51 protein-coding genes and 1 pseudogene are annotated in these 57,671 nt (G+C 47.2%); 9 read left to right on the top strand and 43 right to left on the bottom strand.

Going from position 1 to position 57,671, the window contains the following annotated elements:
• Positions 1-279: 279 nt before the first annotated feature.
• Positions 280-870: an inorganic diphosphatase gene (locus HUF13_RS05720; RefSeq protein ID WP_173474228.1), complete on the bottom strand. Its 591-nt coding sequence runs from the start codon at positions 868-870 to the stop codon at positions 280-282.
• A gap of 124 nt (positions 871-994) precedes the next feature.
• Positions 995-2,326, bottom strand: a complete 1,332-nt coding sequence (locus tag HUF13_RS05715; protein WP_173474227.1) for a BamA/TamA family outer membrane protein — start codon at positions 2,324-2,326, stop codon at positions 995-997.
• A gap of 104 nt (positions 2,327-2,430) precedes the next feature.
• On the opposite strand from HUF13_RS05715, the gene HUF13_RS05710 reads away from it, so the two are divergent.
• Together HUF13_RS05710 and HUF13_RS05705 are read left to right on the top strand one after the other, a co-directional pair.
• A complete protein-coding gene (locus HUF13_RS05710; RefSeq protein ID WP_173474226.1) occupies positions 2,431-2,895 on the top strand; it encodes a hypothetical protein in 465 nt (154 codons plus the stop codon).
• Positions 2,896-3,041: 146 nt separating this feature from the next.
• Positions 3,042-5,687, top strand: a complete 2,646-nt coding sequence (locus tag HUF13_RS05705; RefSeq protein ID WP_173474225.1) for an ATP-dependent helicase C-terminal domain-containing protein — start codon at positions 3,042-3,044, stop codon at positions 5,685-5,687.
• Between the two features lie 249 nt (positions 5,688-5,936).
• Here HUF13_RS05705 and HUF13_RS05700 read toward each other — a convergent pair whose 3' ends face one another.
• From HUF13_RS05700 to HUF13_RS17570, 17 genes are all read right to left on the bottom strand, one after another.
• Positions 5,937-7,517, bottom strand: a complete 1,581-nt coding sequence (locus HUF13_RS05700; RefSeq protein ID WP_173474224.1) for a choice-of-anchor I family protein — start codon at positions 7,515-7,517, stop codon at positions 5,937-5,939.
• A 41-nt stretch (positions 7,518-7,558) separates the two neighbouring features.
• Positions 7,559-8,044, bottom strand: a complete 486-nt coding sequence (locus HUF13_RS05695) for a hypothetical protein (RefSeq protein WP_173474223.1) — start codon at positions 8,042-8,044, stop codon at positions 7,559-7,561.
• Positions 8,045-8,055: 11 nt separating this feature from the next.
• Positions 8,056-9,015 carry an adenosine kinase gene (locus HUF13_RS05690; protein WP_173474222.1) on the bottom strand — a complete coding sequence of 320 codons (960 nt, stop codon included), beginning with the start codon at positions 9,013-9,015 and terminating at the stop codon, positions 8,056-8,058.
• Positions 9,015-9,908, bottom strand: coding sequence for a rhomboid family intramembrane serine protease (locus HUF13_RS05685; RefSeq protein ID WP_173474221.1), 894 nt, complete (start codon positions 9,906-9,908; stop codon positions 9,015-9,017). Before HUF13_RS05685 ends, HUF13_RS05690 begins: the two co-directional genes overlap by 1 nt.
• Positions 9,905-10,471, bottom strand: a complete 567-nt coding sequence (coaD, locus tag HUF13_RS05680; protein WP_173474220.1) for a pantetheine-phosphate adenylyltransferase — start codon at positions 10,469-10,471, stop codon at positions 9,905-9,907. Before coaD ends, HUF13_RS05685 begins: the two co-directional genes overlap by 4 nt.
• 142 nt (positions 10,472-10,613) lie before the next feature.
• Positions 10,614-11,144 carry a 16S rRNA (guanine(966)-N(2))-methyltransferase RsmD gene (gene rsmD, locus HUF13_RS05675; RefSeq protein WP_173474219.1) on the bottom strand — a complete coding sequence of 177 codons (531 nt, stop codon included), beginning with the start codon at positions 11,142-11,144 and terminating at the stop codon, positions 10,614-10,616.
• A 1-nt stretch (position 11,145) separates the two neighbouring features.
• Positions 11,146-12,138: a hypothetical protein gene (locus tag HUF13_RS05670; protein ID WP_173474218.1), complete on the bottom strand. Its 993-nt coding sequence runs from the start codon at positions 12,136-12,138 to the stop codon at positions 11,146-11,148.
• Positions 12,135-13,046, bottom strand: coding sequence for a type IV pilus biogenesis protein PilM (pilM, locus tag HUF13_RS05665; protein WP_173474217.1), 912 nt, complete (start codon positions 13,044-13,046; stop codon positions 12,135-12,137). Before pilM ends, HUF13_RS05670 begins: the two co-directional genes overlap by 4 nt.
• A 32-nt stretch (positions 13,047-13,078) precedes the next feature.
• On the bottom strand, positions 13,079-13,636 hold the full coding sequence (locus HUF13_RS05660; protein WP_173474216.1) for a helix-hairpin-helix domain-containing protein: 558 nt from the start codon (positions 13,634-13,636) through the stop codon (positions 13,079-13,081).
• Entirely contained in the window at positions 13,633-14,376 is a 744-nt protein-coding gene (locus tag HUF13_RS05655; RefSeq protein ID WP_304038861.1) for a 3-deoxy-manno-octulosonate cytidylyltransferase, read from the bottom strand. Before HUF13_RS05655 ends, HUF13_RS05660 begins: the two co-directional genes overlap by 4 nt.
• A gap of 6 nt (positions 14,377-14,382) precedes the next feature.
• Positions 14,383-14,664 carry an Asp-tRNA(Asn)/Glu-tRNA(Gln) amidotransferase subunit GatC gene (gene gatC / locus HUF13_RS05650; RefSeq protein WP_015732335.1) on the bottom strand — a complete coding sequence of 94 codons (282 nt, stop codon included), beginning with the start codon at positions 14,662-14,664 and terminating at the stop codon, positions 14,383-14,385.
• Positions 14,665-14,797: 133 nt separating this feature from the next.
• Positions 14,798-15,088: a hypothetical protein gene (locus tag HUF13_RS05645; RefSeq protein ID WP_173474215.1), complete on the bottom strand. Its 291-nt coding sequence runs from the start codon at positions 15,086-15,088 to the stop codon at positions 14,798-14,800.
• Between the two features lie 392 nt (positions 15,089-15,480).
• Entirely contained in the window at positions 15,481-16,107 is a 627-nt protein-coding gene (locus tag HUF13_RS05640) for an AgmX/PglI C-terminal domain-containing protein (protein ID WP_304038859.1), read from the bottom strand.
• A gap of 278 nt (positions 16,108-16,385) precedes the next feature.
• Entirely contained in the window at positions 16,386-18,929 is a 2,544-nt protein-coding gene (locus HUF13_RS05635) for an ATP-dependent helicase (protein ID WP_173474213.1), read from the bottom strand.
• A 338-nt stretch (positions 18,930-19,267) separates the two neighbouring features.
• A complete protein-coding gene (locus HUF13_RS05630) occupies positions 19,268-21,193 on the bottom strand; it encodes a GspE/PulE family protein (protein WP_290926141.1) in 1,926 nt (641 codons plus the stop codon).
• Positions 21,190-22,176 (bottom strand): thiamine-phosphate kinase, encoded by a 987-nt coding sequence (gene thiL / locus HUF13_RS05625; RefSeq protein WP_173474212.1) that lies wholly within the window; start codon positions 22,174-22,176, stop codon positions 21,190-21,192. Before thiL ends, HUF13_RS05630 begins: the two co-directional genes overlap by 4 nt.
• An 80-nt stretch (positions 22,177-22,256) precedes the next feature.
• The gene (locus tag HUF13_RS17570) at positions 22,257-22,361 is read right to left on the bottom strand and encodes a hypothetical protein (protein ID WP_369697077.1); all 105 of its coding nucleotides are present in this window, start codon (positions 22,359-22,361) and stop codon (positions 22,257-22,259) included.
• On the opposite strand from HUF13_RS17570, the gene HUF13_RS05620 reads away from it, so the two are divergent.
• The 3 genes from HUF13_RS05620 (at position 22,334) to HUF13_RS05610 (ending at position 24,807) form a co-directional block, all read left to right on the top strand.
• Positions 22,334-22,696, top strand: a complete 363-nt coding sequence (locus HUF13_RS05620) for a hypothetical protein (protein ID WP_074208700.1) — start codon at positions 22,334-22,336, stop codon at positions 22,694-22,696. The genes HUF13_RS17570 and HUF13_RS05620 overlap by 28 nt on opposite strands.
• A gap of 15 nt (positions 22,697-22,711) precedes the next feature.
• Positions 22,712-23,710, top strand: a complete 999-nt coding sequence (locus HUF13_RS05615) for a hypothetical protein (RefSeq protein ID WP_173474211.1) — start codon at positions 22,712-22,714, stop codon at positions 23,708-23,710.
• A gap of 269 nt (positions 23,711-23,979) precedes the next feature.
• Positions 23,980-24,807 carry a hypothetical protein gene (locus HUF13_RS05610; RefSeq protein ID WP_173474210.1) on the top strand — a complete coding sequence of 276 codons (828 nt, stop codon included), beginning with the start codon at positions 23,980-23,982 and terminating at the stop codon, positions 24,805-24,807.
• A gap of 197 nt (positions 24,808-25,004) precedes the next feature.
• Here HUF13_RS05610 and efp read toward each other — a convergent pair whose 3' ends face one another.
• Positions 25,005-25,589, bottom strand: a complete 585-nt coding sequence (gene efp / locus HUF13_RS05605) for an elongation factor P (RefSeq protein WP_072827029.1) — start codon at positions 25,587-25,589, stop codon at positions 25,005-25,007.
• Positions 25,590-25,630: 41 nt separating this feature from the next.
• On the opposite strand from efp, the gene HUF13_RS05600 reads away from it, so the two are divergent.
• A complete protein-coding gene (locus HUF13_RS05600; RefSeq protein WP_173474209.1) occupies positions 25,631-26,599 on the top strand; it encodes a KamA family radical SAM protein in 969 nt (322 codons plus the stop codon).
• 279 nt (positions 26,600-26,878) lie between these two features.
• On the opposite strand, the pseudogene HUF13_RS05595 reads toward HUF13_RS05600, so the two are convergent.
• From HUF13_RS05595 to HUF13_RS05560, 8 genes and pseudogenes are all read right to left on the bottom strand, one after another.
• Positions 26,879-28,248 (bottom strand): annotated as a pseudogene (locus tag HUF13_RS05595) (anaerobic C4-dicarboxylate transporter).
• Between the two features lie 66 nt (positions 28,249-28,314).
• Complete coding sequence (locus HUF13_RS05590; protein WP_173474208.1) at positions 28,315-29,388, bottom strand: hypothetical protein; 1,074 nt, start codon at positions 29,386-29,388, stop codon at positions 28,315-28,317.
• A gap of 243 nt (positions 29,389-29,631) precedes the next feature.
• On the bottom strand, positions 29,632-30,216 hold the full coding sequence (hisB, locus tag HUF13_RS05585; protein ID WP_173474207.1) for an imidazoleglycerol-phosphate dehydratase HisB: 585 nt from the start codon (positions 30,214-30,216) through the stop codon (positions 29,632-29,634).
• A 9-nt stretch (positions 30,217-30,225) separates the two neighbouring features.
• Complete coding sequence (locus HUF13_RS05580; RefSeq protein ID WP_173474206.1) at positions 30,226-31,161, bottom strand: helix-turn-helix transcriptional regulator; 936 nt, start codon at positions 31,159-31,161, stop codon at positions 30,226-30,228.
• A gap of 3 nt (positions 31,162-31,164) precedes the next feature.
• A complete protein-coding gene (locus tag HUF13_RS05575) occupies positions 31,165-31,734 on the bottom strand; it encodes a nucleoside triphosphate pyrophosphatase (RefSeq protein WP_173474205.1) in 570 nt (189 codons plus the stop codon).
• 294 nt (positions 31,735-32,028) lie between these two features.
• A complete protein-coding gene (locus HUF13_RS05570; RefSeq protein ID WP_173474204.1) occupies positions 32,029-34,419 on the bottom strand; it encodes a putative LPS assembly protein LptD in 2,391 nt (796 codons plus the stop codon).
• Between the two features lie 162 nt (positions 34,420-34,581).
• Positions 34,582-35,391 carry a PDZ domain-containing protein gene (locus tag HUF13_RS05565; protein WP_173474203.1) on the bottom strand — a complete coding sequence of 270 codons (810 nt, stop codon included), beginning with the start codon at positions 35,389-35,391 and terminating at the stop codon, positions 34,582-34,584.
• Between the two features lie 179 nt (positions 35,392-35,570).
• Positions 35,571-37,703, bottom strand: coding sequence for an FISUMP domain-containing protein (locus HUF13_RS05560; RefSeq protein WP_173474202.1), 2,133 nt, complete (start codon positions 37,701-37,703; stop codon positions 35,571-35,573).
• Between the two features lie 244 nt (positions 37,704-37,947).
• Between HUF13_RS05560 and recQ the strand changes: the two genes are divergently transcribed.
• Positions 37,948-39,768 carry a DNA helicase RecQ gene (recQ, locus tag HUF13_RS05555; RefSeq protein WP_173474201.1) on the top strand — a complete coding sequence of 607 codons (1,821 nt, stop codon included), beginning with the start codon at positions 37,948-37,950 and terminating at the stop codon, positions 39,766-39,768.
• A gap of 201 nt (positions 39,769-39,969) precedes the next feature.
• The gene (locus HUF13_RS05550; RefSeq protein WP_173474200.1) at positions 39,970-41,277 is read left to right on the top strand and encodes an ATP-binding protein; all 1,308 of its coding nucleotides are present in this window, start codon (positions 39,970-39,972) and stop codon (positions 41,275-41,277) included.
• Positions 41,278-41,331: 54 nt separating this feature from the next.
• Here the strand turns inward: HUF13_RS05550 and HUF13_RS05545 are convergent, their stop codons facing one another.
• From HUF13_RS05545 to HUF13_RS05480, 14 genes are all read right to left on the bottom strand, one after another.
• Positions 41,332-42,444: a hypothetical protein gene (locus HUF13_RS05545; protein WP_173474199.1), complete on the bottom strand. Its 1,113-nt coding sequence runs from the start codon at positions 42,442-42,444 to the stop codon at positions 41,332-41,334.
• A 10-nt stretch (positions 42,445-42,454) separates the two neighbouring features.
• A complete protein-coding gene (locus tag HUF13_RS05540) occupies positions 42,455-43,261 on the bottom strand; it encodes a metal ABC transporter permease (RefSeq protein WP_173474198.1) in 807 nt (268 codons plus the stop codon).
• 173 nt (positions 43,262-43,434) lie between these two features.
• The gene (locus HUF13_RS05535) at positions 43,435-44,136 is read right to left on the bottom strand and encodes a pyrimidine 5'-nucleotidase (RefSeq protein ID WP_173474197.1); all 702 of its coding nucleotides are present in this window, start codon (positions 44,134-44,136) and stop codon (positions 43,435-43,437) included.
• Between the two features lie 22 nt (positions 44,137-44,158).
• The gene (locus HUF13_RS05530; protein ID WP_173474196.1) at positions 44,159-45,466 is read right to left on the bottom strand and encodes a deoxyguanosinetriphosphate triphosphohydrolase; all 1,308 of its coding nucleotides are present in this window, start codon (positions 45,464-45,466) and stop codon (positions 44,159-44,161) included.
• 74 nt (positions 45,467-45,540) lie between these two features.
• On the bottom strand, positions 45,541-46,539 hold the full coding sequence (locus HUF13_RS05525) for a metallophosphoesterase (protein ID WP_173474195.1): 999 nt from the start codon (positions 46,537-46,539) through the stop codon (positions 45,541-45,543).
• A complete protein-coding gene (locus HUF13_RS05520; protein ID WP_173357236.1) occupies positions 46,539-47,351 on the bottom strand; it encodes a thymidylate synthase in 813 nt (270 codons plus the stop codon). The genes HUF13_RS05525 and HUF13_RS05520 overlap by 1 nt, the downstream gene beginning before the upstream one ends.
• A gap of 160 nt (positions 47,352-47,511) precedes the next feature.
• Complete coding sequence (locus HUF13_RS05515; protein WP_173474194.1) at positions 47,512-47,766, bottom strand: hypothetical protein; 255 nt, start codon at positions 47,764-47,766, stop codon at positions 47,512-47,514.
• Positions 47,767-47,984: 218 nt separating this feature from the next.
• Entirely contained in the window at positions 47,985-50,336 is a 2,352-nt protein-coding gene (locus HUF13_RS05510) for an OmpA family protein (RefSeq protein ID WP_173474193.1), read from the bottom strand.
• Positions 50,337-50,509: 173 nt separating this feature from the next.
• Positions 50,510-51,211 carry a DNA repair protein RadC gene (gene radC / locus HUF13_RS05505; RefSeq protein WP_173474192.1) on the bottom strand — a complete coding sequence of 234 codons (702 nt, stop codon included), beginning with the start codon at positions 51,209-51,211 and terminating at the stop codon, positions 50,510-50,512.
• A gap of 129 nt (positions 51,212-51,340) precedes the next feature.
• Complete coding sequence (locus HUF13_RS05500) at positions 51,341-52,282, bottom strand: porin family protein (protein WP_173474191.1); 942 nt, start codon at positions 52,280-52,282, stop codon at positions 51,341-51,343.
• A gap of 183 nt (positions 52,283-52,465) precedes the next feature.
• Entirely contained in the window at positions 52,466-53,233 is a 768-nt protein-coding gene (locus HUF13_RS05495; RefSeq protein ID WP_173474190.1) for a porin family protein, read from the bottom strand.
• A 76-nt stretch (positions 53,234-53,309) separates the two neighbouring features.
• A complete protein-coding gene (locus HUF13_RS05490) occupies positions 53,310-54,128 on the bottom strand; it encodes an amino acid ABC transporter ATP-binding protein (protein WP_304038854.1) in 819 nt (272 codons plus the stop codon).
• A gap of 8 nt (positions 54,129-54,136) precedes the next feature.
• On the bottom strand, positions 54,137-54,796 hold the full coding sequence (locus HUF13_RS05485; RefSeq protein ID WP_173474189.1) for an amino acid ABC transporter permease: 660 nt from the start codon (positions 54,794-54,796) through the stop codon (positions 54,137-54,139).
• Between the two features lie 18 nt (positions 54,797-54,814).
• A complete protein-coding gene (locus HUF13_RS05480) occupies positions 54,815-55,606 on the bottom strand; it encodes an amino acid ABC transporter substrate-binding protein (protein WP_173474188.1) in 792 nt (263 codons plus the stop codon).
• Positions 55,607-55,789: 183 nt separating this feature from the next.
• Here HUF13_RS05480 and HUF13_RS05475 point away from each other — a divergent pair, with 183 nt between their 5' ends.
• Positions 55,790-56,809, top strand: coding sequence for a T9SS type A sorting domain-containing protein (locus tag HUF13_RS05475; RefSeq protein WP_173474187.1), 1,020 nt, complete (start codon positions 55,790-55,792; stop codon positions 56,807-56,809).
• Between the two features lie 97 nt (positions 56,810-56,906).
• On the opposite strand, the gene HUF13_RS05470 is transcribed toward HUF13_RS05475, so the two are convergent.
• Positions 56,907-57,671: succinate dehydrogenase/fumarate reductase iron-sulfur subunit (locus HUF13_RS05470; RefSeq protein ID WP_304038852.1), on the bottom strand; the 765-nt coding region annotated here is incomplete at its 5' end.

Raw genomic sequence — 57,671 nt, 5'->3', positions numbered from 1 at the left:
ATATTTTCACAATAAAACAAACCCCGGCACAAGGCCGAGGTAAATTATCCACAGCAAACTAGCCCGAACTCCGGGGGCTAGTATTATATCGATTTACCGCTTCGCGTCGCTCGCCTTTAAATTAAAAAACAACTTCGTTGTTTTTTAGATATTGCGCCTCGGTTATAAAAACGAGCAAGCTCGTTTTTGCAACACTCGGCTTATATCAACTTACCGCTTTGCGGTTCTCTAATATGCGGCTCGGCTATACCCGTGCAAGCACGGTCGCAGCACTCGCCTTTAGATTAGTTCTTCAGCGGTGATTTTTTCGTCGTGTTCGGGTTCCTGGTAGCAGGATTCCGGCACTTGAACCTGATTCTGGAAATAAGCCTTGTGCGCCGCAATCACTATTTCACGAGCAAAAGCGGCGTTCTTCCATTCACCAATCTGCACGTCCTTGCCTTCCAGTTCCTTGTAGTTCTGGAAAAAGTTCTTCGTAATGCGGAGGAACATTTGGTCGACATCGGTAATATCGCAGAACGGACGCGGGTTAAATATAGGCACGCCCAAAACCTTGTAGTCCTTCTTGCCGCCATCAGTCATGTCAAGCGCACCAATGACGCGGCATGTGCAAACCGTTCCCGTAATCATGGAAGCCGGGCTATAAATCAGCATATCCAAAGCGTCACCATCGTCAGCCTTGGTACTCGGGATAAAACCGTACGTGCAAGGATAGCTCATGGAACTCAAAAGGCAACGGTCCAGACGAAACACGTGCAAACGTTCATCATATTCATACTTCAAGTTCGTGTCTTTGCCGATTTCCACGACGCAATCCACTTCATAGGGATACTTGCGTCCAATAGGAAGATCCAGATAATTAATTGCCATTTGTTCTCCGTAGGCCCACATCGAGCCTCATTATCTTTTTGTTACAACTGTAAGTGCTAATTTAGTATTTATCCAAAAAACGTAAAGGATTTATTTACCTAGATGTAACTAATTATACTTATTATCAGCGTCCACGCCAACGTTGCGTCGTCGTTTTGCCCGAAATCCCCCAAGTAAACTTCGGCTCACCTTTGTCTGGGCTGTAGCCGACTTCAAAGCGGATTCGATCAAGCGCCGGGATTACAAGATGGAGACCGCCATAAAATGCTCCTTCGTAATTTTTCCAGCCAGGCGCCCCTTTGTTCCAAAGCACGCTACCGTCAAAGCCAGCCACCAACTGAATTCCGTAAAAGAAGTTGACACCCCATAGCGAGGCGGAGCGACGATCCAGCAACACAAAACGCTCTTCAAGCGTCAAAAGCATTTCGTGAACGCCCAAGTGCTGAGCATCCGGCCCATCAAGGCCACGGAAAGAGTTTGTTCCACCATGATAGAAATAATCATAAAGCTTCACATCACCAGGACGTAAGCGAACTAAAGCAGTCGCTCCTGTGACAAAGCGGCCCAACGAATAATAGGCACGGGCATCTTCCAAAAATTCGACAAAATTTTCACCACGCGAACCGCCAATACCCACATGCGTCACTGCAGTTTCAAAATAAATTCCCTTGCGGCTGTCCAATTCGCTATCGCGATAATCAACAGCTGCGCCAATTCCAATTTCTGGCAGGAATCCGGGACCACCTTCAAGATAGCGATAAACAATTTTTCCGAGAACTGAAAAATGGGGAATCAATTTCCAGTTTACATCTAAACTAAGTAGCCAACAAGCATCCTTAAATTTACGGAGATCATCCCAACTGTCCGTTCTTGTAAAATCAATATTCCACCCTAGCGGTACATCGAACAAATAAGGTGAACTTGCATAAAAGGCGTACTCGTTCTTTTCAAAAATCGGATCAACCGCAGTGCGGTAATGCACCTCGGCACGAATGTCTTCGCCAAGCACATTCAGATTCGCAAGAGCAAGCCCAAGCATAAGCCCATCGCGATCGGTCGTTTTACTATCTGGCGAAGGTATCCAGCGGAAGATTTCCTTGAAGTGGTAGGTTAATTTAGACGAGAGACGAGAGACGAGAGACGAGAGAGTGTCATTCGGAGCGGAGTGTAACGAAGTCAAAGAATCGACGTCGCAAGAAACGGATATTTCGGTAAACAGGTCGAGATCTTGCAAGCGAAGCTTTTCTGCTTCAAAAGTTTCCTGCGAAAAAACGCCACCCACCTTGTGGGAGAGTTCACGCCATACGACATGCGGCTTTGTGTACTTTAGCCCATCCAAATCAATGGATTCTATTTTTGCTCCGCTGGCACAACCAACAGCAACAGAATCACCAGAATTCTGCCCCGCAAAAGCAAGCGCCGCAGAAAACAAAAAAGCAAAACCGATTATTTTCATAAAATCTATCACTCTCCCCAATATAGAAAAAACAAGGGATTATTTAGCGATTTCAACGGGACTTTGAAAAATTGTTATATTTGGTTCACTAAACTGAGGTGATTATGTTAGACTTTCTCGCAAACTATTGGCCATACCTTGTTGTTCTGGTCGTGGTCATTCTTTTATTCTTTGTTCTCCGCGGATTCCTTAAAGGTTTGAAGGCCAGAAGCCCCTTCAACATGGAAAACATCCGCAAGAGCACCGAGCCGAACTTCCTCGCCCTCCAGCAGAAGTCCAAGGCATTGCTCGCCGACGCCGACATGATTTGCGAAATCAAGCCGGGCAGCGATCAGGTGATTCCCAAAAAGGAAGACGTTAAATTTTTCCGTCGCGCGGTTTCGCAAAAGTTCAAGCTCGCTGTGTTCCAGGTGCCGGGAACGAATAAAGTCGTGTTCTTCTTCTGCAAGACCGAAGCTGGCATCAAGAGAAGGCTCCAGAACTTGGTCATCAACCAGAAGTACCGCGAAGGCAAGCACCCCTACATTGACGAAGCTACCGGCGAAAAACTGAGATACCCAAGAGCTTAGTAGGAAGTAGACAGTAGACTGTCGGAAGTGATGCGACAGCATCTTGAGAGGCAAAGCCGCAAAGGATCCAGTCACTTTCTTTTATATGCCCCGGTCCATTGTACCGGGGTCTGTTTTTTAAAAAGACACAACAAGAGACACGCCCAATGCGCACGTACAAAGATTTAGCTATAGCCGAAGAAGAAGACAAGCTTGTCCACGCCATCGAAACGTCGCGGAATTTGCTTATCGAAGCGCCTACCGGTAGCGGTAAATCTTTGTACATTCCGTGGTTCTTGAGCAAACGCTTTAGCGGGCGCATTGTTGTTTTGCAGCCAAGACGAATTGCAGCTCTGGCCCTCGCCCAATACTCAGCGAAATTGCACAACGAACCGTGCGGCAAAACAGTCGGTTACCAGTTCAGGCAAGACAGTTGCAAATCAAGCGAAACAAGAATTTTATTCCAGACGTACGGTAACTTTTTGCAGGAACTTTTGCATGGAAAGCTAAACGCCGATTGGGTGGTGTTTGACGAATACCACGAGCGCCGTGCTGACATGGATTTGCTGTTTGCGTATTTGACGGGAAATGCGAATATGCCGCGAATCGCAGTGATGTCGGCGGCATTGAACCGCAATGAACTCGAAGCCGCGCTTGGCGTAAAATGCTTGCAGCTCGGGCACCCGCTTTATCCTGTACAAATTCTGCACCAGAAGCCCGCCGCCGGCATAAACATTGCCGCAGGCCAAGGAATCGAAAGCGAAGTCGTGCGTGCATTACGCACATTGTACCGCAATAACATTTGGCAAACGACGCTCGTATTCTTGCCGGGTAAAGCTGAAATTGCACGTTGCCACACCGCCGCAAGCGAGGCGCTTGGCGACAATGTCGCGGAGTTCCTTGAGCTCTACGGCGGTCAAGATCGTGAAACGCAAGACCGCATTTTCGAAGAAACAGAACGCCCTCGCGTTATCTTTACAACCAACATCGCAGAAACTTCTATTACAGTGCCAAACGTGACAGGCGTTGTCGATAGCGGTATCGAGCGCGTGAACGAATACGACGACAGCAAAAAAGTAAACGTCTTGCGCACACTGCCAATTTCGTTGCAAAACGCCATCCAGCGCAGCGGTCGCAGTGGCCGTACGCAAAACGGCTGCGCCATTCGCCTTTGGACTGAAGATACCGAGAAGCACATGCCGCAAGGGATTGTGCCCGAAGTATTGCAAATCGAGCCCTCGGAACTCATACTGCAAAAAGCAGCGCTGGAAGTAGACGAGAGGAGATGCCCGATCAAGTCGGGCATGACAAGTGTTGATATAGAAAAGACAACAGCAAAAAGTTATTCTAGAGCGGAACAAGGTGAAGCGATAGAATCCATCACATTGCCCACGGCGATTCCTGAAGCGCGCGAAAAGACCGCCATAGCAATGCTCGAAAAATTCGGCATGCTCATTGACGGGCGTATCACGAATCTCGGCAAACGCGCCATCCAAACGCCTATTTCAAACATTCCACTTGCATTGATTTTGGCAAAAGCAAACAGCGCCGCAGACCTCCCCGACTTACTCCTCGCTGCTATGGCATGGATCCACTCGGGAACCGAGTTTGTTCAAAAATCTAAAATTTCATTGGACTTGCTCACGCTCGCCAAGGACACACTTTCAAAAGCAATAAATGCTCCGCGCGAAGTCTCATTTACGCTAAAGCAATTGAGAGATTATCGGGATAAGATAGCTTCGCCTACGGCGAACGACAGGCATGACAATCGACGTCATTGCGCTCCACAAAAGAGCGAAGCTCCGACCTCACACCTCATAGCCCAAAGCCTTCTCGCCGCTTTCCCCGATGCTCTTGCAACACCAAGCGGTAATGTTTACAAATTAAGCAACGGCAACACCATCCGCCTACAGGTGGCCGAGCCCCCTTACGCGATACTCGCGCTTTCGATGCTCCGCACCGAAGCAGGTACCAAGTCCGAATTGCGCGTAAACCTTTATGCCCCCATTCCAAAAGAATTGCTCGGCGGCGATAGCGAAATCATTCGCTACGAACTGCTGTGGCGCAGCGGTCAAGAACGCTTTATCGGCATCGAGATTCACGAAAACGAAAGCCCCAACGGCGATGTGCGCGAAACAAGCCGCAAAGAAATTCTCCCACAAGAAGCATCGTCCAAAGTTCTTGAAAATCTCAAAGAGTTCACGGTCGATGCCTGGCGCGACAAGCTCGAAAAAGAAAATTGGACAGGCCGCTACCTCACGGAAAATTTGCAGACACTTCTTATCAAGATGCGCCTTGCCGCAAAGCTTTATCCGGAATACGGTCTCCCGGAATTCAACGACGAAGACATGGAACTCATTTTCAACGAGCTTACCGACGGAATCTTTTTGCTGCGCGACATCAACGAAGATCGTTACAGAAACATTGTCGAAGATTACTTCGGAAAGTCCATGTTAGCTTGGCTGCAAAAGACGTTCCCCGATCACTACGTTCTCCCCAACGGCAAACGCGCCCGCTACAGCTACCAAGCAGTCGCTACCGCCGACGAACAGAGCAGCGGTAAAATTGTACAAAGCGCAGATGGAGTTCTCGTTGAAATTTCCGCGCGCATCGAAGATTTTATGCAACTCCGCGGAGAACACAAAATCGCCGACGGAAAGCTCAAAGTGCGTTACGACATTCTAGCGCCGAACTTCCGCACGATACAAAAAACATGGGACCTCACGAGTTTCTGGCAAAACACCTACGCTGAAGTCCGTAAGGAATTACGCGGAAGATACCCAAAGCACCCGTGGCCTGAAAAAATCATGTAATTTCAAGCATCAGCAATTACGGCTCAGCTATGTTTGCACAAGTGCAACCGCAGCATTCGCCTTTGATGCTTTTGACGCCTACGGCGTCAGCGGCTTCACTCGGTTATGCCGGTTTGCAAGCAGCCCGTCGCAACACTCGTTTTGCGCGCTACTGCGAAGAAAATACCTTGGCCGACGCTTTTTGTAATAAAAAACGCTAATCCATTTAATAATATTACAGCACCTAAAATTTACTGTAACACTAAGAAGTTACTTCACAGCGTACACCGCGAGGGTTTTGCTGTACTCGTAGCCAACAATCAAGAGCGGTTCGCCGTTCGGGCTCTTTTCGGCAGGAATAAACAATATGCCTTCGGGGCCGCGGTCTTTCGGGTTCAAATAAAAATCCACAATTTTCGGGGCATTCCCTTTTTCAACACCCGTAATATCGAACACGGCCACAGCGCTCGTGCGTTCAAGACCCGCAAATACATAACGTTTTTCGCCAACGACACCCGTCGTCACATTTTCCGGTTCGCAGCCTTTATCTTCGCTGCGAGCGTCCATCTTGACTTTACCTTTCTTAGAATTCCAGTTAAAGTAATCCGGAGCAACCTTGGCCATCGTTTGTTCAAAAACGTCACCGGAATCCCACATCAAATGCCCAGTTGCACCATCAAAAATGCTAATGGAACGCGATCCAAAAGAATACATGTAAGGACACTTGCCATTGGCAGTCTTATCGGGAGCAACATCGCAACGTTCCAAACTGCTCACAGTCACATTTTTCAGGTCCTCCAGCACACTCGCCGTAAACACATCCGGGTCAAGCACGCCCTGCTGCGAAAGCATCATCGGAGTGGTCACATCGGTCCAAGCCTTGTAATCATTGACTGGAGCGCCTTCATTCGCCGTCACGACAAACGTCTTGTTGTTTACCGAGAACGATGAAATTCCATCCGGCTGGCGCAAGCCACGCAATGGATAATTCTTAATTTCAATAGCCTTATTCTTCTTGACATCAAGCCCGTTACCCAACACAGAATGGTCCACATAACCGAGCGGGTACACATCCATTATTTTCTTTGCGGCCACGTCAAACTTCACAAGAGCATTATTTTCTTGCAAACTAATCCACGCGGTTTTAGAATCACCAGAAACCGTAATGTATTCCGGTTCTAGCGACTGGACAAAGCTTTTCACTCCAGTCTTGCGGACACCCTTTGCCATCAACGCGAGCGAGTCAAGCCCATTAAAACCCACTACCGTTTTTTGCGGCTTTTTCCAAGCTTTCGCAAAGTCTGCCGCATTCGTAGGTGCATTAACACCCGCAATCGTCAAAACGCCAATGCCACCTTCCGGGTCTTCAGAGAACGTCTCGTCAGGAGAACCTTCACAAGCGACAAGCAAATTCTTTCCATCCGGCGTAAACGTAATCATGTCAGGCATGTAACAGAGTTCATGCAAACCCAGAACTTCAAGTTTCTTGTTGTAGCGCATCACCTGCACATGGCCTTTTTTCCATTCAGGATTATTTAAAAGACTTACGGCCACGAGGTCTCCGTGCACCGTCACGCTTGAGGCGCCACCCGGCAACTTGATATCGTTCAGTTTTTTAGGGTTCAGTGGATCAGCCAAATCCACAATTTCCAAGACATTTTCACCACCGACCACAAACAGCAAGTTCTTTTCGGGCATGAACGCCGAAATTTCTGCAGTTACCATGGGAATCGAAGCCACCTGCTTTAGCGCCGTTCCCATCTGGAACGGGCCCGCCGGAACATCCGACTTTTTGGCAAACGATACGCCCGAGCACAATAGTAAACTCACGGCTAAAGCGGTACACTTCATACAATCTCTCCCATGCGGCACAGCCGCGATTTTTCCAAGCCTCAATCGAGAATCAGCCACATAATAAGCATGCCAAGTCCAAAACTTGCAGCCATAGACGCCGACTGAATCATGACATCGGACTTACCCTTTTCTTTGTCAGCTTTTTCCTTGGCTTCCTGCTTTTCAGCTTGTTCCTGACTTGCTTGAACAGCGACACTCAAAGCCTTGGCGCAGGTTTCGTTGTTTTTCTTAAGCGTGTTGTAGCTCTGTTCCCAGTTTTCGCACTTTGCACGTTCCAATTCTAAATCCGAACGGAGCGCCTTTTTTTCTACAGTGCAAGCGCTATCATGGAGCGCCATCACGCTATCGCGAACCGCAAGTTCGGCAATGAGTTCGGCTTTTTCAGCCGCATTCGCACTCGATGCCGCAGCACCATCAGTCACACTTTTAGCACTCTGCGCCAGAGCCGGCGATACGGCAAAAGCAGAAACAAACAAAACAGAAACAGCCAACGATTTTACAAAAGAGCGAACAACAGAAACCATACAAGCCTCAATTACATCTGGGCCAAGATGCGCTTCCAGCCATCTTCCGGAATTTGCGCACCCATCACCTGAACGACTTCGTTCGAAACGATACTACCGAGATTGCCCGCGCGTTCCATGTCCCAGCCGTTCATGTAGCCGTAGAGGAATCCCGATGCCCAGAGGTCTCCGGCACCCGTCGTATCGATTGCCTTAGCGGACCCAGCCGACACGCGAGTAATCTTACCGTCCTTTGCAATCAAGGCGCCGCGCTTGCCAATCTTCACCACAGCGACCTTAGCCTTCTTGGCAAGGACTTCGAGAGCGGCTTCTTCCTTGACACCTGCATAAGCAAAAGCTTCGTCTTCGTTTGCAATGATGATATCAATCATCTTATTTTCGAAAAGTTCATCGAACAGCTTGCGGCAGGCATCGACCACGCCAAACGAGCTAAAGTCAAGCGCCGTTTCTACACCGAGGCTGCGAGCCAATTCAAAAGACTTCTTGAAGCATTCGCCGTTGAACGCACGATAGCCTTCGGCATACAAAAGCCCCACACCGTCATAAAGCGCAGGCGTAAAATCATCAGAGCCCAAGAAATCGGAAGCACCGAGATAAGTCCACATGGAACGCTGTGCATCTGGCGTCACTGCAGAGAAAACGCAACCCGTGGCAGCACAAGAAAGCCCGACCTTAGATTCGACACCGTTATTCTTCAAGTGATCTTGGAAAAGCTTGCCGAGTTCATCATCGCCCACTTTGCTGATAAAAGCGGCCTTGCCACCGAGACGAGCCACGCCCACCATCGTATTGCAAGTCGAGCCGCCCGGCACGCGAATCGGATTTTCGAGAGAACCAAGGAACTTTTCCATCTGCGGCCAATCAACCATGTTCATGCCGCCCTTCTGCACACCTTGAGCAGCAATCCATTCATCGCTCACGTTAGCCAAAATATCAACAAGGGCTGCGCCCATACCAAGTACTTTTTTCATTAGAATCCTCCGCGACGGCGACGTATACGGTCGCCCGCTTTTAATAAAAATTCACGTTCAGTTTCACTCAAAGACTGGATGCCTTCGCGCTCCACTTTTTTAAGAATTTCATCCATGCGCTGCTGTTCGTTTACGTAGAACACTTCGCCTTCGAGCACTTCCGGTTCTTCGACGCTATCACGCTGATAAGAACGCGAGCGAGATTTTCCTTCATCATACTTTTCGGGATTGCTCGAAAACAGGCGGAAAATAGCAGAAAGCGGCGAATGGTAAAGCACCTTCGGTCCGTTCTGGTAAACAGCCATGTAAAGGAATCCGGCAACAACACCGCCCAGATGAGCAAAGTGCGCAATCATGTCGCCCGAATTTGCAAAAAGGATATCGAGCGCAATCATCACCCATATAGCATGCTTAATCTTCATCGGGATGATAAAGAACATGAGCAGCATGCGCTCCGGGAAGAACTTATAATAGGCCACAAACACGCCCATCAAGGCGCCCGACGCACCGATAATCGGATTGTTCGTAAGGCCGAGTAAGCACATGAAAAAGCTGAACAATGCCGCAAAAATCCCGCAGAAAAAATACATGGCGACAAAGTGACGCGAGCCCATCCATTCAGCCACCTCGGAACCGAACATCCACAACATCAGCATGTTGAAGAAGAAATGCATAAAGTCAAAATGGATGAACATGTACGTCACGTAACGCCACAATTCAAGCGGAACCCTTGGCATAAAAGCTCCGTAGTAACTGATATAGTCCGTCAGGCTGCCATAGCCAGCCCCCAAGTCAACCTCAAGCCCGCGCCCCAAGAAAGCGATGATAAAGATAGCCGCATTTGCAAGCAACAGCGTTCGCAATGCACCGGGTAAATATTTAAATGGCTTCATATAACCTTCCTAAACTCTTTTAAAAGCATTGAGACCATATTTTTCGGAATGAATTTCGAGAGGACCGCCTTCTGTTCGGCATTGCTTTTGGAAGCGCCGCACTTGAGGAGTTCGCGCACAAGGGAACTGCTGACCACGAGATGTTCCTGCGCACTGAGCAAGAGCACCGTTTCGACATCGTCAAAAAGCACCTTGTTGTTCCAGGCAACCGCCTGCTCCGCATCCAAGTCTGACGCATTACGAATGCCACGCAACAAGTAACGAGCCCCCACGGACTTCATAAAATCAACCGTGAGCCCGCCATGAACTGCAACCTTTACATTCGGGATTTCAGAAACAGCAGCCTCCACTAGCGCCTTACGCGTTTCGGCATCAAACATGTTCTTCTTATTTGCGTTCTGCGCGACAACGACAATCAAAGAATCAAACATGCCCGCAGCACGTTTTACAAGGTCAAAATGCCCCACCGTAAACGGGTCGAATGAACCAGCGAACACCGCCACACGGGATTCGCGGCTAGCCTCCAAAGCAGCCCCACTTAGTTTCTTCGATTTCCACTCCATGTAGTATAATTTACAAAAATGCGAATAAAAAATGTAAGCTATGAGGTATGGGCACGGTACTTCGTACCTTTGAGCTATGGGATATAAGTAAAAACCCAAAGCGAAGCGAGCCCAAAGGGGCTTTAGCCCCGACCTGACAAGCTCATTTTCTGAAAATTACCAACGACGATTCCCCGTAGCGGCGAACCTGGCCTTCGCTAGCCCATTCGGGCAACTTGCGGCTCGGAGCTTCAAAAACAGCGACACCACCAGGATTCAACCACTCGATAAAAGGCCGTAAATCCGGGTAATCCATATCCTTGAATGGCGGATCGGCATAAATCAAATCAAAACCGCCATTGGCGCAAACGATTTCCCGTTTGAGAGTAAGAACATTTGTCTCAAATAGTCTGAGCTTAGACTCCGCACCCACGGACTTGTACGAACGCTCTATCATTTTCGCCTGCGGACGAGCCAGTTCCACCGCAGTAACGCTTTCGGCACCACGGCTTACCGCCTCAAGCCCCATAATGCCGCTCCCGGCAAAAAGGTCCAGCATGCGAAAGCCTTCGACCCCCTGCAATATGTTAAAGAGAGCTTCCCTTGTTCGGGAAGCTGTAGGACGTGTTTTCATGGTGTCCGGGGACTCGATATTGCGCCCCCGCAATGAACCGCCAGTAATACGAATAGGCATACTAGCGAAGCACAAACATTTCGACGCGCATGTTCGTAATCAGGAACTTCTTGGCATATCTGAGATCAGCCTTAGAAACACCCATGCGAATCGGTGAATTTGCAAAGACATTAAAGAAGTTCAGCAAATCCGCAAAGTCAGCCGTCGATGAAACGTTGTACGCATAGCGTTTGAACACACCGAAGTCTTCGATAACAGGCTTTTCCAAGCCCTTCAAAGAAACCTTGTTCGAAGAAGCTAGAGTCTTGAAAGCCTTAATTTCAGCCGAGACCTCGCTTGTAGGAACAAAGCCGCGCACAGCATCGAGACGCACCTGCGGTACAGAGAACTGTCCAAATGCAGCGATTTCAGTTGCGGCCTCCGATGCAATCGGCGACTGGAAAGACTTACTTACAGCTTTAAGCCTATCCATAAGCGTATGCTGCGAGGAGGCCTTCATAGCAATACCGCGCAGGTAATAATAGTTCGGAGCCTGATAAACACATTCCGAGAAGCCGACATCGTCAGGCACAGCCGTATTCAAGAAAGAAAGGAACTGTGCAAGCGAAGTTTTCTGGTACGAAAGTTTTTCAAGCGGGAGATAGCTGTTGTAGCCCGTTCGTTTGTTATTAAACAGTGCTTGCGGTTTGATTTCACCCACGAGATCTTTCACAGACATCGCTGCACGAGCCTTCGCCACAGCTTCTTGCTGTTCAGCAATTTGTTCGGCGGTCGGACCAGCAGGCGCCGTTGGCTTCGGAGCAGTTGTCTTTTTAGCCCCAATCAAACTCAAATAAGAGTCTGGGAGAACTCCATCCAACGCCCCCGGTACACCCTTTATACTCAAGACGCAGCTAAAGGCGACAAAAGCAAATAAAGCCGCAGCGGCAATCGTCAGATACTTTCTCTTGACGCGACGTTCCACATCCGCAACGTTCGTCACATGTACATGCTGAGATACACTACCGATGGAGGAAGTTCTTTCCGCCACCGCAATAAGGTTCATATGAATCATACACCCTCCATCTGGTTCAAGGCAGCACCAACTGCACCGACACAGTAAACCATGTTAACGGGGTCCACACCATCGTCTGACGGAAGCTGAGTCAAAGACCTCAACAGCGACACATCGTAATTGCCCAACTTGCCCATCAGGAGTTCGACAAAGGAATCTTCCGATGCCATTTCTCCGCACAAGCGAACATCAGTCACTCCGTTGACACCATTTTCAGATTCCGCCAACTTCATCTGTTCAACAACTTCATCGGCAAGGATCGGGTATGCGGCATCGGCAGTCTTACCCACCATCGAAAGCGTAGAAACACAGCGCAACGCCAAGAGTTCGTCACGGCGCATCCAAGCAATCGTCACGCCGTCAAAGTCAGCCTTCACGACGCAGACCGCATCCTTAATCTTTTCACCAACATCCATCACGTTCATGAGTGAAAGCACATCGACTTCTAAGGACTTCGGAGCAAGCCCGCGAGAGCGGAAACCCTTGCGAAGTGCATCGACCCATTCCTTGCGGACAGCCATCACTAGTTCATTATAGCCCAAAGAATCATCGCCACTTAACGTCATGGAATCGACAATATAAGCATCCACGCCCGCATTCGTGAAAAGCTCCATATACCATTTCAGGTACTGCTCCTTGTTCGAAGCTGCCTCAGACGGTATATAGACCTTGCGGATAATCGACATTTTTGCAGGGACAGTAACTGAAGTCGCTACGATATCCTTAATCTGATTCTCATCGATCCACTGCTGGAGAGTGCTTTCGAAAAGGAAGATATCATAAATAGGGTTGCACTCCACCGGGAGGACTGCCAGTTTGACAACCTTCTTTGCAGAAGAGTCCACCAGAGCGACCTTCATATAATGGTCGCCGACTTCAACACCAAGGTATAACTTTGATTCGCTCATATATATACTTATGTAAAGTTTTCTTCCTAAAACTAATCAAAAATTATCGATTGTAGCATGTTTTCAAGTTTTTTCTTTCCAATTCCATGCACTTTTTTCAAATCTGAGGCATTTTTGAAGGGTCCAGAGGCATTTCTGCGCTCAATTATTTTCTCCGCGAGCTTGGGCCCCACCCCTTTTAGCGCACATAAATCATCCACACTGGCACTATTAATATGGAGTGGAAGTTTAACCTTTTTCTTCAGTTTCCGGTGACGTTCTGCAGCCAGCGGTCGATTTTCATGATCCGACATGGCAAGTTCTGCCAGAGAATCTACTTTATTCATAGCAATCAAAGAATCCGCACTGGCTATAGCAGACGAAACATTCTTTTCATTCCTTTCTAGCGTAGAAATCGTCAAAGCCCCAGGCGTAGCCGTTTCGAGATTTGCCTTTTCAGGAGATGACGGAGGCGAGTTCGCGACAACAACAGCACCACCGACCTCGAATGATTCGATAGACGGGAGCCCCCAAGGGAGATAACGGACGATTAGACCAATTGTAAAAAGGATTATTGCGAGTTTGAGTATTCTTTTTTCAGATGCGTTCATTGCCTTTTCTGTTCATGTTCATCTAGAGAAGGATATAGCAAACGATCTAATAAAATATTCTCAACGTGGGTTGCGTCCGACGGGACGTCCACCGAGATGCTCGGATACGAGCTCTGGACAATGCGGATAGGGCGGCGCCCAAGGATTCGCATTTGCTCCAGCGAGCGTTCCAGCTCAATTTTGTTCTGCGGAAGCGCCGCAAACTCATCACGAGCTTCGCGAGAGTATGCGTAGATGCCCTGGTGCTGGAACCAGCGGCCCACTTCTGCAGGCGGTACCAACCGAGTAAAGTCGATAGCCTCACCATCGCGAACGAGCACTTTCACGACAGTCTTGAGTTCTGCTTCTGACGGATCTAGCGGACACGCCACCGTCACCCAGCAGTCGGGATGTTCCTCAAGCTCTTTTGCGACATTGCGAAGAACCGAAGGTTCTACAAGCGGCTCATCGCCCTGGAGATTCACGACCAAGTCGAGACCCAGCTTTTTGGCGGCCTCCGCCACACGGTCAGAACCAGTAGCACATTCGCCTGTCATCACGCAGTCAAAGCCTGCCGCCGTGACCACCGCTTCAATTTCTGCGCTATCCGTTGCGCAGACAATGCGGTCGAAACATCCGGCTAGGAGAGCGCGTTCCAAGGTACGAACAACCATCTCCTTGCCGTTGAGCTTCAGGAGAGGTTTTCCCGGGAATCTGGACGAGCCCATGCGGGCCGGAACAATGCAACTGACCTTGTTCAAGGCGAACTACATCACCTTCGGAATAGCGAAATGATCGTTTTCGACAGCCGGAGCATTTGCAAAAGCCTGATCAAGCGTAAAGCCCTGCACCGGAACGTCTTCACGGAGAATAGTAGCGCCGTTTTCGACAGCGGTCATCGGCTCCACATTCGAAAGGTCCAAAGCCTTCAATGCTTCAAGATGGTCGAGCATTTTGTCCAAGTGGCCCTTGATAGCCGGGATATCTTCTTCTGCAATACTCAAGCGAGACAACTTCGCCAGCTTCAATACTTCTTCACGTTCAAGCATAAAAACCTCTTTTCTTACAGAGTGCAAGATAGAAAATTTTAGTGATTAGTGGTTAGTGGTTGGTGATTAGGATTTATGAATTAAGAATAAAAATTTCATTTTTAATTTTTCATCTTTAATTTTTCATTTTTTATCAGGAACGCCTGCTTTGCCGAAGAACTTCAAGCCTAGCCTCCATTTCAGCAATTTGCTCTTCGGACATGCCCATTTCTCGTAGAACTTTTTGTGTGTCAGTACGATTCTGAACAATTTTTGCTTCAGCATTTTCAGCCTTTTGGCGCTCCGCTTCGGCCTTTTTACGTTCCGCTTCAATCAGTTTTTGAGCCTTGACTTGTTCTTCGGTGCGAGCATCGGCAATCCGTTGGCGGTAAACATCGCCGGCACTGACGAAGCCGTACTTTTGTCCAATGCTCTTGAATGCCATGTTCAACTCCTTCAGAACGCCATTTCCTAAAAATAAGTATAACTTTCAGAATCAGCCGATTATTGCCTTTCCGCTAGAATTTGTTCCTTGTAAACATCGCCGGCACTGACGAAGCCGTACTTTTGTCCAATGCTCTTGAATGCCATGTTCAACTCCTTCATAACTTCTTTACCGAGATACTCTATTAAAACCCACTAAGCCGAATGCTGCGGAAAAGCTCGCTTTTCCATTGTTGAGGCGGTGGGGTTTCTAGAAATATAGACTTATTTTTTCGAGCAAACAAGAGAGCTCGTTGCTGGGCATTTTTCGCAATCTCGGCTTGAATTGACGGAACACTTCAAGGAAGGCATCCTTGTCGTAAGCATGCGCCATCGCCGCAATGCCCAAACCTGTCACAGTATCCCCGCAGGCGAGGCAATCGCTATTTCAGAAAAGGTAAACGGAATCGTGACAGTTGTTTTGCCGGATTTTATTTTGCCAAAAGTCCAACAACTTACTTTTTCTTGTATTTCTGCATCAAAATCATAATCTTTTGTTGTAGATGAAAAGATGGAAACATCAAGGATTTCGCCACTAGGGGCAATTGTAATTTTTAACGTAATTACACCCTGAAGACCAGAATTACTTTTCAAACGTTGGTTATAAATATGGCGAAGGCCTGGTGTACGCTGACGAACAACTTTCATAACATCTGAAGCAGAACGATTAGCGTCCTTTTCAAACTTTAAATCAATATCACTAAAAGAAGGAACCTTAACATGGCCCTTTTTAGCATTTTTCCAATAATTTATTCCAGGTCCAGGGAGAATATCTGTCCAAACAGCACCTAAACCACCTTTACCGGAATCCGTCACATACTCCGTTTTATTTTCTTGAGCTACTACCGAACCGTTTTGGCCATTTTCTTCATGGACAATCGTTGAACTGCTTGAAATTTCTTCTTGCCCTTTTTCTTCTTTGCAACCAGAAAGTACAAAGGCAACACTTGCGACGACAATCGCGATGAAAAAATTTTTCATTTTACACATTTCCATATTCGCCTCGCATTCTTTCAGCACTGCAAACGTGAGTACATCTGAATATCATTTACAAAATCGCAAAAACAACGCCAAGTGTTTTTATGAAAATTTACATGCAAAAAAGATTCCCGGTCAAACAGGAAATGAGGTCGCACCCCTAGGGGTGCTTTGAGGTATGGGCTCGGCACTTCGTGCCTTTGGGGTATTAGAGATGCTCAAAGCGAAGCGACCTGATAGGAGCATTTGCTCCGAGCTCATAGCCCATAGCGGCAAAGCCGCTACCCAATCACTTCCAATGCGGCATACTTGAGGATAATAGTGCGATTGATGTTTTCTCGATCAAAGCGAACATCAACGCGAGCGTTGTCGCCACTGCCATAAGCCTTCATGATAACGCCATTGCCGTACTTAGAATGTCGAACACGTACACCGGCCTGATAGGGATTCTGGTTTGCAACCTGGCTATATTCATCGTAAACAACTTTCGGGCCACTCGGAGCCGCAGGCTTCGGTGAAGCCACTTTTATCGGATTGCGATAGACGATATGCTTGTCGTTCTTTTTGATAGAAGCAGGCACCGCCGCCGGGCGCGAACCATAAGAGCCATATGATGAACCGCCATAGCTACCGGAGCCGCTACGCGAGCCATACGAATTGCCGCCGTAAGAGCCAGACGAACGCGAACTTCCATAAGATCCTGACGAACCATAAGACGGACGGGAACCAAAATTCGACGAACCATATGAAGGCTTGGAGCGCGTATTGCCTACAAAATCAGGCACGCCCGGACGCGTATTCAAACACGGCGTAAAGTCCACAACAGACGGATCCAATTCTCTAAGGAATCGGGACGGAGCAAATGGACGGATGTTGCCTTGGAAAAACCTACGTTCCGCATGGTACAGATAAAGTTTCTTTTCAGCACGGGTGCAACCCACGTAGAACAAGCGGCGTTCTTCTTCCATCTGCTCGTTAATTTCGGCCATCGAAAGCATTGACGTTCCGCGCACCAGCGGGAAGATTTCATCATCGCAGCCTGCAAGGTGAACCGTATTAAATTCAAGGCCCTTCGCCATGTGGATTGTCATGAGCGTCACAAGGCCCTTCGACGTATCGACCTTTTTGTCGCCATCCGTCAAAAGTGAAATATCCTGCAAGAACGCATCAAGCGTTGCGCCCGGATGATCTTCGTCAAATTCGCGAATAGCGTTAATCATTTCGTCCAAGTTTGCAATACGTTCGTCGGCGGTGACTTCATCTTCTTTGCGCAAGAAATCTTTATAGCCCGTTTCGTTGATAATCGTTTCGGCAAGAATCGGGAGCGGCGTTTCGCCAGAATTCATCATGTTTTTCCAGCGAATCACAAGGTCAGTAAAGCCTTTAAGCTTTGGAGCGCCACGACTTGTGCCATTAGCCTCGGCCAAGAGGTTATCCCATAACGAGCCCTCGCCCGCTTTCACTTTTGCAAGAACGCCTTCGACAGTCGTCTTGCCAATAGCACGCGGCGGAGTGTTAATCACACGCAAGTAGGCGGCATCGTCTTTTTCATTTGCGAGCACGCGCAAGTACGCCAAAATATCCTTGATTTCCTTGCGGTCCCAGAATCTTGTGCCGCCAAAAATCACCGACGGAATTCGCAAGTCGTTGAGAGCCTTTTCGAGCACACGGGACTGTGCATTCGTGCGGTAGAATACAGCCGTTTTTGCATAAAAATCAGGACCAGCTTGCGCAATAGCCTTTGCAATATTCGATGCTTCGGAACGGTCATCCTCGAAATAGCGCACATGAATGAGTTCGCCCTCTTCTTCCTTGGAAAAAACGTTCTTCTGCATTTCTGCAGGGCGGACGTTATGCGCAATCACAGAACCCGCGCCCTTCACAATATTTGCAGTCGAGCGGTAATTGCGTTCCAGCTTTACAATCGTCACCGGAGCGAAATCGCGGTGGAAATTGCGAATAATCTTGATGTTCGCGCCACGCCAGCCGTAAATACTTTGGTCGTCATCGCCCACCACCGTCACATTCTTCGTTTCTGGATTGATGAGCAATTTCAAAAGTTCGTACTGCACATCGTTCGTGTCTTGGTATTCATCGACCACGACATACTGGAACTGATGACGTAAATGGCGAACAAGCTCCGGCACCATTTGGAGCATCTTGACCGTATTGAAAAGCAAGTCGTCGAAGTCCATCGCGTTCGATTCCGACAGCTTTTTCTGGTAAGCGGCATAGTAACGGGCATTGCGTTCCTGATCGGCGAATTCAGCATTCAGCATCGCGATATCCGGAGTCTGCAATGTTGCCTTGTCGCCTTTGTACAAAATCGTATTCTTGTAGCGCGAAATCGCACCGTGAACCTTTTTCAGTTCGGCGGCATCGTAATCGTCGCCCAAATCGTCCTTCAAGATTTCCTTGAGGATTCGCTTTTGATCATCATCATCATAAATCGAAAAATTCGCATCGAACCATTTTCCGCCAAGCGCCTGAATCACAAAATCTTTTGCGAGGCAGAGTTTCAAAAGCTTAAGGCACACGGAGTGGAACGTGCCCATCCACATAAAAGGCAAGCGATTATTCAACAGTTTCTGAATACGGTCCTTCATTTCGCGGGCGGCCTTGTTCGTAAAGGTCACCGCCAAAACGCGATTGGATTCCACATTGTGGAACGAAACCAAATGGGCAATCTTGTAAGTAATGCAACGCGTCTTTCCAGAACCAGCACCAGCAAGAATCAGCATCGGGCCGTTAATTTTCTTTGCGGCAGCCGCCTGTTCCGGATTCAACTCACGATCTAAAACACTACCATCTACAATATTTGCCATCCTGCACCTCTAGTCGATATACAGATGTGCAATATAGTAATTAGTAGGAAGTTAGACAAATGCGTAGGCCGAGCGTCGCGGCCAAGCTTGCTTGGACATGACCGAGGCCAGCATTTGGGGCTTGAGCGTAGCGAAAGTACAAGTAGGAAGTAGACAGTAGGAAGTGAACGATGAGGTTCGCTTTAGTAAACAGTGGTTAGTGATTAGTGGTTAGAAGCGAAGAACAGTGAACCATATGCGACGAAAAAAGCCCGCCGAAGCGGGCTTAACAATGCGAAAAAGCTTTTTTCAATGCATTACTGTCTATTTCACACTACCTGTCACCTATAACCTAGCGACTACTCATCCGCAGTAGATGCGCCGATGGCCTGTTCCAAAGTGGTCTGGCCCTGGAGCGCCTTGTTGATACCGTCCATACGGAGCGTAATCATTTCGCAAGACTTGATGGCCTCGCGCTTGATTTCGTCACCGGAAGCACGTTTAATCACAAGGTTACGTACAGATTCATTCGGCACGAGGAACTCGTAAATACCGCAACGGCCCTTGAAGCCCGAACCATCGCACTTTTCGCAGCCACGGCCATGGTAGAACTGCATGTCCGGAGAAAGGTGGAGTTCATCGCGGAGTTCCTGAGAAATCTCGACCGGTTCCTTACAGTTCTTGCAAATGCGGCGCACAAGACGTTGAGCCAAGACGCCCTTAATTGCGGTAGAAACAAGGAACGGTTCCAATCCCATTTCGAGCAAACGAGGGAAAGCACCTGCAGCGTCGTTTGTATGGAGCGTACTGAAGACCAAGTGACCCGTCAAAGCAGCTTCGATAGCCATCGTCGAGGTTTCTTGGTCACGCATTTCACCGATCATGATAACGTCCGGGTCCTGACGGAGCAAGGCACGAATGCCCGCCGCAAAAGTAAAGCCTGCGGCATTGTTAATCTGACCTTGGTTCACACCATCAATATTCAATTCCACCGGGTCTTCCATCGTCGAGATGTTGATCGTCGAGTCAAGAATTTCACGAATAGAAGCATAAAGCGTCGTAGATTTACCGGAACCCGTCGGACCGGTAACCAGCACAATTCCGTTAGGAGCATTAATAGCATCGATAAACTGCTTGAGCACACGTGGGTCGAAGCCCATTTCCTTTAGCGGGAACTGACCCGAGTTCGGGTCCAAAATACGCATAACGATTTTTTCGCAAACACCACGCTTACGCAGAGAAATCGGGAACGAGCTCACACGAAGGTCAACTTCGGCGCCCTTGTAACGCACGGTAAAACGTCCGTCCAACGGTTTACGTTTTTCTGCAATGTCCATTTTGGACAAAAGCTTAATACGCGAAAGGATCTGCGGCATCAGACGTGCCGGAATCGGAGACATCACCTGCAAGTCACCATCGATACGGTAGCGCAACTTGAGGAATGTTTCTTGCGGTTCAAGGTGAATATCAGATGCATGGCGGGCAATAGCTTCGTGAATAAGCGTTGTCACGATTTTCACGACCTGACGACCTTCTTCGTCGGTCAATTCCGGTTCGTCGCTGTTGCCCTGACCGCGTTCGACAGTTTCAAGTTCGTCATCACCAGAAGACCCGATAAGATCAGCAAGGGATTCTTCAGCCGGGCCGTGGTTCGCAAACAAGATATCAATCGTCTTCTTGATGTCTTGTTCGGAAGCCATGACAACGTCAACGTTTTTCTTGACCTTAAACTTGATGGAGTCCCTCAAGCGCACGTTCGTCGGGTCGGCCATAGCGACCACGAGTGCCTGACGGGAATCCTTAGTCACATAAAGAGGAACAATCTTATGCGTCTTACACTGGTCTTCCGAAATGTATTCGTAAACCTTATCATCCAGTTTGATGGCATCGAGTTTTACGAACGGAACTTCGAACTGGCAGCAGAGAATGTCCGTGAGTTTCTTTTCGTCGATGAACTTCAAATCAACGAGCACTCGACCAAGACGTTTACCCCCCGACGTTTTCTGCTTTTCAAGAGCTTCATTCAATTGATCTTGGGTAATAAAGCCCTGATCCAAGAGCATTTCACCAATACGCTTCTTGGTGACACTCTGCATCTGAACGCCAAGAATATCAGTCAGTTGTTCCTGCTTGACCATGCCAGCCTTCACAAGAATCTGGACAAGGGTCACCTTTTTCCCCAACTGCGCCTGGTACTTGACTTCGTCTTCGGCGTACTTCAACTGGTCTTCGTTAATCAGGTTAACACGAACCAGCAACTGTCCTAAGCTGTTTGAATCCTTCATAGATGTGACCACGCCTGAGCGTTTAAAATTATCCTTCCACCGACTTGTTTTTTGAAAAACACACCACACCCCGAATTGACTAATCCAATTTCATGAATTTCGGCAATTTTGGGCGTACCTTTTAAATATATACTATTTGAACCATCAAATGTAAACAGAAGTTGATATTCTTCACCCCCATTTAGCGCAAATTTAAGGGGCGAAAGCCCAAAATAATCGCACATTTCAATTACATCGGGATCAATCGGCAATTTTTCTTCGTCAATTTCGATAGAAACGCTCGAAGACAGCGCCAAATGGTTCGCCTCGGAACTGAGCCCGTCGCTAATATCCATGCAGGCGCCACGCACCCCTTGCTTTACCAGTTGCACTCCGGCATCTTCGCAAATTTGCGGGGACAAATGGTAATCGACCAGCCGTTGGAAGCGAGAAGCCTCCTCGGGATGGTTCATCAAAAGCCAAAGTCCGGCATCAGATTTACCAAGAGTTCCCGTTACAAAAACGCGGTCACCCGGTTTTGCACCGCTACGGAGGAGCGTTGTTCCATCGTCGGTCTTACCGAGAAGGGTTGTCGAAAACATCCCGACATCGCCCGAAACCGTATCACCCCCAATCAACGTAATTCCTCTTCTGGCAAAGCCTTGCGATACCGCTTTAGCAATTCGATCGCAAGTTTCTTTACTCCAGGATTTGTTCACGCAAAGGCCAAAGAGCGCAATGCAGGGGCGACCGCCCATCGAAGACACATCTGATACGTTAGAGACAATGTGCTTCTCGACCGCCTGCTCAGGACTAGACCAGTCTAGCCTGAAGTGCGTGTTCTCGACCGAGAGATCCTTTGTTGCAAGCCAGCCATCAAAGATGGCGCAATCATCCCCGGCAGACAACCAACTGCGGTGCGCCGGCGAATCGCTTTTTAAGGGAGCGACTCCATCCAAAATTTTACTGACGAACCTAAATTCGCCAAGATCTGGGAATTTCATATTTTTCAAGGTCAATTCTATTTTTCACTCCATAATTTAACAATAAACTTTCTATACTTTAAGCGTGGGACACATATTTTTTATAACGCCATCGTCGCCCGGCAGTTTAGACAAGTTAAACCAGTGGACTTTCCGCTGGCTTTTAGAGCATGGGAACATGGCAGACGATTCCACCCTCTACACATGCAATTCCATCGAAAGCGCCCAGAGCCTTTTGGAATCTGCACTCATCATTGGTCAATCGCCGGCACTGATTATCTTTGATCATGCCAACCACGCGACCGAGAAGAACCTTGCATTCAGCAAGGAACTCCACAACGGCATTCCGGAATCTTGGATTATCGAAATCATCCCGGACGACATGCCGCTCCCCGAAGATTCCAGGGACGAAAGCACGTTCTGGATCAGGCGCCCTGTAAGCGAAGAAGAATGGTGCGCCACGCTCGAAAACGTTCTGCACAAGAACGGTTGTCCGCAATGGGCCAAGTGGACCCAGCACAAGAGCTACAGAGGATTTTAACAGAGGTTTTCAACCGTGATTAAAGGCGTCAGCTATTTTGGTGTGCGCTCTCCGAAGCTCGCACGCATGGACCTTGTACATATAAAAGAAGCGGGATTCAACGCAGTACTCCATACGTGGAGCGAAGAAGACCTGCAATATTACTACGACACCATGAAGCAGATCGTGAACGAGTCTGCCGCCATGGGGCTTTCTGTTTACGTGAACCCGTGGGGCGTTGGCCGCGTGTTTGGCGGTGAAGCTTATTCGGAACTCACGGCACGCAATCACGACATGTGCCAAGTCGCCCTCGACGGGAAACCGAAAGTCGCCGCCTGCCCGAACCACCCGGAGTTCCGCGCTTATATGCACAAGTGGATTGCAACGGTTTGCGATACGGACGTTTCTACGATTTTCTGGGACGAGCCGCATTTTTATTTTGAAAAAGGCGGGCTTAGCAACTGGAGCTGCCGTTGCGAAAAATGCCACGAGTTGTTCCGTGCACGCTTCGGGTACGAAATGCCCGCCGAACTTACAGATGACGTAAAACAGTTCCGCGAAGATTCGCTTATTGATTTTCTGAAAGAAATGGCCGAGGACGTTCACGCCCGCGGCAAACGCAACTGCGTTTGCATGCTCCCGCCGTGGTTCCCGGCGGGGCTCGACGACTGGGGACGCGTCGCCAGTCTCGTCGCGGTCGATGAAATCGCAAGCGACCCGTACTGGGAACGCGGGGCAAGCGAAGAGTGGGTTCGCGAAAAATATCGCGAAACCGCAAATAAGCTCGTCGAGGTCGCGAACCGCTACGGCAAATCCGTACAGATGTGGATAAAAGCTTACCAGATTGAAGCCGGCCGCGAAAACGACCTCGCCATCGCTGTCGAAGAAAGCCGCGCCGCAGGCATCAAGAATATTTTCGCCTGGAGCTACCGCGGCACGGAAACACTGAGCTGGCTCAAAAGCGACAATCCCGACGAAGTCGCGAGAGTCTTCAGAAGCGCCGTCGGCGCCGTAAGCAAAACACGCCCGGAATGAACCGAGCGTGGTTGACGCTTGCCGAGTCCGCAGCTTCAACTCAGCCATAAAATTGAACAAGCCCAATTTTGCGGTATTCGCTTTGCATACTTTTGCGAGAGCGAGACGAAGACGTAGGTTCTTCTCCCACTAATAACAACAGCACAAATATTATACAACAGAAGAAATCTTAATCCTTCACATCTGTAGGAAGGATTAAAAAATGTATTTTTTACAAAGTCTATAATCACGAAAAATTTTTAACAAATCCTATGACAAAAAGACTTTTTGTGACCTCGTTTTTAGTATTCCTCTTAGCATCGACCGCTAGCGCCTGGGATATGGGCGCATATGTTGAAAACAAACAAGCCGGTGAAGGGAATATCGATTCCGCTCTTGTTCAAAAAATCGAACAAAAAAAATCTGAGACTGCCGACAGCAGCATAGCGTCAACCGAAGAAAAAAATCGACAGATAACAGCGGCCCAATATTCAGAACACAAAACGAACCTCAGCAATCACGTCTATCTTGGACACTATTTTTCAGCGGAACTCGCGATCGGCCACACGTCGCTAAACTATTCTGCAAACGATCGAAACGGTAAGTCGGTTCAAAAATTTAGCGGTTTGTCTTTCCCGTATGCCGAAGTACGACTGGGGCGTTACTTTGCTAACATCGTCTCCGTTTATGGAGCCCTTGGAATCGGAGTTGGTTCTGGCGAATACAGCGGTCCCTACCCAAAGCGGGATAAAGATAAAATTGACGCCATAAGTGTAAGGGGCCTATTAGGGCTCGGTGCCGAATTTTATCCATTTCAGGACAAGGAAAGCGCCCTTTACGGTCTGTATTTAGGGCTTTGCATTGGTGGCGCCGCCGAAAGGGCACAAGAAGACGATGACGACAGCTTTGGCATCGTTTACTCCTCATCCAAGGAAGATCTAGAAATCTTCGACAACACCTTTGTCCGCTTTGAAATTGGTTACGACTTCTGGATCGATAATCGCTGGAGAATCGGTCCAGCATTCAGCTACTCTTTCGGCAAATATGATTCTGACGATGACGACAATATCGTCACAACGAGCCACAATTTCCACTTAGCCATTAAGATCGCTCGCTAACAACTTCGCACACATAATCCGCGATTAATAAAAAACGCCCGGTATTAACCGAGCGTGGTTGACGCTTGCAGCGTCCGCAGCTTCAGCTCAACCATAAAATTGAGCAAGCTCAATTTTGCGGTATTCGCTTTGCATGCTTTTGCGAGAGCGAGGCGAAGTCGTAGGTTCTTCGCCCACAATAGAGCCGAGCGGTCTTATTACTTTGCGCGTTCGAGGTAAGAACCGTCGCGAGTATCGACGCGGATCTTGGTGTTGTTTTCGATGAAGAGCGGAATCATCACCTTAGCGCCAGTTTCGAGAGTAGCTTCACGCATCACGTTACCGCTGGTGTTGCCCTGAACTGCCGGAGGAGCGTCAACGATCATCAAGTCAACGAAGGTCGGCGGGATAACTTCGATCGGAAGTGTAGCCATCGTCTTCGGATCCTTCCACCAAGTGACTTCGACAGTAGCGCCATCGAGGAGCCAAACTTCGCAGCCATTGAGAGCTTCCTTGGAGATTTCTTCAGTTTCCTGAGTTTCGCTGTTGAGGAAGTACCAAGTAGAACCGTCGTTGTAGAGGTAAGTCATTTCGGTGTAGGTCACATCAGCTTCTTCCACCGTATCACCGCTCTTCCAAGTACGTTCGAGAGTACGGCCAGTCACCAAGTTCTTGATACGAACGCGGTTGAAAGCCTGACCCTTACCCGGCTTCACAAACTGGTTTTCGATGATTTCATACGGCTGACCATCAACCATGATTTTCAATTTTTTACGGAATTCGTTGGTGCTTACAGTACCCATATTATCCTCTTTTGGTTTTTGATTCTAAATTTAGCAATATAATGGACAATTCTGTTAAAACTTTCACGCATATTTCTGAATTTTTAGACTATTTGGGCAAAGATTTTGCAGGTTTGACAAGCGAAATGCAAGCAAACCTAGACCTCACCCCTTCGTTTGCCTTTAACTGTTCCAAGCATTACGCAGACCTTATCAAGAAATCAAGCGATCCCGTCAAACTGCTACGCGAGGTTCTCCCCAGCAAGGATGAACTTATAGAAGCGCCCGGCTTTGTGGATGACCCTGTAGGCGACCTCCTGGCCGGCAAGTCCGAATGCATCTTGCAAAAATACGAGAACCGCGCCCTTATCGTTTCGACATCAGCTTGCGGTGTGCGTTGCCGCTTCTGCTTTAGGCGCAACTACCCCTTCCAGGACACGCAAAATATTGCGAGTGAAGTTTCCAACTGGCTCGATGTCCACACAAACATTTGGGAAGTCATTCTTTCGGGAGGAGACCCGCTCACACTTGGGCCGGGACCGTTCCGCGATCTCGTGGAAGCAATTGCATTCCACCCATCTGTCACGACGCTCCGCATCCACACGAGACTCCCCGTGATGCGCCCCGATCTTGTGATGCAACATTTTGAACTTTTGCGCGAACTCCCCGCACGATTCAATTGCGTGCTCGTGGTACACGTGAACCATCCCGATGAACTCGACGAAGAATCCGCAGCCGTCTTTGCGCAGCTCAAGTTTAGCGGTTGGACGCTTTTGAATCAAAGCGTCATGCTGAAAGGTGTAAACGATGACGCCGAAACACTAGAACGCTTGTGTCGCAAACTTTTTGAGCAAGGCGTTCTTCCCTACTACTTGCACCAACTCGACCACGCAAAAGGTGTCGCCCATTTTGAAATCAGTGATGAACGCGCCCACGAACTCATCGCGCAAATACGCACAAAACTCCCCGGCTACCTCGTACCGAAACTCGTTCGTGAAATTGCCGGTGAAAAAAGCAAAACGCCGGTGTAATGAAGTCGGGGCTTACGCCCCTTTGAGCTGTGAGGTCGCAACCTACGGTTGCTTTGAGGTATGAGGCTCCTCGTTTGTCATCTTGAACGCATCCAGAGTGGCAATGCTATTGATTAAAACCAATATCCAACGCCAAGCTGGATTTTGCCTAACAAGTAATGCGAGCCGACAATACTTCCGTCGTTATATCGGGATTCCTGAGCAGAAGCTTATTCAATTGACAAGGGCTAACATTAGGGATTCAATCGGCCCTACGGGCCTCCAGAACGACAATCTCCTTTAATAAAACACTTTCACGAGAAGCGAGCCGACAATCGTCGAAACGATGACGCTCACTAAGCCCGGCAGCATAAAACTGTGATTCAGCAAATACTTTCCGATAACGGTCGTGCCCGAACGATCAAAGTTCACAGTCGCAATGTCGGACGGATAGTTCGGAATAAAGAAGTATCCATAAACACTCGGGAGCACGCCCAAAAGTACCGGCCCAGGAATTTCAAGGCTATAGGCTAGCGGAAGCATCGCAACCACCACCGCCCCCTGCGAATTGATAAGCACGCTCACTGCAAAGAACGCAAACGCAATTGACCACGAATAATGTTGTACAACATTCTTGAGCCCGCCCTGCATCACATCCATGTAATTTGCAAAGTACGTATCGGCAAGCCACGCAATCCCGTAAATGGCAACTACCCAACCATGCCGCTCTGCCACACCGCTCCCGACACGGCCTTCTTGGGATTCGCCTTGCAACAAAGAATCATGAACGCCGCTGCAGAAATCATGACAATCTGAATAAGAAGGCTCATTGCAAGCGGTTTCACTTGCGCAACGCCATCGATAATCTTTCCTGTCGGGAATTTGGGGCGAATGTCGTGACCTGAAATTTGGCAAATAGAGAAAATCACAATCACCGCAAGCGCTGCAAGAAAGATATAAACCGCACGTTTTGCTTCTTTCGTCACCTCCTTATCAAGCACGGAAGCTGTAGAACCAAACATATACTCCTTCATCTGCGGATCTTTTAAGCGCGCCTGATAAGCCGGATCCTTATCGAGGTCCAGCCCTCGCCTGTACGAGATTGCCGCAGCAGCCATAATTCCGCAAACACATGCGGGAATCGTAATCGCAATGACCTGCAAGTTGTTTATTTCGAATCCATTCGCGTTAGAAATAATGACAAACGAAGCAACCGCAGCCGCAATCGGTGAACACGTAATGCCCACCTGCGACGCCACCGAAGCTACGGCACAAGGCCGCTCTGGGCGAATTCCCTTTTTAAGCGAGATATCGCAAATAATCGGCATCAACGTATAAACCACATGGCCCGTTCCCACAAGCACTGTCAAAAAGAACGTGCAAAGCGGCGCAAGAAACGTAATGTAATCCGGATGCCGACGCAGCAAGCGTTCCGCAATCTGGATAAGCCAATCCATGCCGCCCGACGCCTGCATAATGCCCGCACAAGTCACCGCCGCTATGATGATGTAAATGACATCTGTTGGAGGCTTGCCCGGTTGCATTCCAAAGCCAAGCACGAGAATCGCAAGACCAATTCCAGAAATAGCCCCAAGTGCAAGGCTCCCGTAACGCGAGCCCACGTAAAGCGCCAACAGCACTATTAAAAGCTGAATAATCATTAAAGCCATATATCTCCTTCTGAACGGGTTTAAATCCGCATCAAAAGAAAATATATACTCTAAATTGAGGATTTGTTAATAAGAAAGGACCGATTCTAAAAATTTTCTTTCGAGCAAGTCGTTAAAATCCGCAGGATTCATAACACTCAACTGAGAATTCTTGCAATAAACCAAGCAATTGCCATTGAGCCCGCCAAACCACTTCATATCCCTCAATACAAGATTGATACTATCATTTATGGCGTAATCAATAACATCATATTCAGAAATTCCAGAGCAACCCTTGCGTTCAAAATATTCGTGGAATTGCATCTCGTCGCATTTCGGTTTAAATTTATCTATAAAGAACACTTCGGTCTTTAGAGAAAGCAAATCAACCGATGGCATTTTTTTCGGGTTTAAACGTTTTTGAAAATCGTTGAACGAAGTATCATTAGCAATCAAAAGGCTCCTATCACATTCTTGAGCATTAAAGAACAGCAAAACAGTATCTTCTAGATCACTTTCGTACTCATCGATTTCCGATTGAACTACTTTCATAAACGACTCGTAATTACAGCAACCATCAGCCATACAAGGAGCCGGTATTTTATCTATAAACATTACTTCAAAATCCCAAAAATTCTTCTGTGCTTTATCGAAATTCGGGATTCGAAGTCTGTTATCCAAATACAAAAACAAAAGTTTTTCAGGAGTCAGCCTAACAACAAAGCTATCGGCATTAAGGTGCTTTCTTAATTTCTTTTCGTTAAACTTTTTTTCAGTCAGCTTTTCATATAAAGCATTTTCAATTGCATAAACATAAATTTCGCAAGCATTTTCCACAGGATAGTTTTCTACGAAAGAACTATTGTCTGCAGAACGCACATCGAAAACAAAAGTCTTCTCACCATCCGGTTTAAAAATCGGCTGATCTAACGGGATTGAAATACTGACTCGATCATACGCATTTACGAGATCAAGATCAATTTTTTTGTTGTCAACATTTACATTGCTAAAATAAACCAAAGGTTTCTTAGCAATCATATACAATTGCGCGTTTATTATTGCATTTTGAATACATTCGTCTTTCTTTGCTTTGGCAAGATCGTGTACCGGCAAAGGACAACAAACCATCTTTAAAGTTGTTGACAAAACATTCATGCCCACAGCACTCCTAGTCCATACACACCGAGCAAAACATAAAATTTTTTTACAAAAAATCCTAGAGTGAATATGCGCAATTAATTATTTTAAATTTCTTATTTTTGTGACAAAAAAAGCCACCAAAATAAAAAAAACATGCAAATTTATGTCACCAGAAAAAGCATGCATTTTAATGTGACGGCTATCACACAAAAAAAAGAGCAGAACCTCAGTCCTGCCCTTTATTAAAAATTTAGTGACTTTTTCTTACAGCACGCCTTTGCTGCTGGGAATGCCTTTTACGTTTCGCGAAGGAGCGACTGCCATTGCAACGGCACGAGCAAAAGCCTTGAAAATGGATTCCAGGCAGTGGTGGTTGTCATTGCCGTAGAAGAGTTCCACATGCAGGTTCATGCGGGCATTTTCGCAAAGGCTCTTGAAGAAATGTTCGAACATGCTGGCTTCGATTCCGCCTGCAGTTGCCGCCGGGAGCTTTACGTTCCAGACAAAACCGATGCGGTTGCTAAAGTCAATGCAAACGCGGCTTAACGCCTCGTCCATTGGAACAAAGTAAAAACCGTAGCGTTCGATACCTTTCTTGTCGCCAAGAGCTTCAACGAGCGCCTGACCAAGCACAATCGCAATGTCTTCCATACTGTGGTGCATATCGACTTCAGTATCGCCCTTGCAAGTCAAATCAAGGTGGAAACCGCCATGTACTTGGAACAAGTTTAGCATATGATCCAAGAAACCCGAACCCGAACTGATTTGGCCTCTAGAGGCATCGTCCAAGTTCAAGTAAAGTTGGATATCAGTTTCACTCGTCTTGCGAGAAATCTTAGAAGAACGCATAAACACCTCTTATTTGAGCACACGACCGTCAAACACGCTAAAGCGGGCCACACGGCCAAACTTCGGCACAGGAAGCGGGGTTTCAACGCCGTTCAAGTACATTTTGCCAATAGCGCGCGGTTCGCCAATAACGATATACAACGTGCCACTTGCGGTATAAACAAGCTTGTTATCGACGGTAGCAATGTTTGCTTCTTTTACGAATTCGTCATCGTCTTCGTCACGCTTGATGCCCACCCAAGAACGCATTTCACCAGAGCCCACAAGTTCAATCTTCGTGCGGCCATTGTCAGAAACCGGACCTGTTACGGTATCTTTCTTGGAAGATGCCGAAATGAAAATCGTTGCAGAAGCCGGGAGATTTTCAGCTTTTTTCACAGCCTTATCGACATCAGCCTGCGTCACAGTCTCATTCTTTTCGTCCTTGATGGAATCCGCGGGAACCGCTTCGGCACCTTCAGGCATGTCCTGGCTGATTTCGGAAGAATCCTCAGCAGCAACCACCGCTGGCGGATTGGCATTACTATCAGCAGCATCGCCCTTCGTTACAAAATGGAGCCCAACAATGAAAAGCGCCACGATAACCACAATCGCTATAGGCACAGCCTTACTGCGCGGTTGCTTTTCTTCATCCGTCATCGGAGCAATATTCTTCATCGGTTCCATGTCAGGCGTGACAAAATTCGAACCGACTTCTTCAGCATACAGTTTAAGAACGCCCTTGGGATCCAAGCCGAGCTTAGTACTTACAGAATTCAGGTAACTACGGACATAAGCTTCTACCGGCAAAGACTTCCAGTCACTCGCTTCAATAAAATGAAGCATTTTCACCGAAATTTTCGTACGATCAGAAAGATCTTCTATAGAAAGTCCTTGAGATTCGCGAACGCGGGCCAAGAATTCGCCAAGGCGTTCGTTGGGATTCTTCTCATCCAATTGAATCATTTGCTATACCTTAACTTGTAAGCTATCCAACATTTCCAGTGTACGTGCAACCGGTAACCCAACCACGTTGTAGTAACATCCATTGATAGACTTTATCAGGCGCGCCCCATTCGTTTGAATGCCGTAGGCACCTGCTTTATCCATCGGGTCTTTAGAATTTACATAATCTTTAAGTTCTTGTAAGGAACAGTTTCTAAAAATGACCTCTGTTTTCTCTTCGGATGCACAAAGGATTTCGCCGTTGCGGGCAATGGCGACACCGGTAATCACAAAATGCGAACGATTATTCAATTTTTTCAGCATTTCGAGGGCGTTTTCTTCGGATTTCGGCTTTCCAAGCGGCATGTTGTCCAAAAAAACAAGCGTATCAAAGCCGAGCACGTAAGCATCGCGTTCCGTGCGAGATACAGACAAAGCCTTGATGCATGCGTTTTCGCGCGGGAAATCCATCGGGTTTGTACTTGTTGGCTTTTCGTCTTCGCCGGAGACAACCACGCGAAAATTGACTCCTAACTGTTTTAAAATTTCAGAACGTCGCGGGGAACCGCTGGCAAGAATGATTTCGTTATTCATTGGTTGTTGGTCTATGGTGATTAGTAAACAGTAGTTAGTGGTTAGGGATGTGATTAGTAGGAAGTAGTCGGTAGGAAGTAGGAAGTTATATAATTGCGGCATGGTTCGGCAAGCTCACCAACCTAGTCAGGTCCCTGAACCTGTCGAAGGGCTGCCTACTGCTTACTGTCTACTTCTCTCGTCTTTGGACAAGTCCCAAATGCTAGGCTCAATCATGCCCAAGCAAGCTTGGTCGCGATATTCGCCGGACGCATTTGTCGTCTATAGCCGCGCAGCGGCGTTCTTTCGTCTAATTTAATCATAACTCTTCGTGTCGGTGCTGCCAGCATTCAGCTTGATATCCGGCAAGTCGCGCACATAGACCGAGAAGCTCCAGCCTGCTGCAGGGCCAGTCGGCGTCCATGTAAAATCGAGCTGCCAGCAGTGCAACACGCGCTTGAACGTAAATTCATGCGAGACAAACTTACCTTCATTATAATCGTAACGAGTGCTGTAAGAAACATCCCAGTTGACGGTCGGCTGGAACGACGCCGAAATACCCGTCGAATGCGAGATATTGTCTTTAAACAAATTCTTTGCCACGCGGGTACTGCTGAACGAATAGCGGTAATCCAAACTCAGCGACCAATTCAACATTTCGTACTTTTCAAGTTGCGAAGGAAGCCCGCCATTAAACGTACCGCTCCAATGGAAATTCTTTGAAAGTTCATAGCCCCAATACGTGAGTTCTGGGAACTTGACTTTATTCGGATTTGAATCGAACTTGTGATAGAAGCTATGACGAGTATTGATGGTAAACATGTAGTCCGGCAAAATCTGCAATCCGAACGAAGACGAAATGTCCGAGAAATTGAGTGAGTCTGCCGCAAAGTTATAAGAGAAACTATGCCTTGTCGTAAGCAAGCGGCGTGTACCGTACTGATCCTCGACCGCCTTAGCCTTCTTTGTCGAATCGCCACGAGTGGTATCGGCTTTTGCAGCCACCTTGAGGTACTTGATGTCAAAGTCGTTATTCAAACTAAAGCCAATCGTCTGCTGTTTTTGCTGGTACGGAGATTGCCCCAAAAGCGGATGCGGCGCGAACGTCTTGACCGTATCAATTTCAGGCGCGTACGTGTAAGAAACACTCGGAGAAAGCACATGGCGGATACCGGTGAAGCGACCAATTTCAGGAACCCAAATACCATAGAGTTTAGTATCGGCAGTCAAGCTATAGCTGTGGTTGTAGGCTACGTTACCATATGTTCCTTCTTCAGGATTAAAGCTCATGTAGCGTTTTCTTTTGTACAAAGAATCGTTCGGATTACGCCAAGAAGTTCCGGTCCAATATCCAGTGAAAGTGGCGCGCGGCGTGATGTTGATAACGTCAAAAAGCCGGCCGGAATAATCGAGTGTATAAGTACCCGTGTAACCCAAGTAATGCGCAGTCGTATCCTTATCCAGCGTCAAGTCTTTATCGCGGCGCATGTTGTAGTTGAATCGATTCGTAAAGCTGTAATTGAACTTTTCAAGGAACGACTGGAACGAGCCATCTTCTGCAGCAATTTCGCCTTCTTCCAATTCGAAATTGAAAAGGTTACCGCTCATGCGGTACTGGATATCGGGCAAATTACGTTCGAGCATTCCCGTCGTAAGGTTATGGCTCTGCGAAACCTTAACCGTCAAGCTCTTGTTGTTGCCGAACTTACCGGAATAAGCAAGGGAGGCGTTTGCTTGCTGGTTCAAAATCGTACTCGACTCTAACGAGTTGTTCTTACGGATGCCCCTGTCGCTCACAAAGGAGCCCTGGCCGCTCAACGTGTGCTTCGCGTCGGGAGTCAAGTTCTGGTTGTGCGAAAATGCAATGTCGTAACCGCTGTTGCTGAAATCGAATTCTTCGAGGTAGCTCGTGTACTTCAGGTAGCCATCCAGCAAATAACGCTTTTTATAGCGGATTTCACCAGAAAGCGTAGAGCGTTCAAAACGCGCTTCGTCACCTTCGATCACATCCGCAGAAATCGTAGCGTCCCAATAATCGTTGGCAGCATAATAGAAACCGATATTGCGCAAGTAGTAGCCCTGCTTCTGGTCACCACCAAACTTAGGCGTTAAAATACCGGACTTGCGACCGCTCTTGAGCGGTGCCACAATCATCGGGAGAACCGCCACAGGCACATCGGCAATATTCAAAACCACCGGTCTTGCGGTAATCGTCTCCTTGGGTTTCACCACCATGCGGCGACCATAAAAGTAGAAGTGCTGGTGCGTCGTATCGTTACACGTGCTAAAGTCACCGCGAGCAATCTGAATTCGCGTATCCGGCAAACGACGAACTTCCATACCGTTCAACTGCTGGTTGTCCTGGAACGTCGTTGCGTAATAGACCTCACCTATTTTAGACTTGAGGTTGTACTTGAGACGCATGCCCGAAAGCGAAGGATTCTTGGTTTCGCGAAGCACCGGGTTACCCGACGCTGCCAAAATCTGATTCTTTTGGTCCATCCAAATCGTGTCGGATTCAAGCGTTGCTGTGCGGTACTTGAGTTGCGCCGACTTGTTCAAATTGAACGTCGAAGTTTCAACATCATACACCAAATCAACCGCATGATATTCAATCGTATCCACACCGGTCGTATCGTTCATCCAATCGACCTCGGTCGTGTCTTCTACAGGCTGTTCGCGCTCTTCGAGTTCAAAGCGGGTCATGTCCTCGCCATAAGAGCAAGGAGCAAAGACCGCAGCAATTAGAAAAGCAAAAACGGCCCACAGGGATCGATGGGTTTTGGACAAAATCACGGTTCCACAAGATAGAAAAAAAGAACGCTCCAGATATGAAGCGTTCCTCAAATTTTTGATTAAAGCGGAAAATTACTTCAGCACGGCGTTGGCACCGCTTACAGCGCCATTGTGGTCAATGGAAATAACGTAGCGACCGCTCGGGAGCTGAGAGCCATTCCAATTGATCGTGTTCACGCCAGCAACAGCATTGTCGAGACCAAGCTTTGCAACCTGTTCGCCATCAGCATTCATGATAGTCACAGCAACGCGGCCTGTGGACTTAACTGCAAACGAAAGAGCCTTGCGGTTGAAGAGGCAAAGAGTCGCATCACCCTTGCGGATCGGAGTTGCCTTGGTGAATTTCGGAGAAGTCTGAGCCTTTTCCACATAAACGCCATTGACATCAGCAGAAGCGACTGAAACATCATTCTTGACAAGGTTACCGCGGCTGAGCACTGCAACGAGTTGCTTGTCGTTTTCGGTAGCGCTTGCAAACGTCTCAAGTTCCTGAACGTTCACGCGATCCTTGTCGCCGTACCAGTTCTTCACAGCCTTGTTGTCCAAGTCCTTCACGGTAATCTGAGCACGACGGATGACCGTGGAATAGGTTTCGCCATTGCTCGTATAAGTGATTTCCAGCGGCTTATTGACCTGGCCACGAAGTTTTGCCTTCGAAAATTCAATATTCTGACCCTTGAGGCTTACACCATCAACAGCGGTAATAACATCACCTGCACGGAGATTGGTTTCTGCAGCCGGAGTGCCCGGAATGACTTCGGCCACATGGACGCCCTCGTTCACCTGATAAATGGTGATGCCAACGCCACCAAAGGATTCGTCGGCCATAAGCGGAGCTGTCATCATCGCAGCAATCAGAGAAGCCTTAACAAAACTATTCATAATAATCTCCTTAAATTTCTTCCATAATATATAATAAAAATTTGCTATTTCAAACGCAATCAGACGAAAAACAGCCCTAAAATGAAATTCATTTATCAATTCTGCACTTAAAGTTCTTTTTCTTATATTTAAAACATGCCATATCGCCTTATTATCAAATATTTAAACACAAGGCGAAATTATTCTTTCACGCAACGTATAGGTAAATAGAAGTCCATATAGGCTTGATTAAAATACATATACGTATCGCCCAAATAAAGGAAAATGATGTCTTTTGTACTATCGTCGCCATAAATCCAATATAAAACATTTTCATAGTTTTTATTTTCGGCCTTTGGATAGAGGCCGAGCATCAAAAACGAAAGGCCCGATTCATTACAAGAGAAAGCACTACAGCGTGAACCTATCTGAGACTTAAACTTCGCCAAGTACGAGTTTTTCTCATACATAGAAAGATGATTGTAATCGTCTGAGTAAAATAAATTCAGTTCAGTCGTATCGGGCAATCGCCAGCCAGCAGGGCAAGCCGTTGCAGCGGCCTCAATCGAATAAAAACGGCCTGCAATTTGGCAACCTTCTTGAGCAGAATAACTCTGCGAAGAATCTCCAATCGCATACCTCAAGTTTTCGGCCATCCAAATTTTGCCTCTAAATTCAACAGTCCTGTAAGTTTCGCCATCACGACTATCCGTCAATGTTCCATACTCAATATTTGGATTAAAGTAATATTCCTTCGGAAAATCACAGTTCCACTCTATTGAGGAATGCCATTTACCATTGTAGCAGATATATTGTTCGTTACCCCCTCTATTGCTATCTTTACGTCTTTGGTTGTCCGTACTGCAAGGCGCCTTGTAGAAATCCGTCCATGCATTATTGTAGCACACATAGGACATCGAAGTATCGCGAAGGCCCTGGACCGTTTTACCTTCCGCATCACAAGCTCTATCGCCAATGTCCTTTTCTCGATAAGTCGCAACGTCCCAGCCCGAATCCCGGCAAATATAAATGACACCTCCGTTACTTTTGATTTCACTTTCTAACATTTTCCCAACGCGGTCGCAAGGAACTCCAGTCGTTTCCTTTTCCAATTGAGTTGCAATTTTCCATTTTGAATCTTTGCACAAGTAAAATCTGGTAGAATCTGTCGGACTTTGAACAATTTTAGCAGAATCGCCACAAAGAATGTCCTTGGTCTCGTAATCCATTTTTGTAGTGACATTCCAGCCATTTTCCTTGCAAACATAATAGCGTTCATTCAAGGAAGTACTCTTGAACATTTTGCCAATTTCATCGCAAGGGATATCCTTGGTATCTTCTTCGTAATTCATCAAAAGCGTCCAGCCACTTGTACCGCAATAGTAAAGCGTGTCAGCTATGATATTTTTAAGACCGGCTTGTTCGATAATACCAAATTGTTTACCGTCGCAATAAGGGAGTCCAATACATTTCCGATAAATGTTGTTTAAAATATAAGTGGGCGGAACAGACTCATAGCCGGTAGCAGCACATCCAGGTTGACCGATCGTTCTCGCCCACAACGAAATGTTTCTATAAGGGATAAATGCACTTTCTTCGCCGCCCCAGCTATTGCTAGGAGAAACATTCCATATGCCGCAATATTCGGAACGGTCTAAAGTTCCTTTTTCAGAAAAAGACTTGACTATCTTATAAGTCGCGACAGTATCACGGTTAAAGAAATAATTCAATGTATTTTCAACATCAGCCCTCGAAAAAACAGTCGACCGGTCTTTCAACGGATTTTCAACGAACAACGTATCCAATCCTAGCGCCGCAATGAGTTCTTTTTTAGCCGTCTTTTCGGCATCTTCCGCAGGAGTTCCATCTGCAATAAGCTTTGCAGTTCGTCCTTCAATAAGCAACTGATAGCCGTTAATCGAACGAGGAAGTTCTTCAGGACGAAAGCCATCCGTCCCCCACGCATAATCAGGAAAAACAGCAGCACCATTCGATGCAGAAAAAGAGGCAACACAACCTCCGCCAACACCTCTCCCTGGAATTCCAGTATCTAAAAAATCCAAATAATACGAACTTGAAGAAAGACCTTCTTTAGAATCACTGGACAAGCTTGCGCTCGATAACGAAGCATTTATGGCACCAGATGATGTTGTAGACAAAAGCGCAGAAGAACTTGAGGCCTGCGAATTTTCGGTAGCTGACGAATTGACGACCTCACTCAAAGAGCTCCCCTCCTGAGCAACATCATCGCCGCCGTCCACATCCGCAATGTTTTCTGACTCGGAGCAAGCAATCAACGCAGCAACCAAAAGCAGAAATGCAAATTTCCTCATCAATCCTCCTTCTACACGACAGCACCCCAAAACAAACTCGTTGCTAAAATACATTCATACATTAGGCAAATTCTAAAAAAATCATCGCTACTAAAATAACCGTTGTGAACAACACATTTTTATACAAAATGAACACATCCATAAACCAAGCTCCCCCAAGGCCCATATAAACAAGCAACCAAGCCGCTTGACACACTGCACAAATGTATCTAAATTCTGTAAAAATGAAATACAAAAGTACCCAATGCAGACTCCGCTCCAAATATTAAAATCCGTTTTCGGCTACAATTCTTTCCGACCGCAACAAGAAGAAATTATCAACCACATTCTTTCACGGAAAGACGCGCTCGTACTAATGCCCACAGGTGGCGGCAAGTCGCTTTGCTACCAAATCCCCGCATTGGTTTTTGAAGGGACAACGGTTGTCATATCTCCACTCATCTCGTTAATGAAAGACCAAGTCGATGCGCTCAACGCCAGCGGAATTGCGGCCGCAGCCCTTAACAGTACCAATTCCGAAGACGAAAACTTCGATATCCGAACACGTTCCCAATCTGGAGAATTGAAGATTCTCTACATTTCACCGGAACGTCTGCAAAGAGAAATTCCATGGTTGCAACGGATAAACATTCCCTTGTTCGCCATCGACGAAGCGCACTGCATATCGCAATGGGGCCACGACTTTCGCCCAGAATACACGCAACTTGGATGCTTGCACCAAAAGTTTCCCAAAGCCACCATCATGGCTTTGACAGCCACAGCAGACAAGCTGACAAAAGAAGATATCATCAACCAACTCGGATTAATTTCACATAAAGTCTTTATCAGTTCGTTCGACAGGCCGAATTTAAGTCTCGATGTAAAGCGCGGCTATTCGGGGCAAGAAAAAATAAAGGCTATTTTATCCATAATATCAAAGCACAAAGGCGATTCAGGCATTGTTTATTGCCTATCGCGAAAGAACACCGAAAAAGTGGCCGAAGAATTATGCGGGAAAGGCATATTGGCTAGAGCATACCATGCGGGAATGACCAACGAAGAACGCAACGCGGTTCAAGAAGATTTTATTAACGATAAAATTGATGTCGTTTGCGCCACAATCGCATTCGGCATGGGAATCGACAAAAGCAACGTTCGTTATGTAATTCACTACAATCTCCCCAAGAGCATAGAAAGTTTTTATCAGGAAATTGGCCGTGCAGGGCGCGATGGGCTCGCCTCAGAAACCGTACTGTTCTACAACTTCCAAGACATCATCACACTGCGCAATTTTGTAAACGAAAGCGGGCAAAAAGAAATCAATTCTGAAAAACTCGATCGCATGCAGGAATACGCCGAATCGCTGATTTGCCGCCGTAGAATCTTGCTCAATTACTTTGGCGAAAGCAGCAACGGCAATTGTGGGAACTGCGACATTTGCCGAAAACCGCCCCAACGCTTCAACGGAACTATCCTCGTGCAAAAAGCGCTCTCGGCCATAAAGCGAACAAATGAAAAAATAGGCTTTTCGATGACCGCACAAATCCTCAAAGGCTTTAGCAGCGAAGAGATTGTGCAAAACGGATATGACAAAATCAAAACATTCGGAGCCGGCGCAGGCACCACGCTAAAGCACTGGCACGACTACCTTTTGCAAATGCTGCATTTGGGGTATATCGAAATAGCCTACAACGAAGGGAACCACTTAAAAATCACGCCAAGCGGAAACGCCGTACTATTCGGGAAAGAACGTGCCGAATTAGCCATTCCCGTTGAAAAAGAATCTGAAGCCACTCATTCCACAAGAGCCAAAAACAAACAAAAATTCAGTAGCAGAAGTTTTGTAGAAGAACCCAATGCCAACGACGATTTATTTGAAGTTCTACGCAAAGTGCGCAGGCAAATTGCAGAAGAAAACAACTGGCCCGCATACGTCGTACTTTCAGACAAGACCTTAAGAGAAATTGTTTCAACGCCTCCCCTATCCATCGACGATCTGCACTACATTTACGGATTCGGCGAAAAGAAAATCGAATTGTTCGGGCAACGATTCGTTGATGCAGTCCAAGAATATTTGAAGCAGTGAACGAGATTCGATGCACAAAAATATTGCAAAGTAGCATTTAGACGCGCTAAAACATATTGAAAAGTAGCATTTTATGGTCAAAATTATATTGAAAAGTAGTATTTTCTATTGAAAAATTGTATTGAAAAGTGTAATTTTAGAGACAGAAAACATATTAAAAAGTAGCAAAAGTAGCGACTTTCGTTAAAAAAAGGCAATTTTATGCTTTACCGGAAAATACAGGAACGAATCGATGAATACTTCACCAACGGCTCCAACAAGGTGCTGGTTATCGATGGCGCCCGTCAAATAGGAAAGTCGTACATCATTCGCTATATGGGGCAAAAACATTTTCAGAACTACATAGAGCTGAACCTTCTAGAAGATTCACTCAACAAGCGCCTTTTTGCAGACATTCAAAATACCGAAGATTTCTATCTGCGCCTTAGCATGTTCGCGGGCGATAAAATGGGAAACAAAGAAAATACACTAATTTTCTTAGACGAAATCCAAGAATGCCCACGCTTACTAACATTGCTCAAATTTTTAAAACAAGAAGATCGTTTTACATACATCGCCAGCGGTTCTCTCCTCGGAGTAGCCTTATCAAAAACATCATCCATTCCCATAGGAAGCATCGAAACGGTACACATGTATCCGCTGGATTTCGAAGAATTCCTGCTTGCGAATGGATTCAACGAATTTGCCATCCAAGGCTTAAAAAACAGATTTTTGAACAAGCAAAGTTTGGACGGAGCCATGCATGAAAAAGTCATGGATCTGTTCAAAAAATTCCTGCTAGTCGGGGGGATGCCTGATGCAGTAAACATGTTTATTCAAGAGAAAAACATCGTCAAAATTCGCAAGATCCAAGACGATATTCGCAACTTTTACGCCGCAGACGCAAGCAAATACGATAACAAGAACAAATTGAAAATCCGCAAAATTTACGATCTTATTCCATCAATGATGGAAAACAAGAAAAAGCGGATTATCGCCAACAAAATTGAATCTAAAAAAGTCAAACTCGATAAATACGAGGACGAATTTGAATACCTGACCAACGCGGGCGTCGCACTAGAAGTTTCAGCGATTACAGACATCAAATTTCCATTAGTTCAATCCACCACAAAGAATTTATTAAAGCTTTACCTCAACGATGTAGGTATTTTGACAGGTATTCTTTACGGCAACAACATCAACGCCGTGATGAGCGATATTCCTAGCATAAACCTAGGTGCCATTTACGAAACCGTTGTTGCGAGCGAATTGAACGCCCACGGGAAAAAACTGTATTACTACGACAACCGTCTAAAAGGTGAAGTTGATTTTTTAATCGACAATTATGATGCTCTAACGGCAGTTCCTATTGAAGTCAAGTCAGGACGAGATTTCACCATCCACAGCGCACTCAACAATTTGCAAAAAACAGGCAACGTTCAAATGGGAATTGTACTTTCAAACAGCCCTGATATTGTCCAAAAGAGAAATACACTGTACCTTCCAGTGTACTTTGTGATGTTTTTGTGATTTTCTCAATAAAAAAAGCGATTCCCGATCGAAGCCGGGAATGACAAATCAAAATTATTCCATCATTTCGCGGGATTCTTCGTAAGACGGGCGATCGTCTTCGTAATCCTTGAGGCTCTTGTCGCCAGGAACAACGATAAGGCCGAGCGTCACAGGTTCACCCTTCAAGTTGATGTAGGCTTCTAGATAAAGTGTCGTAGAGAGGCGGATGAGGCGCAAGTCCATCATCGTGCCGCCCTTGTGGATGCTCATCGGATTACGATTGAAGAAGAGGAACTTCTTGTTGATGTATTCAAAGCGGTCTTTTTCGTAGTTGATAGACCATTCGGTATCGCCATCGTTTTCTTGGCGGTAGGTGCAACGGTCATTATCGATATCGCATTCGAAGCTGGCGCTTTCTTGATAGCGCTTGTTCCATTCGCGGCTGAAAGCGCATGACTGCACGCGAGAGCCGCCATTGCGGTGCTTGTTCAACTGATCATTGATGACAACGTAGTCCATCTTCAAGTTCTTGACTTGATTATAGACATTCATGAGGATGATGTAGGCTTCGATATCCTTGGGGCATTTGCCGGTGAGATTCACATCTTCGTGAGCCTTCAAGAGAGTTTGTTGCAAATCAATATCAATGGCATCCGGAATTTCGCTCTTCTTGATTTTTTCAAGAGTTTCCTTGGGCGGGACATGGATAATTTTGTCACCCTTCTTGATAGCATAACCAAGCTGGTCGCGAACATAGTCCAAGCACTGTTGCACGTGAATATGCACAGTATTCGAGCCTGCCGAAACAAAGTCCGCACCGATGCGCACGTTCCATTCATCAGCCGTATTTTTGGCATCCTTATCGAGTTCGCAGAACGGGTCTTCGCGAGTACCATCTACAAAAATCAAACTGACGTGAAGCTTTGTCACAAGAGATTCTTCTTTGTTGATGGCGCTACCCAAACTCCAGAAATTCGGATTCAAGCGGAGCACTTCGGCAAAAGCCTTGTCACCATCGAACGCCGGCAAAAGCGAATCGTTACGAGCATTTTTCTCTTGCAGCAGTTCAGAATAAGACGTTTTAACATCCATGTTGTCAAACGAATTACGGGCAACGGCAGAAAACGCCGATGTAGCCATGAACGAACACAAGAAAGCGATCGAAATACGCCATTTAGAAAACATTTTCCCTCTCCTATTTTTTAATAATCTTTTTTACTGCAAAATTAAGCAGATACAGAACAACTCCGCCTGCAATAATCGTAGGCCCAACAACAAAATTGAACTGGCACGCGACCAAAAGTCCAAGAACCACAAGCACAAGCGAAACCAGAACCGAAATCACCATCATCTGGAGCAAATTCTTGGCATAACATTCAGCGATATACGCAGGAATTGTCAAAAGCGCAATTACAAGAATCATGCCCACCGCCTGCACCGCAATTACGACCGTAAGCGCAATCAACGCGATCAAAAGCATGTAATAGTTCAGCACAGGAATGCCGCGAACACGCGCAAATTCCGGGTCATACGAAATTGAAAGAAAGTTGCGGTAACAAATGGAAACAGAAGCCAAGATGAATACAAGCAACGCGCCCATCCACCAAAGTAGTTCCGTTGGCACGGTCAAAAGGCTACCGAACAAAAAGCTCATCATTTCACCACTGTAGCCCGGCGTCAAATCCGTGAGAATCACGCCAAGCGCCATGCCCGCAGCCCAGATAATCCCGATAAAAGTATCGGCATGTTTGCGGTCGCGCCAAGTGAGCGAGCCCATAAGCATCGCGCAAGCCAAAGCAAAACCAAGCGCACCAAGCATTGGCGAAAAACCGATAAAGCACGCAAGCCCAACACCGCCGAACGAAGCATGCGCCACACCGCCCGAAAGCGAAACGAGGCGGTTTACGACGACGTACGTTCCCATCACGCCGCAAGCAATGGCCACAAGCACCGCTGCAATCAGGGCGTTCTGCATAAAATCCATGGAAAGTAAGTCGAGCATAGAGCTATGGGGGTTGGGGTTATGGGGTCGCACCGGAGTTTACCCTGAGTTTCATCGAAGGGGTGCTTTGGGCAAACAAGCATAAGCAACCACCCAAAGCGAAGCGTGCCCAAAGTGCTTTAGCACGCCCCCAGAGCGAAGCGACCTCATACCTGTTTACTAACCACTGCATACTAATCACTAAATTCAATTAACTTCTCCCGTAAATTTAGTAAATGCGGGATATGAAAATCCACCCAATCGGGCGCTTGTACGTTCGGATTCACAAGAATCGTTGTCCAACCGCGTTCGTGAGCGGGTTCCAAATTGCGAAGCGAGTCTTCTAACAGCACAATTTGAGACTTATCCTTAGCGTCTTTATTCAAAACACCTCGCGCCACAAGCCATTTTTCAATTTTTTCGTAAGCGCTTGCATGCGGTTTTCCTTCCCAATCCATGAGCTTGAGGTCAAAAACATCTTCAATGGCAGGCGCAATTTCCATGCGTGCCATGCCGGCGCGGCTCCAGTCCCCTCGCCCATTCGTAAACACAAAGCGATGCCCCGTAAGCAACTTTAGCAAAGTAAATTTTTCGGGCGATACTTTTGGGTAAACTAAGTACTCCGGTTCATGGATAAAGTCAAAGAAATCATCAGGCGCCGTTCCGTTCATCGCCATGAGTCCCGAAAGCGTTGTACCAAAACGATGCAGATAATCCTTGCGGATTTCTGTTGCGGTTTCGAATGTTCCGCCAACCGTTTTTTGGACAAATTCAGCAATGCGGTGGTCGAGCGAATTTAGAACAAAACGTTCCTCTTCGCCGTAAAGCGTGAGGTCATAATCGAACAACCAAATTTTCGAAGCGTCGTTTTTGATGCCGATATCCAGCGCACTCACTTCGCAACACCCCTGAAAACTTTTAATAACCCATGGCAAGGCCACCAATTTGGCGAGCCAAATACGTGGCGTAATTGTCCGTCATGCCGCTTACAAAGTCGAGCACCTGATGGTACGCTTCGGCAGTTGTCACACTTTGGCCAATTTTTGCTTGTCCAATCAAGCGTACAATTCTATTGGCGCGGTACGAGTTTCGACCATTCTGGCGGTAATCATAAACGCCGTTGATAAACGCATCGAGCACAGTGCTAAGCGTCGTGTAGCTACCGACTTCGAGCTCTGTTTTGCGGCGGTCCGGGTAAATACGTTCAACACCCAAGCGCTTTGCAATGCGAATGCCTTCCATCGTATCGGAACGGGAAAGATCAATCAAGTGCTTGTCCAGCGAGCCTTCCATAATGCGGTCATAATGCTTTACGAAAAGTACGGCCACGTCATCAATCAAATTCTGGATAGCGCGCCCGCGAATACTGCTGAGGAAGTCTCTAAAGTTCTGGCCGTTTTCTTCGAATTCACGGTCAATATCCACTTCCGGACCGCACAAAAAACTGAACATGTTGCGCACATCTCCAAACGTGAGAATGCCAAGTTCAATAGCATCCTCCACGTCGAGAATCGAATAGCAAATGTCGTCAGCGGCTTCCATCAAGTACACCAGCGGATGACGCACCCACACGCCGTTTTCAATTTCTGGGATGCCAAGAATTTCCGCCGTTTCACGGTAAAGTTCAGCTTCGGTTCTGAACAAGCTCGTCGGGCAACCGTAATAAGCCAATCGCGGGTACTTGATCATCGAGCCGATGGTTGCATACGTAAGGCGCATACCGCCATCAAGGAAGTGGTATTCCAGCTTGCTCAAAATACGATGACCTTGCGCATTGCCATCAAAATTTTCGAAGTCCGCAATTTCCTTGTCGTTCATTTCGGACATCGGTGCGGAATGACGATTCTTGCGGAACCATTCACGGATAGCCGCTTCGCCCGCATGGCCAAACGGCGGGTTTCCAATATCGTGCGCGAGGCATGCCGACTGCACAATCGTTCCAAACTGGTATTCGTTCACGTACTTCGGCAAATGCTTTTTAATCAAGTGATACACCGTAATCGCAAGGCTACGACCCACACTCGAAACTTCAAGGCTGTGCGTAAGACGGCTGTGAACATGGTCATTCACCGAGAACGGGTGAACCTGAGTCTTGCGGCCTAAGCGACGAAAAGCTGTAGAAAAAACGATGCGGTCGTAATCGCGATGGAAGTCAGAACGGTTCGGGTCCGGATCGGCCGGGTGACCGTAACGCGTTGCAGAAAGAAGCGTATCCCATTGTAGCATACCATAAATATAGCAATAAGGCAATCAGCTATGGGGTCGCACCTTCGGTGCTTTGGGCTATGGGGTATGGGCTTTTATAATGCTGTTCCGGCGGCGACCGAGACGAACTTTTGGTTATCGAGTTTTTGTTCGCCATCGAAACGGTATGCAACAAGGCGCCCATCACCGCGGTAGCCAGCAACGCTGTAATCCAAGCAGCAAACGTTATCACGAATAAGTTCAGGGAATCCCGTCAACCAATAATGTCCAAAGAAAACAGGGCGTTCATTTTCGCCATAGAAATCGAGTTCATGAATTTCTTGCGGCACTTCAACCAGAGGTAATTCCACGCCCGGTTGGAAACTGAGCTCCTGCAAGTTTGCATTTTTCGGGTCAATCCACCAGCGCAAACGCGTACGTTTACGGAGCACGCCTTCGGCATCCCGGAACGTGAGACCATCCGGCAAATCCAATTCTGGACCTTTCAACAACAAACTAAGCGGCTCGTAAAGCGAATCATCATATTCGTTATATTGGTCATTAGCACGTGCAATCAGTTCATCAAAATTGCCATCCGTAAAAGCACGGAGATTCAAATCTTTGAGAACTTGTACGCCATGCAAATCAAAGCAGGCGTGTTGCGCGCGGAATGTTTCCGTTTCCAAGTAAAACGGGAGCGTTTTGAAAAAATCGAGCATTTCCGCGAACTCGTCTTTGCGCCCGCGATAACTCTCGACAGTCTTCACATGAATCGCTACTTTGTTAAAAGTATGTTCGCGCAAATAGCCGCCACGAATTGATTTTAAAGGTCGCCCACCGGCTCCATTCTCGTGCCAAAAACTCAGCGCATTAAATTCGTGATTGCCCATAAGCGCTACAGCAGAACCCGCATCACGCATGGCACGCACAAGGTTGACCGTTTCGCGAACTTGACTCCCGCGGTCGATGTAATCCCCCAAAAATACAACCGTCCGAGCATTACCCGGAAAGCGATAAGCGCCTCCCTGCTCCTGATAGCCCAACTTTTTAAGGAGCACCACGAGTTCATCGTAGTGCCCATGAATATCGCCTATAAAGTCGATACTAGAGTTCATCACACCGCAATCGGAGCCTTGATGGTCGGCCACGGATCGTAATTTACAAGTTCAAAATCTTCAAACTTGAAATCGAACAAATCCTTGACATCAGGATTCATCTTCATTGTCGGGAGCGCACGCGGTGTACGCGAAAGCTGCTCACGAGCCTGATCAAAATGATTGCTGTACAAATGAAGGTCGCCAAACGTATGGACAAACTCACCCGCTTCATAACCGCAGACCTGAGCAAGCATCATCGTCAAAAGCGAGTACGATGCAATGTTGAACGGCACACCGAGGAACATATCAGCACTGCGCTGGTAAAGTTGGCAACTGAGCTTACGCTTGCCCGATGCACCGACTCCGCCCACATAAAACTGGAACAGACAATGGCACGGCGGCAAAGCCATTTTGTCCACTTCGGCAACGTTCCAAGCGCAAACCAAGTGACGGCGGGAATCCGGATTGTTCTTAAGGCTGTTAATCAAATTCGCAATTTGGTCTATATGTCCACCATCCGGCGTCGGCCAAGAACGCCACTGATGACCATAAACCGGGCCCAGGTCGCCATTTTCATCGGCCCATTCGTCCCAAATCGTAACCTTGTTATCGTGCAGATACTTGATATTCGTATCGCCCTTCAAAAACCATAGCAGTTCGTGAATGATACTGCGCAAATGAAGCTTCTTGGTCGTTAAGCACGGGAAGCCTTTGGAAAGGTCAAAACGCGTCTGACGACCGAAAACAGAACGGGTGCCAGTGCCAGTGCGGTCGGAGCGATCCACACCGTTATCGATAATATCTTGGAGAAGGTCTAAGTATTGCTGCATATTGTAATTATATAAAAGTAGGAAGTAGGAAGTCGGAAGTAGACAGTGGTTAGTGGTTAGTAAACAGGGGTATGAGGTATGGGGTATGAGCTTATTGTAATTAGAACAGTCCAAGCGAAGCGAGCTCAAAGGCACAACGTGCCGCCCCCATCGCTCATAGCTATGCGACTTCGTCGCTTCCAAATACTTCCACGCGCTTGTATTGCTTTGCAACTTGGCCTTCGACTTCGGCGGCGTTTTGCAATAAGAGTTTGTTTAAAGCCTGCAAGATTAGATCCTGCGTATGCTTGGGCACGGGCTTCTTGCCGAGGCGCGCCTTCTGCACCATCTTATGGTTCAAGTTCACAGGGAGCATTTCCACGAGGTCGTGATTGCTAAAGTTTTTGGCGGTCAAAATTTCATCAAGTTTTGTCATATGCCAAATGTAGAAAATCGAAAAAGAGATTCTCGCACAAGGCGGGAATGACATGTAAGGGTAATCCTTCGACTTCGCTGCGCTCAGGATGACAGATCGAGGCAAATGAGTACAGAGCTCCCGCACAAGGCGGGAATGATAAAATGGCAACGTAGCTGCGATTATAAGAAAAGCCCCGAGCTTTACGCCCGGGGCTTTGTTTGAGACTCTAAAAGGTATTAGTCACCAACGTAGTTGCTTTCGCACTTCATACCGTCATTTTCCGGTGTGACGAAGTGCATTTCAATACGACGGTTGTTTTCGCGACCTTCTGCCGTGGAGTTGTCGTCAACCGGGCAGGTAGAGCCGAGACCAACAGCCTTGATGCGGTTCTTAGCAACGCCGAACTTCGTGAGCTGCTTCATAACGGCCTTAGCGCGGCGATCAGAGAGCTTGAGGTTCTTCTTAGCCTTACCGCGGTTGTCGGTATGACCCTGGATCACAATCTTGAGGTCCTTGTAAGCTTCGTCTTCCTTGAGCTTCTGAGCAACACCCTTAAGGATTCTCTTAGCATTGGCGGAAATTGTAGCCTTACCGCTCTTGAAGGTAAGACCTTCGAGCTTTTCAGCCTTCTTCTTCGGGCATCCGAATCCGTCATCGCCAGCTTCATTCGGGCAGCGGTCAAGACCAGCGCAGACACCTTCGTAGAGGTTGAACATGTTCTTTTCGGTGACCCAAGCATCGCAGACGCCATCCTTGTCAAGGTCCGGATCCGGGAGCGGGCAACCATCATATGCAGGCACGCCGTGTTCGAGCGGGCACTTGTCAAGACCCTTGCAGGACTTGCCAATGAACCATTCCTTAGCGAGAGCTTCGTCTTCAGCAGCCTTTTCGAAGTAGTAACCGAGCTTCTTCTGAACAACCCATTCATCGCAAACGCCGTCGCCGTCGCTGTCCGGATCATCCCACGGGCAGCCCTTATTGCCGGCAGCACCTGCTTCACCCGGACACATGTCGTAGCCCTTGCAAACGCCAGTGTACTGATCAAGCTTGTTCTTGTCGGTGACCCACGGAGAGCAGAGACCGTCGCCATCTGGGTCCGGATTGTCTTCCGGGCAACCGTTGTTGACGAGCGTACCAGCTTCGGCCGGGCACTGGTCGATACCTTCGCAAATTTCCTTGAACTGATCAAGCTGACCCTTCTGGCTTACCCAAGAATCGCAAACGCCATCCTTATCCGGGTCCGGATCATCAGACGGGCAGCCATTGGAGTTGTTACCCTTTTCGGTCGGGCACTGGTCGATGCCTTCGCAAACATTACGGAATTCGTCAAGCATACCCTTTTCAGAAACCCAAGCGTCGCAGATACCATCTTCGTCGCTATCCGGGTTACCCATCGGGCAGCCGCCGTTCAAACGATGACCATAGTCATCCGGGCAACGGTCATCACCGTCAGCCACACCGTCGCCATCGCGGTCTTGCGGAGAAAGGAAGCCAGACCAAGTAAGGCCGCCGAACAAAGCAATCTGCGGGTTCACGCGGGTCTTGGTTGCAGTAACGCCACCAGCCGTATTAATATTTTCTTCGTTCTGAAGAACCTTAGCAAAATGCACATAATTGTCATTGCCAACATAAACAGATGCACCGAGCTGGATGTCAAGACCGATCGGCAAGTGGAACACGGCACCACCCGTAACCTGCTTCATGTCAAGCTTTTCCGGAAGGACAACATCTTCATTGTTAGCGTTCTTGCTATGGTTCCATACGAAGTCGTCGGTCTGGATATCCATGTAGAATTCACCGAAGAACGAGAGGAAGTCAAGAACGTAGAATTCGAGAGCAGCGCTTGCAAACGGGAAAGACAAGTAAGCCTTGTCCATGGACATGCGGTAACCACCGTTCAAGTGAACGAGGAGAGGTATGGCATCAATCTTGGAAAGGTCCAACGTCAAAGCAGCACCGACAGTAAAGACAGACTTTGCTGTACCATATGCTAATGCATAACCCGTTTCCTTAGCAATGTATTCCGGTTCACGAATCCAAAGACCCTGCTTGGTATTCTTGGATGTCTTGAAAGAATATCTGAAGAAAGCTGCGAAATCGACAGGCACATCAGCCGGAATCGGAGCACGAGCTTTCAAGCTAGCAGTCACGTTACCGATGTAGCCTTTCTTTGTAGAGGAGAGCGGATCTCCATTGCAGGTTCTCGCTTCAATGTCTTGATTAGAGCATACCGTATTGCCATTGAACTGGTCATAGAAGACCGGCAACGTTACACCAATGTCGAAGTAGTCCAAAAGACCGATAGCCAAGCCAACATAAGCACTAACACCATTGTAGCTAGCAACTTCGGCCTTCTGCTTCGCGGGTGCATATTCCAAAGGATAAGCCCAATCGCCTTCAGACTTGAACATGTCATTGCCAAATGTATAGTCACCCAAAGCCGTAAATACAAGCTTGGAATGACCGAGAGACTGGGCAGACTGTGTCTTATTGACACCGACAAAGCCCGTCTTGTTAATCGTATTGGCATGACCAGCAAAGGCGGATGCCGCCATTGCCAGAGCCAATCCCATTGCTACTCGTTTCATAGAGTCTCCTTAATTTTGACCTACCCTTGCATAGAGAGGTCCTTATCATAGTAATGTTTAAGTGAAATATAACTCTTTAAAAAAAAGTCCGCACTTTTTGTCTGTTAAAATAATTGACAAATAATACATACTTCTTTAAAATCGCCATTTCATTTCTTTTTTTTTACACAAATTCACTTAGAAAAAGAGCTTTCGAAGATTTCCGGGCAGCATCTGCAAATGCTTGTAAACCCACTTTTACCAATGATGATATGGTCCAGAACCGGGATTTGCAAAATTTTACCCGATGCACAAAGGACCCGAGTAATCGACATGTCTTCGGGACTAGGTTCCAAAGAACCTGATGGATGATTGTGAACAAAGATAACAGACACAGCCCTATCTTCGATGGCTAAAGCAAAGGCTTCGCGCGGGTGCACCGGAGTCTGATTCACAAGCCCAGTCGTGAGTTCATGAACGCGAATGATGAAATTTGCAGAGTTCAACGAAATTAAAACTAAATGTTCTTGCGACTCGTATTTCATGTACGAGACCCGCGAAAGCACATCTTCGGGAACAGAAACAGGAATCGCCTTGTCGCTTAAAATAAAGCGTCCCGAAAGTTCAAGACACGCCAAGATTTGCGCCGCCTTAACTTTTCCAAGTCCACGAATTCGTTTGAGGCTCGCAAGCGTCGGGACCGATGTTTCTGTAGATAAGAACTGGGAAAGCCGCCGAGCAAGCTCGAATACATCGCAATCGTGGCAACCGCTCCCCAAAATAATTGCCAACAATTCTTCATTGCTCAAGGCACTGACGCCAACGTATTCCATTTTTTCGCGCGGCATCAAATTAAATTCAGGCTTTGCGAACAAAGCCACTTGATTATGATTCATCCATTTTTCTCCTGCTAAAAGGCTTCTACTATATAAACACGCTTTTAGCAGGCTTTTGGACTAAATTTTTTTGTAAAAAAATTCTCCCTAACGAAAGGGAGATTCGAGAATCATTTGAGCATCAATTTATTAGAACAGATAGTAGTTCAGCACAAACTGGAACGACATCCACTTCGTATTATTCTTGAGAACAAGCTTTTCGCCATTTTCGTCTTCAAGATATTTTCCCTCGCTAGGATCGAAGAAATCCACCTTGTCGTCCTTTTCAAGACCCGTCAAGTCCCATGTAAAGCGAATACCCACGTCAAATTCACGATTCTTGTACTTGAACGAGGCACCTATACCTGCAACTGCAGACGGAATAAACGAGCTAACCTTCCATTCTTCCAATTCATCAGACATTTTCTTGCATTCTCCAGCGAAGCAAACCTCATAAGGATTGCCATCCTTGTCGGTAATATCTTGTGTATGAACAGTCGTGAAATTGAAGTTCAGACGAGCACCGGCTTCGAGATACAAATACTTAATCGGAGTGAATCGAGCCATAAGCGGGACGTTGACGTTGATAAACGCGCGGTTTTCACTGACTTTGTAATCACCAAGGAACCAGTGACGTCCACTTTCCGTTTCTCTTGTCATGATACCAACGCCCAAATTGACTTCAGGAACGACCATCAACATGTTATTGACGCGATACTTGAAGATACCACCAACGTCAAATGAGTAATTTGTCCAATCTTCCTTTTTTCCCATGTATTCCGTATACAAAGGATTAGACGGGTAGCTCAACAAATTTCCAAAGCCAAAGCCTAAATGGAAGCCGATATTGAATATCGGAGCATCGGCAGAAGTCGAAGAACCGGACGAAGAGCCATTAGACGAAGCACGGGCTTCTTCAAAAGACTTGTATTCCGGTTCATTATTTGCTGGGAGTTTGTTGCCGTAGCCGTCATCGACAGTGCCTTCGGACCTTGCTGGTGGAATGTCGTTACCATAGCCATCATCTTCGGCAAAGGCGTTTGAGCTAAGGCACATAAAGGCAATAGCAGAAGCAAGTATGATCTTTTTCATTTTTTCTCCTTTAAACAACATCTGATGATGTCGCATAATCAGTTTTATTTGGTGAGGGTAAAATACAAAAACACAGAACAACATTTTTGAAAATTTTATAAAAATTTTCAAAAATGTTTTATTCTTGTACAACACAGCCAAATTCACCCCAAAACGGCAAAATTTGGCAATATCGAACATTTATTAAAAGCTGGATAGCGGTGAACCAAAATAGTAATTGAAAACAATCTGTATATTCCACACTTTCGCTTTATTTTTCACAGACATCCTTTGTTTACCATCGGTAAGGTAAATATCGTCATATTTTTCAATTCCGCCAACATCAAGAACAAAACGAGCGCCAACATCAATATCATGATGTGAATTTTCTCTGAAGGTCCCACCAAGGCCAAAGATAAGGGACGGAACAAAAGTCTTTGCCTCCCAAACGAACCCATCTGTTTCCGAAGCCGAAACAGAAACAGAATTGCCATAAAAGTCAGACCCGCTAAAGGTATGCGATGACGCAAAGTTAAAGGCCATGCGGACACCGGTTTCAAGATAAAACTGCCGAGTCGGAGTAAAACGAACAGCAACTGGAATATTGATTCCATAGGCTCCGCGATTCTCGGAGACATCATCACCAAGATCTCTAGAGCTTATAACCATGCCAAAATTCAATTCCGGAACAACGCTCAAATAACGGTTAATCCTGGTGTTGAACGTGCAACCTAAATCAAAGCCCACATTAAACCAATCATTTTTCCCAAGCAAATCGGACGGATAATCCCAATAGCTTCCAAAGCCCATACCCACATGAACACCAAAGTGAAATGGGTCTACAGATAGGTTTCTAACCGCAGGAGCTTCTGATTTTTTAGCAGAAGCATCGTTAAAATTGTCTTCATCGGCAAAAGCGTTTGAGCCAAAGCCCATCAGCGCAACCGCCAATGCAACTATAAAACGTTTCATTCTAACTCACTTTTTATAAAATATTTCCATAAAAGAAAAAATCTTCCATGGTCATCATAAAATAAAAAAAGGAGAACTAGTTCCGAGAAAAGCGTTCCAAAAATGCGCTCAATCGTTTGTTTTGAGATTGGTTAAACACAAAATCAGGAGTTCCTTGTTCAACAACGACACCCTGATCCATGAAAATAACCTTGTTCGCCACATCACGTGCAAAAGCCATTTCATGAGTCACAATGACCATCGTCATGCGGTCTTCGGCCAGCTTCTTGATAATCTTGAGAACCTCGCCCGTAAGTTCTGGGTCCAAAGCGCTCGTCGGTTCATCAAAGAAAAGAATTTTTGGTTTTAAAGCAAGCGCACGGGCTATAGACACGCGCTGCTGCTGGCCGCCACTCAGTTCGCAGGGGTAAGACTTTTCCTTGCTTTCAAGCCCCATCTGCTTAAGCAAACGACGTCCCGTAGCGCGGGCTTCTTCACGCGGAATGCCGAGCACGCGAATCGGAGCAAGCGTCAAGTTCTGGAGAACGGTCAAATGCGGGAACAGATTGAAGTTCTGAAACACGAGACCGGTCGAAAGGCGAATTTCGCGGAGCACATTAGCGGGAGCATATTTTATCGGTTCGTTGAGGGCTGACACAACCAAGTTTTTTCCATCAACACGCACCTCGCCCGCTTCGAATGTTTCGAGCTGCGTCAAGCAACGGAGGAGCGTACTTTTGCCAGAACCGGAAGGTCCAATAATCGAAAGCACCTCGCCGGCGTTGAGGTCCAAAGAAATATCCTTGAGCACATGCAAGTCACCAAAAGATTTTTTCAAGTGCTTGACTTCGAGAATCGGAGATGTATCTTGAGAGGCGCCATTTGTAATTACAGACTGATTGTTTGCATAATCCATACCACGCCTCACTTATAATAATTCAGCTTGCGTTCAACGTAAGCAAAGAACATGCTCAAGAGCAAATTGGCAATGTAATAGAACACGCCCGCCACAAACAAAGGATAAATGCTAGCGTAAGCCGCCTGTTGTTTTTTGGCGAGTGCAAAAAGTTCCGTCACGGCAATCACTTGCGCTAGTGAAGTATCTTTCACAAGCGTGATGACTTCGTTTGCACTGGCGGGCACAACACGCTTTACAACCTGCGGGAGGATAATGCGGTAAAAAGTTTGAGCACGAGTCAAGCCAAGCATATAAGCGGCTTCGTACTGCCCCTTGGGAATCGACTGGATGCCGCCGCGGAAAATTTCTGCAAAGTACGCAGCATAGTTTATCGAAAACGCGACAATCACCGCCGGGAATCGATCAAACGAGAAATCCACGCCCGCGTATTCGCTCAGGTAATACGAGCCAAAGTAAATCGCTACAATCTGCAAGAGCAGCGGAGTGCCGCGCATCACCGAGATGTAGAACGACACCGGGTAACGAATAATGCGATAACGGCTCATCTTGAGCACCGCCACAAGCAAGCCTAGAGGAATCGAGAACAATAGCGTAAGGGCGAAAATTGCAAGCGTTGTGCAAAAGCCGCCCCAAAGAATAGGAAGTAAATTGCTCAAGTCAGACATAGAACTGCGCGCCGACCGTTACTTGCCAAACCATTTGGCAGAGATTTCAGCGAACTTGCCGTCAGCCTTCATGGCGGCAAGCACGTTGTTCACGGAATCACGCAGAGCCTGGTCCTTCTTGCGGAAACCCACAGCATAGACTTCGTCAGAGAGGCCTTCTTCGAGAACAATGTAGGATTTAGCATTTGTGACAATCCAGTACTTGGCGACAATTTCGTCGAGGAACACAGCATCGACACCGCCCTTATCCAAATCCAAGAGCGCCGTCTGGTTGTCATCAAACGGGACGATTTCCTTGGCGGCCTTGCCCGCTTCGGAGGCATCGAGCAACTTCTGGGCGGTAGAACCGTTCTGCACGGCAATCTTCTTGCCGGCGAGAGCCGCGAGACTTGCAAGAGCCTTGTCCTTCACGGTGAAAATCATGCGGTTCTGGAGATACGGTTCGCTCAAGTTCATAGCCATGGCGCGTGCCGGGTCAACGCTCATGCCGTTCCAAATGCAGTCAATCTTGCCGGTGTTCAGTTCCTGTTCCTTCGCGTCCCACGAAATCGGCTGCGTTTTGAGTTTGAGACCGAGACGCGCGCAAACTTCAGTCGCAAGGTCGATATCAAAGCCCACGATGTTATTGTCCTTGTCGCGGAAGCCCATCGGCGGGAAGGAATCGTCGAGGCCGAGCACAAACACGCCTGCGGCCTTGACCTTGTTGAAGGATTCGTCGGCAGCGGTCTTGCTTTCGGACTTCTGTTCGTTACAAGCAGAAAGGAAGGCGGCACACGCAAACGCCGCAAGCATTGCAAAAAACTTTTTCATCTTTGATTCCTTTTTTAATTTCTGATAGAAATATAGGAAAGAGACGCTCAGCTTCGCCTGCCGGACACCACCGGGCTACAATTTCTTTTGGGGATTTTCCGAAAAATTGACCTTTTCCCGAGAATTTTGGACAATTACGAGTTTTTCAATACTTTTCCCCTCGCTATTTTTTACATTAATACCATGAACAAATTCTTATCATCAATTGTACTTTTAGCAGCAACGGCTTCATTTTCGTTTGACGACTGGTTTGGGCATGAAATCGCCCCATACGTCTATACCACCCTTGATGGAGGTACCGAAACCGCTGGTTACTGGCTTTTTTCCGACGATCATCAGCAAAACGGCTTATCAAGGACCCTATTGCCAACCGAGCTCGGCAATGAATACTGGGATTTTGCGATTGAACCCCTTCTTGAATTTTGCAATGGTGTTTGCGGCACAGCCGTACTTGATCAGGGAACTTCTACAGCAGCCCCATTCATATCAGCATATATCAATGTCGCAGGAGAAACCTCTAAAACAGATGATACCCCAATCGCCGCAGACGCCTCTGACTGGGGAGGTATCTGCATTATATACAAATCCGAAGTTGCACCGATTCTTGAACTTGGCCTCAGCCAAAATGTTGAAGCAACCCTAAGCAATGCCATTCCTGCAAAAATTCTAGATGAAGCCCCAAATGTGGCAAAAACGCAATGCATTCCGTGGTCTGAATTCGAACAACCCTCCTGGTACACAGGCGAAGTAAAAATTAATGGAGAACAAGCGGCAAAGCAACTTGTTTACATCAATTTCAAAATCCAGGCAGATCCCGGCCGCTACCGTTTTAACCTCTGTGCCATAGGACCTTATAAACACGCTTCTGTATTCAACCAAGACATCGATAATTATTGTCAATTGCCAAATGACACCAGTGCAACAGCAGCAATTTATAAGCCCAAACAGACGCTACACATCGGCACATTCTCTCGCCTCAAGTTCCACTTCATCAAAGATCGCAACAGTTTATTGGTAAAAAGTCCAATAGCATCTGAACTTAAGGTTCTCATTTCCGATGTTCGCGGAATACTCAAAGGAATATATGAAGGAGACGCCGCAACCAATCATTACATTCCGCTTGATAATTTGAATCGGGGCGTCTATATATTGAATGTTGTTTCCGGCAATAATACGCAAAAATACAAGATTCAAATAAGATAATTTATAATTGCAATCATACAAAAAGGGCCGCATCGCTGCGGTCCTTTTTGCGTTTAGGGCGATGCCCGCTCGGAGGCGGGCATGACAATACCGAAAACTAGTCCTTGCCGTAAACCTTTTCGGCGTAGGTGGCGGTGGCCATGAGGTATTCGCGGTTCATCTTGGCGATGTAATCGACGGTGATACCCTTCGGGCAGGCAGCCTGGCATTCGTAAAGGTTCGTGCAGTTGCCGAAGCCTTCCTTGTCCATCTGAGCGACCATGGCCAAAACGCGCTTCTTGGCTTCGACCTTGCCCTGCGGCAAGAAGCTGAGGTGAGAAACCTTAGCAGAGACGAAGAGCATAGCAGATGCGTTCTTACATGCAGCGACGCAAGCACCGCAACCAATGCAAGCGGCAGCGTCGAAGGCGCGATCGGCATCGGCCTTGGGAACCGGAATCGTGGATGCTTCAGGAGCAGCACCGGTGTTGACGGAAACGAAGCCGCCAGCCTGGATGATACGGTCGAATGCGGTACGATCTACAGCGCAGTCACGGATAACCGGGAATGCGGCGGCGCGCCACGGTTCGATCACGATGGTGTCGCCATCCTTGAACTTGCGCATGTGAAGCTGGCAGGTAGTCGTTGCATGGTCTGGACCGTGCGGCATACCGTTGATGACGAGAGAGCACATGCCACAGATACCTTCGCGGCAGTCGTGGTCGAAAGCGAAGCCTTCCTTGCCCTGCTTCATCTGTTCTTCGTTCACAATGTCGAGCATTTCCAAGAAGGACATGTCCGGAGAAACATCGTTGATCTTGACAGTTTCGAACTGTCCCTTGGTCTTGGCATCCTTCTGACGCCAAATCTTCAAAGTCAAATT

The organism is Fibrobacter succinogenes (assembly GCF_902779965.1).
In the GTDB taxonomy this organism is placed as follows: Bacteria; Fibrobacterota; Fibrobacteria; order Fibrobacterales; family Fibrobacteraceae; genus Fibrobacter; species Fibrobacter succinogenes_F.
Note: the sequence above shows the minus strand (reverse complement) of the source record. Positions and strands in the feature narration are given on the sequence as shown.

Coding starts and splice junctions, on each gene's coding strand:
- HUF13_RS05720 (WP_173474228.1), bottom strand. CDS start 870: ATGGCAATTAATTATCTGGATCTTCCTATTGGACGCAAGTATCCCTAT.
- HUF13_RS05715 (WP_173474227.1), bottom strand. CDS start 2,326: ATGAAAATAATCGGTTTTGCTTTTTTGTTTTCTGCGGCGCTTGCTTTT.
- HUF13_RS05710 (WP_173474226.1), top strand. CDS start 2,431: ATGTTAGACTTTCTCGCAAACTATTGGCCATACCTTGTTGTTCTGGTC.
- HUF13_RS05705 (WP_173474225.1), top strand. CDS start 3,042: ATGCGCACGTACAAAGATTTAGCTATAGCCGAAGAAGAAGACAAGCTT.
- HUF13_RS05700 (WP_173474224.1), bottom strand. CDS start 7,517: ATGAAGTGTACCGCTTTAGCCGTGAGTTTACTATTGTGCTCGGGCGTA.
- HUF13_RS05695 (WP_173474223.1), bottom strand. CDS start 8,044: ATGGTTTCTGTTGTTCGCTCTTTTGTAAAATCGTTGGCTGTTTCTGTT.
- HUF13_RS05690 (WP_173474222.1), bottom strand. CDS start 9,015: ATGAAAAAAGTACTTGGTATGGGCGCAGCCCTTGTTGATATTTTGGCT.
- HUF13_RS05685 (WP_173474221.1), bottom strand. CDS start 9,908: ATGAAGCCATTTAAATATTTACCCGGTGCATTGCGAACGCTGTTGCTT.
- coaD (WP_173474220.1), bottom strand. CDS start 10,471: ATGGAGTGGAAATCGAAGAAACTAAGTGGGGCTGCTTTGGAGGCTAGC.
- rsmD (WP_173474219.1), bottom strand. CDS start 11,144: ATGCCTATTCGTATTACTGGCGGTTCATTGCGGGGGCGCAATATCGAG.
- HUF13_RS05670 (WP_173474218.1), bottom strand. CDS start 12,138: ATGATTCATATGAACCTTATTGCGGTGGCGGAAAGAACTTCCTCCATC.
- pilM (WP_173474217.1), bottom strand. CDS start 13,046: ATGAGCGAATCAAAGTTATACCTTGGTGTTGAAGTCGGCGACCATTAT.
- HUF13_RS05660 (WP_173474216.1), bottom strand. CDS start 13,636: ATGAACGCATCTGAAAAAAGAATACTCAAACTCGCAATAATCCTTTTT.
- gatC (WP_015732335.1), bottom strand. CDS start 14,664: ATGCTTGAACGTGAAGAAGTATTGAAGCTGGCGAAGTTGTCTCGCTTG.
- HUF13_RS05645 (WP_173474215.1), bottom strand. CDS start 15,088: ATGGCATTCAAGAGCATTGGACAAAAGTACGGCTTCGTCAGTGCCGGC.
- HUF13_RS05640 (WP_304038859.1), bottom strand. CDS start 16,107: ATGAAAAATTTTTTCATCGCGATTGTCGTCGCAAGTGTTGCCTTTGTA.
- HUF13_RS05635 (WP_173474213.1), bottom strand. CDS start 18,929: ATGGCAAATATTGTAGATGGTAGTGTTTTAGATCGTGAGTTGAATCCG.
- HUF13_RS05630 (WP_290926141.1), bottom strand. CDS start 21,193: ATGAAGGATTCAAACAGCTTAGGACAGTTGCTGGTTCGTGTTAACCTG.
- thiL (WP_173474212.1), bottom strand. CDS start 22,176: ATGAAATTCCCAGATCTTGGCGAATTTAGGTTCGTCAGTAAAATTTTG.
- HUF13_RS05620 (WP_074208700.1), top strand. CDS start 22,334: ATGGCAGACGATTCCACCCTCTACACATGCAATTCCATCGAAAGCGCC.
- HUF13_RS17570 (WP_369697077.1), bottom strand. CDS start 22,361: ATGTGTAGAGGGTGGAATCGTCTGCCATGTTCCCATGCTCTAAAAGCC.
- efp (WP_072827029.1), bottom strand. CDS start 25,589: ATGGGTACTGTAAGCACCAACGAATTCCGTAAAAAATTGAAAATCATG.
- HUF13_RS05600 (WP_173474209.1), top strand. CDS start 25,631: ATGGACAATTCTGTTAAAACTTTCACGCATATTTCTGAATTTTTAGAC.
- hisB (WP_173474207.1), bottom strand. CDS start 30,216: ATGCGTTCTTCTAAGATTTCTCGCAAGACGAGTGAAACTGATATCCAA.
- HUF13_RS05580 (WP_173474206.1), bottom strand. CDS start 31,161: ATGATTCAATTGGATGAGAAGAATCCCAACGAACGCCTTGGCGAATTC.
- HUF13_RS05575 (WP_173474205.1), bottom strand. CDS start 31,734: ATGAATAACGAAATCATTCTTGCCAGCGGTTCCCCGCGACGTTCTGAA.
- HUF13_RS05570 (WP_173474204.1), bottom strand. CDS start 34,419: ATGACCCGCTTTGAACTCGAAGAGCGCGAACAGCCTGTAGAAGACACG.
- HUF13_RS05565 (WP_173474203.1), bottom strand. CDS start 35,391: ATGAATAGTTTTGTTAAGGCTTCTCTGATTGCTGCGATGATGACAGCT.
- HUF13_RS05560 (WP_173474202.1), bottom strand. CDS start 37,703: ATGAGGAAATTTGCATTTCTGCTTTTGGTTGCTGCGTTGATTGCTTGC.
- recQ (WP_173474201.1), top strand. CDS start 37,948: ATGCAGACTCCGCTCCAAATATTAAAATCCGTTTTCGGCTACAATTCT.
- HUF13_RS05550 (WP_173474200.1), top strand. CDS start 39,970: ATGCTTTACCGGAAAATACAGGAACGAATCGATGAATACTTCACCAAC.
- HUF13_RS05545 (WP_173474199.1), bottom strand. CDS start 42,444: ATGTTTTCTAAATGGCGTATTTCGATCGCTTTCTTGTGTTCGTTCATG.
- HUF13_RS05540 (WP_173474198.1), bottom strand. CDS start 43,261: ATGCTCGACTTACTTTCCATGGATTTTATGCAGAACGCCCTGATTGCA.
- HUF13_RS05530 (WP_173474196.1), bottom strand. CDS start 45,466: ATGCTACAATGGGATACGCTTCTTTCTGCAACGCGTTACGGTCACCCG.
- HUF13_RS05525 (WP_173474195.1), bottom strand. CDS start 46,539: ATGAACTCTAGTATCGACTTTATAGGCGATATTCATGGGCACTACGAT.
- HUF13_RS05520 (WP_173357236.1), bottom strand. CDS start 47,351: ATGCAGCAATACTTAGACCTTCTCCAAGATATTATCGATAACGGTGTG.
- HUF13_RS05515 (WP_173474194.1), bottom strand. CDS start 47,766: ATGACAAAACTTGATGAAATTTTGACCGCCAAAAACTTTAGCAATCAC.
- HUF13_RS05510 (WP_173474193.1), bottom strand. CDS start 50,336: ATGAAACGAGTAGCAATGGGATTGGCTCTGGCAATGGCGGCATCCGCC.
- radC (WP_173474192.1), bottom strand. CDS start 51,211: ATGAATCATAATCAAGTGGCTTTGTTCGCAAAGCCTGAATTTAATTTG.
- HUF13_RS05500 (WP_173474191.1), bottom strand. CDS start 52,282: ATGAAAAAGATCATACTTGCTTCTGCTATTGCCTTTATGTGCCTTAGC.
- HUF13_RS05495 (WP_173474190.1), bottom strand. CDS start 53,233: ATGAAACGTTTTATAGTTGCATTGGCGGTTGCGCTGATGGGCTTTGGC.
- HUF13_RS05490 (WP_304038854.1), bottom strand. CDS start 54,128: ATGGATTATGCAAACAATCAGTCTGTAATTACAAATGGCGCCTCTCAA.
- HUF13_RS05485 (WP_173474189.1), bottom strand. CDS start 54,796: ATGTCTGACTTGAGCAATTTACTTCCTATTCTTTGGGGCGGCTTTTGC.
- HUF13_RS05480 (WP_173474188.1), bottom strand. CDS start 55,606: ATGAAAAAGTTTTTTGCAATGCTTGCGGCGTTTGCGTGTGCCGCCTTC.
- HUF13_RS05475 (WP_173474187.1), top strand. CDS start 55,790: ATGAACAAATTCTTATCATCAATTGTACTTTTAGCAGCAACGGCTTCA.